The sequence below is a fragment of the bacterium genome (assembly GCA_013360215.1).
Lineage (GTDB): Bacteria > CLD3 > CLD3 > SB21 > SB21 > JABWCP01.
In genome coordinates this window covers 1-57,671 of sequence record JABWCP010000014.1, presented here as the reverse complement: position 1 = coordinate 57,671, position 57,671 = coordinate 1, and the positions used below count along the sequence as shown (strand labels likewise).

The 57,671-nt window shown below is 44.5% G+C and carries 48 protein-coding genes, 1 tRNA gene and 1 other RNA gene (1 of these 50 running past the window's edge); 39 read left to right on the top strand and 11 right to left on the bottom strand.

Annotated elements, in window-relative coordinates; all coding sequences use genetic code 11:
* The 3 genes from HUU58_10300 to HUU58_10290 all read left to right on the top strand — a co-directional run.
* Window positions 1–1,692, top strand: the final stretch of a protein-coding gene (locus HUU58_10300; protein ID NUN46060.1) for a PAS domain S-box protein. 3,933 nt of this gene lie to the left of the window's left edge; only the last 1,692 of its 5,625 coding nucleotides appear in the window; the start codon falls outside the window, past its left edge; it ends in the stop codon at window positions 1,690–1,692.
* 54 nt (window positions 1,693–1,746) lie between these two features.
* A tRNA-Lys gene (locus HUU58_10295) sits at window positions 1,747–1,819 on the top strand.
* 257 nt (window positions 1,820–2,076) lie between these two features.
* The gene (locus tag HUU58_10290; GenBank protein NUN46059.1) at window positions 2,077–3,336 is read left to right on the top strand and encodes a hypothetical protein; all 1,260 of its coding nucleotides are present in this window, start codon (window positions 2,077–2,079) and stop codon (window positions 3,334–3,336) included.
* Window positions 3,337–3,672: 336 nt separating this feature from the next.
* On the opposite strand, the gene HUU58_10285 is transcribed toward HUU58_10290, so the two are convergent.
* Complete coding sequence (locus tag HUU58_10285; GenBank protein ID NUN46058.1) at window positions 3,673–4,662, bottom strand: dihydroorotate dehydrogenase-like protein; 990 nt, start codon at window positions 4,660–4,662, stop codon at window positions 3,673–3,675.
* A gap of 155 nt (window positions 4,663–4,817) precedes the next feature.
* On the opposite strand from HUU58_10285, the gene ssrA reads away from it, so the two are divergent.
* The 6 genes from ssrA (at window position 4,818) to HUU58_10255 (ending at window position 11,280) form a co-directional block, all read left to right on the top strand.
* Window positions 4,818–5,181: a transfer-messenger RNA gene (gene ssrA, locus HUU58_10280) on the top strand.
* A gap of 202 nt (window positions 5,182–5,383) precedes the next feature.
* Window positions 5,384–6,727, top strand: a complete 1,344-nt coding sequence (locus tag HUU58_10275) for an AAA family ATPase (GenBank protein ID NUN46057.1) — start codon at window positions 5,384–5,386, stop codon at window positions 6,725–6,727.
* Complete coding sequence (locus HUU58_10270) at window positions 6,724–9,240, top strand: AAA-like domain-containing protein (GenBank protein ID NUN46056.1); 2,517 nt, start codon at window positions 6,724–6,726, stop codon at window positions 9,238–9,240. Before HUU58_10275 ends, HUU58_10270 begins: the two co-directional genes overlap by 4 nt.
* A gap of 125 nt (window positions 9,241–9,365) precedes the next feature.
* Window positions 9,366–10,301 (top strand): glycerophosphodiester phosphodiesterase family protein, encoded by a 936-nt coding sequence (locus HUU58_10265; protein ID NUN46055.1) that lies wholly within the window; start codon window positions 9,366–9,368, stop codon window positions 10,299–10,301.
* Window positions 10,302–10,351: 50 nt separating this feature from the next.
* Entirely contained in the window at window positions 10,352–10,660 is a 309-nt protein-coding gene (locus HUU58_10260; GenBank protein NUN46054.1) for a hypothetical protein, read from the top strand.
* A gap of 53 nt (window positions 10,661–10,713) precedes the next feature.
* The gene (locus HUU58_10255; GenBank protein ID NUN46053.1) at window positions 10,714–11,280 is read left to right on the top strand and encodes a lysophospholipid acyltransferase family protein; all 567 of its coding nucleotides are present in this window, start codon (window positions 10,714–10,716) and stop codon (window positions 11,278–11,280) included.
* Between the two features lie 63 nt (window positions 11,281–11,343).
* Here the strand turns inward: HUU58_10255 and HUU58_10250 are convergent, their stop codons facing one another.
* From HUU58_10250 to HUU58_10235, 4 genes are all read right to left on the bottom strand, one after another.
* Complete coding sequence (locus HUU58_10250; GenBank protein NUN46052.1) at window positions 11,344–13,215, bottom strand: ABC-F family ATP-binding cassette domain-containing protein; 1,872 nt, start codon at window positions 13,213–13,215, stop codon at window positions 11,344–11,346.
* Between the two features lie 75 nt (window positions 13,216–13,290).
* Complete coding sequence (gene pepF / locus HUU58_10245) at window positions 13,291–15,177, bottom strand: oligoendopeptidase F (GenBank protein NUN46051.1); 1,887 nt, start codon at window positions 15,175–15,177, stop codon at window positions 13,291–13,293.
* 79 nt (window positions 15,178–15,256) lie between these two features.
* Window positions 15,257–16,330: a branched-chain amino acid aminotransferase gene (locus HUU58_10240; GenBank protein NUN46050.1), complete on the bottom strand. Its 1,074-nt coding sequence runs from the start codon at window positions 16,328–16,330 to the stop codon at window positions 15,257–15,259.
* A gap of 160 nt (window positions 16,331–16,490) precedes the next feature.
* Window positions 16,491–18,884, bottom strand: coding sequence for an ABC transporter permease (locus tag HUU58_10235; protein NUN46049.1), 2,394 nt, complete (start codon window positions 18,882–18,884; stop codon window positions 16,491–16,493).
* Window positions 18,885–19,216: 332 nt separating this feature from the next.
* Here HUU58_10235 and HUU58_10230 point away from each other — a divergent pair, with 332 nt between their 5' ends.
* Together HUU58_10230 and HUU58_10225 are read left to right on the top strand one after the other, a co-directional pair.
* Window positions 19,217–21,172, top strand: a complete 1,956-nt coding sequence (locus tag HUU58_10230) for a tungsten formylmethanofuran dehydrogenase (protein NUN46048.1) — start codon at window positions 19,217–19,219, stop codon at window positions 21,170–21,172.
* A 192-nt stretch (window positions 21,173–21,364) separates the two neighbouring features.
* Window positions 21,365–22,822, top strand: a complete 1,458-nt coding sequence (locus HUU58_10225) for a hypothetical protein (GenBank protein NUN46047.1) — start codon at window positions 21,365–21,367, stop codon at window positions 22,820–22,822.
* Window positions 22,823–22,860: 38 nt separating this feature from the next.
* Here HUU58_10225 and HUU58_10220 read toward each other — a convergent pair whose 3' ends face one another.
* Together HUU58_10220 and HUU58_10215 are read right to left on the bottom strand one after the other, a co-directional pair.
* Window positions 22,861–23,613: a response regulator transcription factor gene (locus tag HUU58_10220; GenBank protein NUN46046.1), complete on the bottom strand. Its 753-nt coding sequence runs from the start codon at window positions 23,611–23,613 to the stop codon at window positions 22,861–22,863.
* Window positions 23,610–24,656: a histidine kinase gene (locus tag HUU58_10215; GenBank protein ID NUN46045.1), complete on the bottom strand. Its 1,047-nt coding sequence runs from the start codon at window positions 24,654–24,656 to the stop codon at window positions 23,610–23,612. The genes HUU58_10220 and HUU58_10215 overlap by 4 nt, the downstream gene beginning before the upstream one ends.
* A gap of 155 nt (window positions 24,657–24,811) precedes the next feature.
* Between HUU58_10215 and HUU58_10210 the strand changes: the two genes are divergently transcribed.
* The 21 genes from HUU58_10210 (at window position 24,812) to HUU58_10110 (ending at window position 45,319) form a co-directional block, all read left to right on the top strand.
* Entirely contained in the window at window positions 24,812–25,372 is a 561-nt protein-coding gene (locus HUU58_10210; GenBank protein ID NUN46044.1) for a hypothetical protein, read from the top strand.
* Window positions 25,373–25,429: 57 nt separating this feature from the next.
* Window positions 25,430–26,707: a hypothetical protein gene (locus HUU58_10205; protein NUN46043.1), complete on the top strand. Its 1,278-nt coding sequence runs from the start codon at window positions 25,430–25,432 to the stop codon at window positions 26,705–26,707.
* A 2-nt stretch (window positions 26,708–26,709) separates the two neighbouring features.
* A complete protein-coding gene (locus HUU58_10200; GenBank protein ID NUN46042.1) occupies window positions 26,710–27,564 on the top strand; it encodes a hypothetical protein in 855 nt (284 codons plus the stop codon).
* A 157-nt stretch (window positions 27,565–27,721) separates the two neighbouring features.
* Window positions 27,722–28,228: an RNA polymerase sigma factor gene (locus HUU58_10195; GenBank protein ID NUN46041.1), complete on the top strand. Its 507-nt coding sequence runs from the start codon at window positions 27,722–27,724 to the stop codon at window positions 28,226–28,228.
* Window positions 28,215–28,826: a hypothetical protein gene (locus HUU58_10190; GenBank protein NUN46040.1), complete on the top strand. Its 612-nt coding sequence runs from the start codon at window positions 28,215–28,217 to the stop codon at window positions 28,824–28,826. The genes HUU58_10195 and HUU58_10190 overlap by 14 nt, the downstream gene beginning before the upstream one ends.
* A 19-nt stretch (window positions 28,827–28,845) precedes the next feature.
* Complete coding sequence (locus HUU58_10185; GenBank protein ID NUN46039.1) at window positions 28,846–29,760, top strand: ABC transporter ATP-binding protein; 915 nt, start codon at window positions 28,846–28,848, stop codon at window positions 29,758–29,760.
* Window positions 29,753–31,051, top strand: coding sequence for an ABC transporter permease (locus tag HUU58_10180; GenBank protein NUN46038.1), 1,299 nt, complete (start codon window positions 29,753–29,755; stop codon window positions 31,049–31,051). The genes HUU58_10185 and HUU58_10180 overlap by 8 nt, the downstream gene beginning before the upstream one ends.
* Before the next feature lie 76 nt (window positions 31,052–31,127).
* On the top strand, window positions 31,128–31,595 hold the full coding sequence (locus HUU58_10175; protein ID NUN46037.1) for a hypothetical protein: 468 nt from the start codon (window positions 31,128–31,130) through the stop codon (window positions 31,593–31,595).
* 156 nt (window positions 31,596–31,751) lie between these two features.
* Window positions 31,752–32,132 carry a DUF2914 domain-containing protein gene (locus tag HUU58_10170; protein ID NUN46036.1) on the top strand — a complete coding sequence of 127 codons (381 nt, stop codon included), beginning with the start codon at window positions 31,752–31,754 and terminating at the stop codon, window positions 32,130–32,132.
* Between the two features lie 207 nt (window positions 32,133–32,339).
* Window positions 32,340–33,893 carry a bifunctional phosphoribosylaminoimidazolecarboxamide formyltransferase/IMP cyclohydrolase gene (gene purH, locus HUU58_10165; GenBank protein ID NUN46035.1) on the top strand — a complete coding sequence of 518 codons (1,554 nt, stop codon included), beginning with the start codon at window positions 32,340–32,342 and terminating at the stop codon, window positions 33,891–33,893.
* 33 nt (window positions 33,894–33,926) lie between these two features.
* Entirely contained in the window at window positions 33,927–34,952 is a 1,026-nt protein-coding gene (locus HUU58_10160; GenBank protein ID NUN46034.1) for a rod shape-determining protein, read from the top strand.
* A gap of 39 nt (window positions 34,953–34,991) precedes the next feature.
* The gene (gene mreC, locus HUU58_10155) at window positions 34,992–35,858 is read left to right on the top strand and encodes a rod shape-determining protein MreC (GenBank protein NUN46033.1); all 867 of its coding nucleotides are present in this window, start codon (window positions 34,992–34,994) and stop codon (window positions 35,856–35,858) included.
* Window positions 35,859–35,861: 3 nt separating this feature from the next.
* Window positions 35,862–36,386 carry a rod shape-determining protein MreD gene (gene mreD, locus HUU58_10150; protein NUN46032.1) on the top strand — a complete coding sequence of 175 codons (525 nt, stop codon included), beginning with the start codon at window positions 35,862–35,864 and terminating at the stop codon, window positions 36,384–36,386.
* Between the two features lie 6 nt (window positions 36,387–36,392).
* On the top strand, window positions 36,393–38,267 hold the full coding sequence (gene mrdA, locus HUU58_10145; protein NUN46031.1) for a penicillin-binding protein 2: 1,875 nt from the start codon (window positions 36,393–36,395) through the stop codon (window positions 38,265–38,267).
* Window positions 38,251–39,492 carry a rod shape-determining protein RodA gene (gene rodA / locus HUU58_10140; protein ID NUN46030.1) on the top strand — a complete coding sequence of 414 codons (1,242 nt, stop codon included), beginning with the start codon at window positions 38,251–38,253 and terminating at the stop codon, window positions 39,490–39,492. The genes mrdA and rodA overlap by 17 nt, the downstream gene beginning before the upstream one ends.
* An 11-nt stretch (window positions 39,493–39,503) precedes the next feature.
* Window positions 39,504–40,205 carry an HAD-IA family hydrolase gene (locus HUU58_10135; protein NUN46029.1) on the top strand — a complete coding sequence of 234 codons (702 nt, stop codon included), beginning with the start codon at window positions 39,504–39,506 and terminating at the stop codon, window positions 40,203–40,205.
* A complete protein-coding gene (locus tag HUU58_10130; GenBank protein ID NUN46028.1) occupies window positions 40,198–40,941 on the top strand; it encodes a hypothetical protein in 744 nt (247 codons plus the stop codon). Before HUU58_10135 ends, HUU58_10130 begins: the two co-directional genes overlap by 8 nt.
* A 75-nt stretch (window positions 40,942–41,016) precedes the next feature.
* Window positions 41,017–41,526, top strand: coding sequence for a hypothetical protein (locus HUU58_10125; GenBank protein NUN46027.1), 510 nt, complete (start codon window positions 41,017–41,019; stop codon window positions 41,524–41,526).
* A 50-nt stretch (window positions 41,527–41,576) separates the two neighbouring features.
* Window positions 41,577–42,194: a LytR C-terminal domain-containing protein gene (locus HUU58_10120; protein ID NUN46026.1), complete on the top strand. Its 618-nt coding sequence runs from the start codon at window positions 41,577–41,579 to the stop codon at window positions 42,192–42,194.
* Window positions 42,195–42,235: 41 nt separating this feature from the next.
* Entirely contained in the window at window positions 42,236–43,516 is a 1,281-nt protein-coding gene (locus HUU58_10115; protein NUN46025.1) for an insulinase family protein, read from the top strand.
* Between the two features lie 6 nt (window positions 43,517–43,522).
* Entirely contained in the window at window positions 43,523–45,319 is a 1,797-nt protein-coding gene (locus tag HUU58_10110) for an ABC transporter ATP-binding protein (protein NUN46024.1), read from the top strand.
* Between the two features lie 8 nt (window positions 45,320–45,327).
* On the opposite strand, the gene HUU58_10105 is transcribed toward HUU58_10110, so the two are convergent.
* From HUU58_10105 to HUU58_10095, 3 genes are all read right to left on the bottom strand, one after another.
* Window positions 45,328–46,818 carry a HAMP domain-containing protein gene (locus HUU58_10105; GenBank protein ID NUN46023.1) on the bottom strand — a complete coding sequence of 497 codons (1,491 nt, stop codon included), beginning with the start codon at window positions 46,816–46,818 and terminating at the stop codon, window positions 45,328–45,330.
* A 277-nt stretch (window positions 46,819–47,095) separates the two neighbouring features.
* Entirely contained in the window at window positions 47,096–47,428 is a 333-nt protein-coding gene (locus HUU58_10100) for a BMC domain-containing protein (protein NUN46022.1), read from the bottom strand.
* 18 nt (window positions 47,429–47,446) lie between these two features.
* Entirely contained in the window at window positions 47,447–47,731 is a 285-nt protein-coding gene (locus HUU58_10095; protein ID NUN46021.1) for a BMC domain-containing protein, read from the bottom strand.
* Window positions 47,732–48,150: 419 nt separating this feature from the next.
* Between HUU58_10095 and HUU58_10090 the strand changes: the two genes are divergently transcribed.
* The 7 genes from HUU58_10090 to HUU58_10060 all read left to right on the top strand — a co-directional run bounded on the left by HUU58_10090 (window position 48,151) and on the right by HUU58_10060 (window position 55,722).
* Window positions 48,151–48,858, top strand: coding sequence for a hypothetical protein (locus HUU58_10090; protein ID NUN46020.1), 708 nt, complete (start codon window positions 48,151–48,153; stop codon window positions 48,856–48,858).
* Between the two features lie 29 nt (window positions 48,859–48,887).
* Entirely contained in the window at window positions 48,888–49,664 is a 777-nt protein-coding gene (locus HUU58_10085; protein NUN46019.1) for a tetratricopeptide repeat protein, read from the top strand.
* 16 nt (window positions 49,665–49,680) lie between these two features.
* Window positions 49,681–51,873: a carboxypeptidase-like regulatory domain-containing protein gene (locus HUU58_10080; protein NUN46018.1), complete on the top strand. Its 2,193-nt coding sequence runs from the start codon at window positions 49,681–49,683 to the stop codon at window positions 51,871–51,873.
* A gap of 87 nt (window positions 51,874–51,960) precedes the next feature.
* On the top strand, window positions 51,961–52,728 hold the full coding sequence (locus HUU58_10075; protein ID NUN46017.1) for an ABC transporter ATP-binding protein: 768 nt from the start codon (window positions 51,961–51,963) through the stop codon (window positions 52,726–52,728).
* Between the two features lie 3 nt (window positions 52,729–52,731).
* A complete protein-coding gene (locus HUU58_10070; GenBank protein ID NUN46016.1) occupies window positions 52,732–53,844 on the top strand; it encodes an ABC transporter permease in 1,113 nt (370 codons plus the stop codon).
* A 15-nt stretch (window positions 53,845–53,859) separates the two neighbouring features.
* Complete coding sequence (locus HUU58_10065; GenBank protein NUN46015.1) at window positions 53,860–54,945, top strand: histidine kinase; 1,086 nt, start codon at window positions 53,860–53,862, stop codon at window positions 54,943–54,945.
* Between the two features lie 3 nt (window positions 54,946–54,948).
* The gene (locus tag HUU58_10060; protein NUN46014.1) at window positions 54,949–55,722 is read left to right on the top strand and encodes a response regulator transcription factor; all 774 of its coding nucleotides are present in this window, start codon (window positions 54,949–54,951) and stop codon (window positions 55,720–55,722) included.
* Window positions 55,723–55,930: 208 nt separating this feature from the next.
* Here the strand turns inward: HUU58_10060 and HUU58_10055 are convergent.
* Window positions 55,931–57,671: hypothetical protein (locus HUU58_10055; GenBank protein ID NUN46013.1), on the bottom strand; the 1,741-nt coding region annotated here is incomplete at its 5' end.

The window sequence follows — 57,671 nt, the reverse complement described above, 5'->3', positions numbered from 1 at the left end:
CAAGGATTACCCGTATCGGATTTGTATGAACTAAAGGTAATCACCAAAGACGGTCGCATTCGTGATTTAGAAGTGCGGGTAGCTGAAATTTTATGGAATGACACACCGGCTATTCAGGGTGTATATTATGATATAACGGATCGCAAAAAAACCGAACGCGCTCTCGAAGCCGAAAAAGAGCGGTTATCTGTGACACTGCGTTCGATCGGTGACGGCGTGATCACGACGGATGTGCAAGGACGGATCGTTTTGATCAATCGTGTTGCCGAAGTATTGACCGGATGGACGCAAGAAGAAGCGCAAGACAGACCGATCGAGGATATTTTTCATATCATCAATTACAAAACCAAAGTGCGTATTGCGGAGCCGGTGCGTCGGATCATTCAAAGCGGCGGCATTTTTGAGCTGGAACAAAATACGGCGTTGATCGCTCGTGATGGCACAGAACGATTGATAGCCGACAGCGGTGCGCCCATCCGTGACAAAGAAAGTACGATCATCGGTGTGGTACTTGTGTTTCGTGATATCACAGAGAAACAAAAAATAGAAGAAGAACGCCTGAAATCTATCAAACTGGAATCGGTCGGATTACTTGCCGGTGGTATTGCGCACGACTTTAATAATATTTTGACAGCGATATTGGGTAATATTTCACTGGCGCGTATGGAACATCAGCAGCATCACTATGATAAAATTGATGATATATTATCCCGCTCTGAAAAAGCCGGATTTCGCGCCAAAGAACTGACGCAACAATTACTCACGTTTGCCAAAGGCGGATCGCCGGTCAGGAAAACGCTGACCATCAGTGAATTGATTCGTGAAGCGGCGGACTTTATGATGCGCGGATCCAATGTGTTGTGTGAGTATGATATGCCGGATGATTTATGGCCTGCCGAAATCGATGAGGGACAGATCAGTCAAGTGATTCAGAATCTGGTGATTAACGCTGTTCATGCGATGCCGGACGGCGGAGTTATACATATAAAAGCAGAAAACGTATACTTAGATGAAAATGCGATCATGCATCTTGCGGCAGGAAAATATATTCGCATGGGAATTACCGATCAAGGTGTCGGCATTGCGTCGGAATATTTGTCTAAAATTTTCGATCCGTATTTTACAACCAAACAACGCGGTAGCGGCTTGGGTTTGGCTACTTGTTATTCCATCGTAAAGAACCATCAGGGCGCAATATCCGTCGAATCACAACTTGGCGTCGGTTCTGTTTTTACGGTGTATCTGCCGGCTTCGGAAAAACAAGTGCAACAACAATCGGCCCCGCAAAAGGAACTTGGAATGGGCAGCGGAAAAATACTTGTCATGGATGACGAAGAAGACATCCGGGAAATAACCACACGTATTCTGCGTAAGTTTGGTTACCAGACGGATTCCGTCACTGATGGCACAGATGCCATACGCGCGTTTACGACGGCACGAGATGCCGGAGTGCCGTATGATGTCGTGATCATGGATCTCACGATTCCCGGAGGTATGGGCGGAAAAGAAACAATAAAAAAGCTTTTAGAAATTGATCCGAACGTTCGCGCCGTCGTCTCAAGCGGCTATTCCAACGATCCGATCATGGCTGATCACAAATCGTATGGGTTTAAAGGTTATATCATCAAACCGTTTCAGGTGGATGCATTTCGTCAATTAATATACGACGTGATCAATGATAAAAATGAATAAAAAGAGCTTGCGTCGTTAGTATGTCGCGACTATATTGCGTCCGATTTTTTAAACGCGTCCATAGCTCAATTGGCAGAGCAAATGACTCTTAATCATTAGGTTCAAGGTTCGATTCCTTGTGGACGCACAAAAACCTGAGTTGTACAGACTCAGGTTTTTATTTTTTTGCGTGATTTATTTTGATGATAATGGAATGGTTAACTTAGTGTGTTACACATTCTGTGCGTTATTGTAGTGGGTTTCAATCATTAAGTTTCCTGTTGCAGCGGGATTCGATTCCTTGTTTACATAAAAAGTAATTATGAAGAAATTGTATTCTATTTAAAAATATTATATTATATTACGTAATAAATAACATTTTATTATTAATCAAATCCTACGTCTATGTTCAAATCTCTTCTATCTATGCAATGTGATGATTTTTATTTTCTCTATTTATTTTTAATCTTCTTAACCGTTTCGTGCGAGTCAGTTTCTACGGTTAATAATTCCGGTGAATTTGCCAGTACGTTTGGTCTTGTAGGTGCCGAACAAGCCAGCGTCGTAGCCGCCACGCCGGAGGGAGGAATCTTTATCGGGGGGCGCACCAATAGCCTGAGAGGGCAATATGATTTATATCTCGTACTTTTCAATAAAAACATGAAAAGCGTATGGGCAAAAACCTTGGGCGGGAATTATTTTGATGAATTGACAGACGCTGTTGTTGACGAGGAAGGTTATATTTATATCATTGGAACCATCTGTAGATCCAGCGCTGATACGAATGCGGTCGTAGGAAAGTTGTCGCCCGACGGAAATCTTGTTTGGACATACGAAGTCGAAGGTCCTAGCAGTACATATGGTGTTGCTCTGGATATGGGTACGGATGAATCGGTTACAGGCGTTGCATACGAGAAAACGGTTTTGCAGGAAGATGGCCATGTTTTGGTATTTAGAATCAGCGACGATGGGAAATTAATTTGGCAAGAATCGGTGACTTCTGACATTCCTATAGAACCCAAAGATATTCTTATCACACCAGCCGACGATATTTTCATTGGTGGACAGACGATACAGAATACCCCTTATAGTAGCTATAGTGATGCGTTTTTGATCAAAATGAACAATCTTGGTCAAACCACATGGTTAAAAACATACCATAGTTTGATTGATTCTGCTACAGGGCTTATTCCAAATCGTGATGTGGCTCGAGCTTTGGCTTTTGAAAGCTCCGGGCATATTGTAATAGCAGCGAGTTCATTATTGTCGTTCCCTCATTACGGTCACACGGATTTTTGGTTTGTCCGGGTGGACTTAGATGGTAATATAATAATGCAAACTAAATACAGAGAACAGTTTCGTGAAGATGCTTTCCCTATTCTTCGTCCGCATGCGCTCTCTCGATTGAGCAACGGTGACTATATTGTAAGCGGACGTTTTTATGATCGCTTTGTCGGGCCGAGATATCAAATGTGGGTAGCGCGATTTACAGCGCAGGGTTCTGCGGTTTGGAGTAAACATTATGGAGATGCGTTGGATGATGAAGGTATGGGGGTGGAAGTGATAAGAAATTCCATCTACAGTGCGGGATATACTTTTACGGACTCCAATTCGACCGATATTTATCTTTTGAAGTTGGATTTGAATGGAAACGTAAAACAATAGCATGTGTGGTAACAATGTGAACTCGGATCAGTTTGAGGCTTTTGTAATAACATATTAGCTCTCAGTAAAAAGCATTCATTCATCGAGTATGAATGAACGTGAAGATGTTGGAATTATGATATCACAGATAAACTTGTATTTTTTTTGACAACTCAGATATCGTCTATGTATGGAGTCTGAACCGGTGAATATGGTGAACGCCGCATGTATAGTGTGCCCATGGATTGACAGAAAACAAATTACTGGCGCCATCATAAAACAAAGATTGACTAGCGATGATCAACTCCAGACGTATGGCGCCGACTACGATGTAAAGTAAATCAATGATGTAGGTCGCTAATACTGAGCTAATGCTTTGATGTATTGCGCACGTTCCATGGCCGATGGGTCGTCTTTGGATTTTTGACTCATGCTGCCGCGGATATGGCTCAATGATTGGCACTCGTGAATATCCATCCAAAGCTCTATATCACGCAGTAATTCCGTAATGTGAGAGATGCCGTTTTTGAGTAAGGCGGAACACACCATCGTTACCGAAGCGCCGGCCATAATCATTTTGATCGCATCTTCGTGGGAATGTATGCCGCTTGTCGCTGCAATCGGGGCATGCACCTGACCATACAGGATCGCTGTCCAGCGCAAAGCAAGCCGTAAATCGGTTGAGTCACTAAGATTGATATTAGGAACAACTTTGAGCGAGTTAAGATTAAAATCGGGTTGATAAAAGCGATTAAAAAGAACAACACCGTCCACGCGCGTTTCGTCCAACCGGGAAACAAAGTTAGCTAACCCTGTGATATGAGGGCTGAGTTTGACAGAAACAGGGATCTTAAGATTTTTGACGGAACGGACGACGTGTATGAATTGATCTTCAATTTGCGCAGAATTTTTTTTAGGATCTGCGGCGATGTGATACAGATTCAGCTCCAGCCCGTCAGCGCCTGCCGCTTCAATGGATTTGGCGTATTGTAACCAACCGTTATCCGAAGATCCGTTGAGGCTGGCAATGATAGGAATTTTAACAACTTCTTTGGCTTTGCGGATATGCTCAAGATAAGCATCAGGATTATAATGCGACTGATTGAGTTCGCGTAAGTAATCAAAGGAGTTTCGGAAGTCCTCACTTATTTTGGAGGCTTCTTGTACTAACTCCATCGCATCGTGATAAATCTGCTCTTCAAACAACGAAAATAGTACAACAGCCGCAGCCCCCGCATCTTCCATTTTCCTGATATTGTCTAAATGTTTAGATAGCGGAGAAGCCGAAGGAACAATCGGGTTTTTTAACGTAAAACCCATGTACGAAGTGGATAAATTCGCCGGCATATATGAAAACCTCGCAGATGGTTGGACGTGGTAAATTAAAACATGCGGCATTTATATACAAGGATGTTCCTTGGTGTTGACAATTACGGAATTTTTTACGACCATGCGACGTTCTAGGAATGTATCTCACAGATACCAATGTTCTTTTGCAATATGGGGACGAACTGGATTCGACGGGTATAGGGTGCTTTGGGTCGCATGCCGCGCTTTTTCTGTGTGCGCGTAAAATAAGCGGAAACCAATACTCAACAATAACGCATACGCGTTGGCTGCCTAAGGATTAATTTCCTGCAGTCCGTTTCGGCCATCTCCCGTTGATCGGAGTTAGCTGAGATGTCATTTTTGATCGACTAGCGAAGGGCCAATGCTCGGAGGTCTGACGCGAAATACTATCGAGCTCGCCGGTTTGCTTTTTGGACGTTTTTTATGAGCCGGTTAAAAACCAAAACAGTCCTACGCATGTAGATGCCCTTAGGAACTTATATTCGGACACGGGTTCAATTCCCGTCGTCTCCACGAATTCTAAAAGCCGCTTCAATATGAAACGGCTTTTTTTATATCTTACATATGGAAATTATGTATAATTATTATTGATTCCTGTTTGGGATTGATAAATTTAATTATATTATGACTACTGAAATAGTATATACATTATGCTATTGTGCATTTCTAAACCAACCTTAGAATCATCATCTTTTAACGACATTTTGGGTAAATGAAAATGAATAGAGATTGGAGTGACTTTAAAGCGCTACATGGGAATATTGAGGGCGCAAGGAAAGCATTTGAAATTGCTTGTGAGAACTTATTTAGAAAAATGTATTCCAATCAGGTCGTAAGTCAGGTTGAAGTAAAACATGGAGATGGAGGGATTGATGTTTTTATTGGGAAAATAGGAATAGAACCAATAACAGTAGTTCAATGTAAGTTTTTCTTGGAAAGTTTTTCCGATAGTCAAAAACAACAAATCAGAAAGTCATTCGATACCGCGAGAGAATCCGATAATTTCGAACTTAAAAGTTGGATTTTATGTATTCCATCGGTTTTAGATATTGATCAAGCGCGTTGGTGGGAGAAGTGGAAGAGTGAGAAAATTGTTGAGCATAGTAAAACAGATGAATTCATTAAACTGATAAATGGAAATGAACTAATCAATCTACTTAAAGAGAAGGATCTTTATAATACAGTTTTCAGGATAGAAGATTCACTTAGAATTCAGGAAATGCATCAAACTATTTGTGGTGCTACACAAACAAAGGAATCGGATACTTACATCTTAAAAAGAAGATCAAAACCTGATTCGGAAACGATCCTATTTAATAGCTATTCCCAAAAAAGCGAACCTTTTTATTTAAAAAGGAAAATAGACGACGAATTTATAAAATTTCTGAGCATAAATAATATATGGGTTTTCGGAAAATCGGGAGTTGGGAAAACAACGTTAATAAATCGAAATTTGTTGATTTCAGATATTGATTACTGTTTCTGCGACCTTAGCCCTGTAAATATCAGAACGTCAAACGACGTTTTAGAAGAAGTTCTTTGTAGAATTGAAGACAAGTATTCCAAAGAACGAAATCAATTGGAACAGAACGTGATAAAACAGATAGTTCAGCTTCTGGCCGAAGTAAACAGAGAACGAAAAGTAATAGTAATAGATGAGTTACCGTTAATTGATATAACTCTTGTTAGGAAAATATCAGATGATCTAACAAGTTTAGTAAACTACTATGGTAATAAAAAAACAGATAATAGTTTAAAGTTTGTAATATCTACCATTGCAGATCCATCTATCTTAATTAAGAATTGGTCAAAAGCATCTGATTTTTTTCAATATATAAACTGTAATAACGGATGGAACGAAAGCATTGAGTTGCTTTTTTGTTTAATTCAGGACGCATTACGATTAAACCTAGACACATTTAAATGTAAAATAATCGAGGCCTCTAGTTGTTCACCAAGAAGATTGAAAGCAATTCTTAGAAGAGTCGTTAGTTCGGAAGTATTAAATGCGGAAATTATTGATTCAATAATCAAACAAATAAATCAAGAAATAATAGAATGAAAGAAAAAGTTTTAAAAAAATATACAAAAATTCCACCCCATTTATACGTTGAACGAAACGCCGATCTTCAGTTGAAAAATATAATTGAAGAGATGCAAAGGCCGGGGTACGTTTTGGTGGCAAGACAAATGGGTAAAACAAACTTACTATTTCATGCCAAGGGTACTCTTGAAAACGAAAAGAGGTTATTTGCTTATATTGATTTATCAAATTTATATGATAACGAAGTCGATTGTTATAGGAATATTATTAATATCATTGTTGAGTCCAATCTCGGCGTTATTGGGAATATTGAAAACGACATAGATCAAATTAGGAGAAAATCACTTTCTCCACATAGCGAATATTATCGTTGTCTAAAGTTAATTCTAAATAAAATTAATTGTGAATTAGTTATAATTTTAGATGAAATCGATGCTCTTAAAAGCATTTCGTACTCTGACAATATATTTGCTCAAATAAGAAGTACTTATTTTTCAAGAACAAATTTCCCTGAATTTGAAAGATTAACTTATGTACTTTCTGGTGTTGTTGAGCCTACGGAGTTGATAAAGGATAAAAATAAATCACCGTTTAATATTGGCGAAAAAATATATTTAGATGATTTTACAAAATCTGAACATGATGATTTTATATCAAAAAGTGGATTACAAATATCAACTTTAATTTCAAACGAAATCTATAAGTGGGCAAACGGTAACCCAAGACTGACATTTGATATTTGTTCAGACGTGGAAAGTCTTGTGATAGAAGGACGTTCTGTAACTGTTGATCTTATTGAAGACTTAATTAAAAAAAAATATTTAACTTTTTTTGATGTCTCCCCGATAGATCACATTCGAGAGCTAATTAAGAACAATAAGCAGTTAAAAAACGCGTTAATTGCTCTTCGCAAAGGTAGGCCTGAGGAGTTTACTGATGAGATTAAAAGTAAACTCTATTTGTTCGGAATAATAAGTTCTAATTTTGAAGGAGAAATTAGAATCAAAAACAAAATTATTGAAGAAAGTCTTTCAGAAGAATGGTTGACATCGATTAAAGATAATACTCATATAGATGGATTAATAAAGTATTCTAATGAAAGTTATCATGAAGCTATAGAGATTTTTGAAAGTGTAGATCAAGACTCACTATCGAACACAGATTTAGAGTCTAATAGATATTTCCTAGGCCTATCATATTTTAATGTAAAAAATTATAAAAAAGCAATGCAAATTCTTAGTGATGGTTTCTCTGAAGAACCATTCGTATTAGATTACAAACCCTATTTAGGTGTGTGTAAAATAGCTGTTGGAGAAAAAAACGAAGGTATATCTATCTTAGAAGAGTACATAAAAGGTGAGAATCACAATCGTGCATATCACATTGGACTGTTAAATCTTGCTATTTCTATTGATGATCAAAATCAGGCACTCAACTTACTTGAAAAGCTCTTTAGTTCGACATATAAAGCAAGCGGAGAAAAAAAGGAATACCTTAATAAGATAAGATCTCTATCTCTATATTACCAGGCAGTTATATATAAAAAAAAAGAAGATGTAGAATCGGCTTTAGAGCAAATCAACAAAGCTCTTGAGTTTTGTAATGTTTCAGATTCTCTTTTTTTAAAATATCAAAAATATGTTATTTCTCAACAAACTGATGTTTCTATAAAAGACGATATTTTTAAAACTATCCTTAGTAGTTCAATTCTGAAGATCGAAAGTGATTCGCATCCAATTGGATTTAATAAAAACAATCTCTTGCTGTATTTGGAGTTAGCTTTCGACAAAGATAATTTAGACAACTTTTCTTTACTTTTAGACTACTCAAACAAGAATTTTTTGAAGGATATAACTAAACCTGAAATAATATACTCTATAAGTAAATTGTCCAAGCTAAAGAGAAACGAAATTCTCAAATACTTAGTAAACAATTTAGATGAGACAAATGAAACGTTGTTGTATAAGGCGACTAAAGAAATATGCCTTATTGATCTGGCAAATTTGACAGATAACGTACACTTTAATAAGTATGTGGAATTGTTTAGTGGGAATGCGTTTATTGATCCGAGCGATATATATTTATTCGCAGTAGCAATCAAGAGTTTGTCAGATAGTTCAGAGATAAATAAGGCGCTTAGCATAGCCAAAATAATTGAACTTAAACTTAAAGAGACTATTGACGATGAAACAAAGTTTGAATCGTTAATTATTTATTATTGGATGTCAAACTTGTATTTTTCATTACGAGATGGGAAAAAGTCCATGTTGTACGCCGACCATGCGTTGGAATTACTGGAGAATTCAAGCAGAAAAAAAACATCAGTAATCGATGAAAAAGGAATCCAAACAATAAAGAATCAGTTGCTTCAAATAAAAAACTCACACGAGATTTTCATGTTATTACTTACTTCTAAAAAATTTGGCAGAAACGATATTGTCGAAGTAAAGTATCCTGATGGAAGAATTGAAAAGAAAAAATACAAATATGTTGAAGCCGATGTTTTAGCTAAAAAGTGTGAGATAGTATGAAGTTTGTACTCACCAAAGAATGATCTTTTGAGTACTTTTTGTGCTGAGGAAATGATTTGCAGTTATTTATAGTTATGAGTTTAAATAGACCGGATATTTCATAGACTACTAACAAACGATCATTTATGCGCTCATTTGTTGTCGTGTTGTCATGGCTGACGGTTATTTTGTCCTGTACACCGTCCCCTCCGAAGCATGGGGTGAATGTTCATTTCAAAACAATTACTCCGGCCTCGCGAGACGAGCTACAGCAATTTTTTTTATGGTCTGGAAAGCGCTCACCTTTGATTAGCGCTCATCGCGGCGGCCCGATATCCGGTTTTCCTGAGAACTGCTTGGCAACATTTGAAAATACCATCAAGTATACTTATGCATTGATTGAGTGTGATGTGCGTATAAGTAAAGACGGTAATCTGGTCATGATGCACGACAAAACACTGGATCGCACGACTACCGGCAAAGGCCCTGTATCGGATATGCTTTTTGCAGATCTGAAGCAATTGCGATTAAAAGACAACGACGGTAAAATCACGGCATATACTATTCCTACGCTTGACGAGGTGTTAGTTTGGGCTAAGGGCAAAACTATATTGATGCTTGACATAAAAGAAGGTGTCACGCAGGTAATGATCATGGAAGCGCTTCGACGTCATGGGGCATTCAGCTATGTTGTTCCCATAACTTATAACGCTTCCGAAGCGGCGTCGTTTATCAAACTGGATTCTACGTTGATCTTATCATGCAGTATTGAGAAAGAAGAAGATTATCACCGCTTGATCGCATATGGTGTCAAACCAAGGAATATAGTAGCGTTTTGTGGAATTTCAGAACCGAATAAATCACTGTATCAGCTCTTACATGCGCAAAATATTTTTTGCCAACTTGGAACTATGGGTAACCTTGATAAAAAAGCCGAGGCCCGTGGTGATACGGTATATTATGAATTATTAAATAATGGTGCCGATGTGTTATCTACGGACCGTCATGTTGAGGCGTGGTCAGTGATTCAGCGTTTTCGCAGTGAAAAAGTAATTTCCGATCCGTATATCACATTTCCATGATTTTTAATATTTCTTACGTTGATGTCGTATTCAGAGAGAAAATGTCATTTATGCCAAAGAAAAGCCAAGTACAGTCCACAAAACGAGTGCGTGTAAAAGGCCTCGGTTGGAAAAGATCCGTGGCCATTGATTCGGACAAATACAAAATAGTATCCAAAGCCATATTGTCTGTTTTGACCACTAGTCCTATACGATTTACGGAAATAGTACGGCTTGTAGAGAAGAAGATTCCCGATTTTGAGGGCTCGTTATCGTGGTATACGATTTCTGTTGCCCGTGAACTCGAAGCGCAAGGTAAAATTATCCGACATCCGAAGCCTGTGCTGTATTCAAAACCTCGGCGCACTATTAAAAAATAATATGCGTTAATTTCCGAACCTAATTTTTCACACTAATTGATGTAATAAACAATATGATCGCTAAGCTTTTTCGCTGGTTTTTCCGAATGAAGGGATGGACGATCACAGCGCCTATCGCTCCGAATATAAAAAAATGCGTGATCATCGGTGCGCCGCATACCAGTAATTGGGATTTTGTGTACGGTATAGGGGCGCTCGAATGTTTTAACATGCGTGTTAATTTTCTTGCGAAAAAAGAACTCTTTCGATTTCCGTTGAAAGGCATGTTTGTGCGTATGGGCGGCATTCCTGTGGATCGCTCGGGAAAAAACAGTATGGTGGATGCGATGATTGATGTTTTCAAGGCGCGCGAAGATTTGATGATCATCATACCTGCGGAAGGCACCCGTAAGCGCGTTGAAAAATGGAAGTCCGGGTTTTATCATCTGGCGCTCGGTGCCAATGTACCGGTCGTATTGGGTTTTTTGGATTATGAAAAGAAGCTCGCAGGCTTTGGACCGGCACTATATATGACCGGTGATGAAATAGGGGATATGGCAAAGATCAGGGATTTTTATAAAGATAAAACCGGAAAAATTCCGGAATTTTTTAATATTGATGCCGTACGTTTATCACGTTAGCCGTAATGACGGGCACCTCAATACGTCGTTTTCACTGCATCCGGCGTCGAGAATATGTTGCGATTATTTGGCGGATGTGTATTCGGCTAATTCCAACCAACGCATTGATTTTTCATCCAACGTTTGCGAAATAACGGATAAACGTTCAGACCATTTTTGAAGTTCAATGTAATCCGCGGAACCGTTATTGAGTTTATTCTCCAGTTCGTTTTTCTCTTTTTCTAAGGCTGCAATTTCTTTTTCAAGGTTTTCAAATTCGATTTTTTCTTTGTACGAAAGTTTTGTTTTTTTATTCGTATCTTTGATGTTAGTTTTTTCTACAGGGGTATCTTTGACAGTTTCCTTTACGCGTTCAGCTTCCCGATACTCGCCATAATTTCCTATAAAGTCGCGAATCACCCCCTCGCCCTCAAAGACAAAGATGTGATCTACAAGCCGATCCATAAAATAACGATCGTGCGATACGATCAGCAGGCAGCCTTGAAAATGAAGTAAAAATTCTTCAAGAACGCTGAGCGTGATCAAATCCAAATCATTGGTCGGCTCGTCGAGGATCAGAAAATTGGGATTCTTGATCAAAACGGTCAGCAAAAAAAGTCGCCTTTTTTCGCCGCCGCTGAGTTTATATACCGGTGTATGCTGCAGTTCCGGAGGAAAAAGAAATTGATTGAGAAACTGCGATGCGGATAATGTCGAACCGTCAGCCATCGGAATTACTTCAGCATAACTCCGCACCAGATCAATCACGCGTTGCTGTTCGTTTTCCAGAAGGCCTTTTTGCGAATAATATCCAAATGTGATCGTTTCACCCGTTTCGATAGTGCCGTGATCGGCATGCAGACGGCCGGTAATGATTTCCAAAAATGTAGTTTTACCGGCGCCATTGCGGCCCACAAGACCGATGCGTTCCCCTTTTTTAAATGAATACGAAAACCCGTTTAAAATCGTGTTGTTGCCAAACCGATGCTCGATATCGCGCAGTTCCAGGATTTTTCCTCCGATACGCTTCATCTGCATGGCCAATTTAAGTTTATCGTCCGGAATTTCTTCTTCCGCCTTTTCCTGCAAGACATAAAACGCATCAACGCGTGCTTTGGATTTGGTCGTACGCGCTTTGGGTTGACGACGAATCCACTGCAGTTCCTTACGCAATACATTGCGGGTATGATTCAGTTCACGACCTTCTTTAAATTCGCGTTCTTCTTTTTTCTCTAAAAAATAAGAATAGTTACCGATGTGTCTGTAGAGGATTCCGCGTTCCAGTTCGAGGATTTCGTCACAAATGCGATCTAAAAAATAACGATCGTGGGTGACCAGAAACAATGTTTGCTCCGGCCGGGATAAATAAGATTCCAACCACTCGATCATATCGAGATCAAGATGATTGGTCGGCTCGTCCAGTATCAATAATTCAGGTTCTTCGATGAGTACCCGCGCAAGCGCTACGCGTTTGCGTTGGCCTCCGGACAATGTTTGTATCGTCTGATGTAAGTGATGAAGCTGGAGGTGGGATAGGATTTCTTTGATTTTGTATTCATAATCCCACGCCTGAAGATGTTCCATTTGCTCCATCGCATCGGCCAGTGCCTTTTGATAAGCGGCATCCGAGTCGGGCGAATCCAGTAAGGCTTCGTAATGTTTGATCACGCGCAGGGCGGGCGTATCCGAGGCAAAAAGCGTTTCTAATACCGTGGCTTTTTCGTCAAACTGCGGTTCTTGAGCTAGGTAACCGATCGTAAGATTATTACGAAAAACGATCCGTCCGCTATCCGGTGGTTCGGTACCCATCAGCATTTTGAGAAGCGTTGTTTTGCCGGCGCCATTTTTAGCCACGAGAGCGATCTTACGACCTTGCGCTACACCAAAAGTGATATTATCAAATAGTGTTTTTACACCAAACGCTTTACCGGCATTTTCGACGGACAGAAGATTCATACAAAGAACTCATTTCTGAGAAAAGAAAACGCCTGAGCGGCGAGGCCCAGGCGTTTCGTGGATGATATGCGTTTTTTATTTTTTCTTATTCATGCGATCAAGGATTTTTTCCATTTCATCCATGACGCGATTCATCTTTTTCATCGTGAGTTCGATCGGCTGTGTGCTGAGCATATCCACGCCGGCATCTTTGAGCAGTTCGATCGGATACTTAGAACCACCCGATGAGAGGAAATTCAAATACGCTTGCGTCGCTGTTTTATCACCGGAAATCACTTTTTCGGATAATGCCGCAGAAGCCGTAAATGATGTGGCGTATTGATACACGTAAAAATTATAATAAAAATGCGGGATGTAGGCCCATTCGATTTTGATGTCGTCGTCTACGATACACACACCCAAGTCGTGTCCGTAATATTTACGGGTGATTTCCATGTAGATTTCATTGAAGCGGTCGCCTGTCAGTGCTTCGCCCTTTTCAGCGATTTCGTGAATGCGTAATTCGAATTCGGCGAATTGCGTTTGACGAAATACGGTTCCTTTGATGCCTTCGAGATAACTGCCGAGTAAGGAAAGGCGCGTCTCGTCATCTTTGATATTTTTGAGCATATATTCGATGAGCAATGCCTCATTGAATGTCGAAGCGACTTCGGCAACAAAAATCGGATAATTGGCCGTGGGATATGGTTGTTTTTTGTTGGACAAATAGCTTTGCATCGTGTGGCCAAGTTCGTGCGTCAGTGTGCTCATGTCGTCGTATTTGCCTTTATAATTCATCAGCATATACGGATGCACATCGTAGGCGGAACCGTTGGAGTACGCGCCGGAGCGTTTGCCGTCGGTCGGGTACATATCAATCCAGCGTTCGTTTAATGCTTTTTCGATCACGCCGACGTACTCTTTGCCCAAAGGCGCTAGCGACGTCGTAATATGTTTGCCGGCTTCGTCCACAGAATATTTGAGCTCCACGTTTTTGAGGAGCGGCGCATACAGATCGTAATAATGCAATTGGTCGACGCCGAGGATACGCTGGCGCAGCTTCAGATAACGATGAAACGAATTGAGATTGGCGTTGACATTTTTGACATGGTTATGATAGACGTCCGTCGGAATGTTATTGGCATCCAGAGCCGATTCGAGGGATGAATTATATTTACGGGCATTTTTGTAGAAAATATTCTTTTTGATTTCCGCATACAGTTGCGTGCCGTAGGTGCGGCGGAATTCATTGAGTTTTCCGAAGAACGTCGAAAAGGTTTTTTTGCGGTCTTCGCGATTTTGTGAAGCGCGGAAAAAGCCGAACGAAGCCTGATCCAGCTTTACTGTTTTGCCGTCGGAAAACGTAGCTTCGGGATATGGAAAATCGGCATTGGAAAAAATGCTATAGATGTTTTGTGCGCCATCAGCCATCAGGCTGGCGTCGGCTATGATTTTTTCTTCCGCTGCGGAACCGGTATGAGCTTGACGGCGAAGAATATCGTTAAGATAAAATTTATAAATTGCCAGTTTTGGTTCCTGTTTGATAAAACCATCCACCATGGCACGATCAAGCGCTAAGATTTCAGGCTCGATAAAGGAAGCGGCCGCACTGAAAGAAGATCCGATTTGGCTCATTTCCTGTACCATTGCAAGATATTTGGAATCGCGCGTATCCTGATCCGACGACATGCTGGCATAGGAGTACAAGCGTGTAAACGTTTTGGAAAGATCAAACATCGTATTGAGTCCGTCCAAAAGATGTTGGGCGGATTTGCCGAGCTGGCCTTTATGCGGTGCGAGTTTTTGGATATCCAAAATCAATTGATCTTTGGACTTTTTCCAGTCGTCATCCGATTTGTAGATGTCGGTGAGATTCCATTTGTATTTTTCTTCGATTTTGGTGCGATCGCGCTCTTGTGCAAAAGCGACCGTACCGGCAATCAAGCCGATTGTGAAAATAAAAAGAACTTCCATTGTATGCATGTGAACTCCTTATGTAAATAGACGTATTTTATATACTAAAAAAATTCCCGCTTGCGCGGGAATGCAATCGTTCGATGATTTATCCGATACGTTCCACCCATCCGAAAGGTTCCGGCTTTTCGCCGTATTGGATGGCCAGCAATTCGTCGTATAGTTTTTTGGACAATTCGCCGACTTTGTTTTGTCCGACGATGATGGGTTGATCGTTATGGGAAAACTCGCCGACGGGGGAAATGACGGCTGCCGTACCCGCACCGAACGCTTCCAGAAGGTTGCCGTTTTGTGCGCCTTCGGCCACTTCGTCAATCGTGATCGGCCGTTCGGAAATTTTCATGCCCCAGTGTTTGAGTAATTGTATGATCGAGTCGCGGGTGATGCCCGGAAGGATCGTACCGCCTAAGGGGGAAGTGACGACTTCGTCTTTGAAACGGAAAAAAATATTCATCGCGCCGACTTCTTCGATATAACGGTGTTCAAAAGCGTCGAGCCACAATACTTGCGTAAAACCTTTTTTCTTGGCTTCTTGTGCAGTATAAAGACTGGCTGCGTAGTTAGCACCGGTTTTAGCTTCGCCAAGTCCGCCTTTGGCCGCGCGAATATGTTTTTTACTGACGTAAATTTTTATCGGATTAAAGCCTTCCGGGTAGTAGTTACCCGCCGGACCAAGAAGAATATAAAACAAAAACTCATCTGAACTTTTGACGCTGACGGACGGTTCGGTGGCGATCATGGTGGGGCGGATGTACATCGCCGTACCGCGACTACGGGGAATCCAATCCTGATCTATCAATACGAGTTTTTTCAGCGCGTCGTTGACAAATTCGATATCTAACTCCGGCATACAAACACGCACGGCGGAACGGTTCATTCGTCGGAAATTATCTTTGGAACGGAAGAGGTACACACCGTTGTCTTTTCCGCGATAGGCTTTAAGGCCCTCAAAAATTTCCTGCGCGTAGTGGAAAACCACCGCCGCCGGATCCAAACTGAGTGCGCGATACGGTTCGATCATGGCTTTATGCCAACCCAACTTGGTTGTGTGGGTCATGTGAAAAAAATGATCGCTGAAAATTTTTCCGAAACCGAGTGTGGATTCGTCGGTAGGTTTGATTTTTTTCTTATTTTCGTCAACGCGGATAATGTCTAATTGCATGTCCGGGCCCTTTATAAGTTAGGCGGTTAAATAAAAAGCGGCGCAATATGTCCAAGATTCGCCTATTTTGCAATAAATATCGTGTGCGTTGACGACATGCGACATGACAAAGATCAAGTGCGACGGGGTATGTTAGAACATGAACCAACCTAAGCTGTGATTACTCATACCGTAACGCCTTTACGGGATTACGGGAAGCCGTACGTACAGCCTGATAGCTGACGGTAAGTGCGGCGATCAACAGCGCAACACCGGCCGAAGCGGCAAAAATCCACCATTCCAATGTGATGCGGAAATTGTAATTATTCAGCCAATCCTGCATAAACCATGCGGAAGGAAGGCTTGATACCGCTGCGGCGATGAGTACCAAGATGACAAAATCCCGTGCGAAAAGTAGCGCGAGTTCGGAGGTGCGCGCGCCGAGGGTTTTACGAATGCCGATTTCTTTGGTGCGCTGTTCGGCCATAAAAGAAGCCAGCGCAAACATACCGAGGCAGGCAATAAAAATAGCCAGCCCGGCGAAGTATCCGATAATCCGGCTCAGGTTTTCCTGAGCGCGATACATTTTTTCGATATTCTGATCAAGAAATGAAAATTCACACGGATATTCCGGAACGATACGATTCCACACCGACTCAATGTGTGAGATCGTACCGGGCAGATCATGGGATCGAATGCGAAGCGCCATGAACTTTCTGAAGAAATTGAAATTACCGGCGTTGGGCATGTCTATAAAAAAAGGTTCGATACGGTGTGCGAGCGATTTGTAGTTAAAATTTTTGACTACACCGATCACGCGTTCGTGACCGCCGATGGTTTCAAAAATCTGACCGATCGCTTTTTCCGGAGAACCCCAGCCCATGCGTTCAACGGCCGCTTCATTGACTAAAATTCCCAGCGAATCATCGCGTGGAAAATCTTTTGAAAAATCCCGCCCGGCCAGCAGTAGCAAGCCAAATGTTTCCGCGAAATCTTCGTCCACCATGAGACCGGGGAAATATTGCCATTGACCGACAGGCATAGGTTCATAACGAATCTCATGGGTATTATGATGTACACCCAGGATTTCATTCATCACGGTGACGTCTTGAATTCGGCTATCGGATTTCCATTCGGACTTCAGCGTTTCATACCGTTTGATCATCGCCGGTCGCGTAGGAATAACGAGGATATGTTCTTTTTGGAATCCGGTATCGGCGGAACGCATATAATGAAGCTGGAGATAGACGACGATAGTGCCGGCAATAAGACCGGTAGAAATCGCAAATTGCATCACCACGAGAGTTTGACGCAGCCACCGCGTTTTACCGGAATGTTTGAATTGTCCTTTGAGGACCGTCACGGCCTCAAATCGTGCTAAAAACAACGACGGATACCATCCGCCCAAAACTCCGCACAGCGCGGCGATCAGTAACCCGAGAGGTATATACCATGCATATTGAAACGCGGCCCAACTGAAATTTTTTCCCGTGAGCGCATTCAGCAGCGGTAATGATATTTCCGACAGAATCAGTGCACCAACCCATGCGATCAAACTAATCAAAAGCGATTCGCCGAGAAACTGACGCACGATCATCTTTCGATCCGCGCCAAGCACTTTGCGCATACCGACTTCCCGTGCGCGCATCAGCGAACGTGCCGTGGCGAGATTGGTAAAATTGATACACGAGATAAGCAAAATGAGCAAACCGACGGTGCAGAATACCCATACGGTGGCCGCATCCCCGTTGGGGTGCATTTCATAATCTAATTTGGAATGTAAGTGAATATCGGTCAAGGGCTGCAGATAGTGCGTAACCTGAGCTTTGAGAAAATCAGGATAATATTTTTTTATAAATTCCGGAAATTGAGTTGTCAATTCATCGGGTGAAACGCCCTCTTTCAGAAGCAAGTATGTCCAGCACGGATTCCAAACCCAGCCTTTGAATGTATTCGGTCCGGTCAAGGAAGCCGCCGTAGAAAACGAAATCAGCGCGTCAAATCGAATATGGCTTTGGGTCGGTATTTCCGCAAAGATACCGGACACCATCAGATCAAGTTTGCCTTCTAATCGAAGTATTTTTCCCAACGGCGGCGTATCACCGAAATATTTTTTGGCCATGGCGCGGGATACGATGATATTATTGGGGCGGGCAAGCGCTGTTTGCGGATCACCTTCCGCTAAGGCGTAGTCAAACACTTGAAAAAAAGTCGAATCGGCAAAGTACAAATTGGATTCGTTGTATTTTTGATCGCCGATCTGCAGCGTAAAAGAAGTTAATTGGAAATTAAACAGGCGTACGGTTTGCTCCACAAGATGCGGGTAGTCGGTTTTCAAAGCTTGGGCTACCGGAAACGGGTTACTCGATGAATTTTCCGATTCGAGCTTTTCCGCCAGACGATAAATGCGATCTTTTTTGCCGTGAAAGCGATCGTAGGACCATTCATCCAATGCGTACAAAGCGATAAGCAGAAAACAAGCCATGCCGACGGCTAAGCCGGAAATAAGAATGGCGGAGAATCCTTTTTTGCGGGTGATAGAACGCCATGCGACCGTCAGATAATTGGAGAGCATATACGATGACCTCAAACTAAAATGGTATATAAAATAGAATAGTGTTAAACGAAAGGTTGATGGTAAGAACGATAAAATAAAGAATTTGTTTCGATTGGATGCGAATATTTTATCTGCTAATTTCCGCTTGTGCATATAGGTTTTTTTACCTACAATCCCGCGTTTCAGACTACTTTTGTATAACTCAAATTATTGTACGAATAAGGAGTAAACGCATGGCTTCCAAAGCCCAGACCCGTCCCGATATGGTCAGGCCCGGTAACGGAAAAAAATATTCGCTGAGCGATTTTCCCGAATTGACGAAAGAGCGGCTGTTGGCCGCGTATCGTCACATGATCATCGCACGATATTTGGATGACAAAATGTTGCGTATGCTCAAACAAGGAAAGAGTTTTTTTCATATCGGATGCTCCGGCCACGAAGCCGCGCAGGTGGCGGCGGGGTTTGCCATGCAACCCGGCAAAGACTGGTTTTATCCGTATTATCGCGACCAGGCGCTTTGCCTCAGCGTAGGTATGACGGCTCAAGAACTTATGTTATGCTTTTTAGCGAAAGCCGATGACCCCAATTCCGGCGGTCGTCAGATGCCCCAGCACTACGGTCATGCGGGTTTACGAATTCCTTCGCAATCCAGTCCCACGGGAACACAGTTTTTGCAGGCGGTCGGTTGTGCGATGGGCGCGGCTAAAGAGGGCAAAGACGAAGTCGTGTATGTGTCTTCAGGGGACGGTACGACGTCTCAAGGTGATTTTCACGAAGCCCTCAATTGGGCGAGCCGTGAGAAATTTCCTGTGGTGTTCTTTATTCAGGATAATAAATACGCGATTTCTGTACCGATCCATCAGCAAACATCGGATTCGATCCTCTCGCTCGGCGCCGGGTATTCGAATATTCATTGCTATGAAATGGACGGAACGAATTTTCTAGAAAGCTATGCCATCATAAAAGAAGCGACAGAGAAAGCACGCAAAGGCGAAGGACCGGCTTTGGTTGTGGCGGATGTCGTCCGTTTATTACCGCACTCCTCTTCCGATGATCAGCGTAAATACCGTCCGGAGGAAGATCTTGCGAAAGATCGTGCGCGCGATCCGATCGAACAAATGGCCAAATTTCTCACCGATAACCGCATTCTTAAAAAAGAAGACGATGAAGCGTTTCGTCAGGAATGTTATAAATCTGTAGATGACGCAGCGGATTGGGCCGAAACGCAGCCGCACCCGGATAAAAGCGTTGCCATGAAACATGTGTTTTCTGAAGAACCGGATACGCTTGCATATGAAAAAACCGTACCGAGCGGAAAACCCATCGTGCTTGTGGATGCGATCAATCATGCTATGGCCGAAGAACTGGAGCGTGATCCTAGAATCATTATGTTCGGTGAAGATATCGAAGATGACAAAGGCGGCGTATTTACGGCAACTAAAGGCCTGTCTAAAAAATTTGGACGCGATCGCGTATTCAATTCACCGCTGGCGGAATCATCTATCGTCGGGACGGCCGTAGGGCTCGCCGTGCGCGGATGGAAACCTGTGGTAGAGATTCAGTTTGGCGATTATGTGTGGACGGCGATGATGCAGATTCGCAACGAACTCGCGACGATGCGTTACCGTTCCAATGGTACGTGGAAATGTCCGATGGTCGTGCGTATTCCTATAGGCGGTTATATTCACGGTGCGCTTTGCCATTCGCAGAATATCGAATCCTTTTTTGCGCATATTCCCGGTTTGAAAATCGCATTACCGTCGAATGCAGCCGATGCGAAAGGGCTTCTGAAAACGGCCATTCGTTGTGATGACCCGGTGTTGTTCTTGGAACACAAAGGCATGTATCGTCAAGGTTTTGCGCAGATGCCGGAACCGGATGCAGATTATTTGCTTCCTTTCGGCAAAGCGGCCGTCAAACGTGAGGGTTCGGATATCACGGTCGTGACGTACGGTATGATGGTCAATAAATGCCTCAATGCCGCGAAGTACATGGAAGAAACTCACAATGTGAAAATCGAAGTGATTGACATTCGTACGATCGTGCCTTTGGATACCGATACGATTTTGAATTCCGTCAAGAAAACAGGCAAATGCCTCGTGGTGCACGAAGATGTCGAATTTTGTGGTTTTGGCAGCGAAATCGTTGCGCAGATCATGCACCAAGGATTTGAATACCTTGATGCTCCGGTCCAACGTGTGGCTGGCGCTTTTTCACCGGTGCCGTATAACTGGTTCCTCGAAGAAATGATACTTCCGCAGGATCATAACATTACGACCGCGCTTGAAAATTTAGCAAAGTACTAGAATTGATTTGTACTCCCGCCGTATGTTTTCCATGCGGCGGGTGATTTTTTATTAAACCCTCCGGCCTTATCTCTGTCTAATACAGACATATTCCTCTTTTACTTAACACAGGTAGTCAATGAATTTTTTACTATAACGGTTTCGTAGTTTTTAGGTCAATCTTTCATTTTTCACAAATTAGAGGGAATTCTCATGAGAAAAGTCATTTTTCTTTGCTTGGTTGCACTATTAATGCAGGATCAATTATCCGCACAGACAAGTGTAGGCTTTTCAGATAATAATCCCAAACCGATCAAGGATTACCGGTTGCCCGATTGGGGATATAGCCGCGGATGGATCAATGCGAGCCTGAGTAGAAACAATAGCTCTTCGGATTATTCTGATGAAGAATATAAGAATGATAACTCGTCGTATTGGCTAAATTCCAATTATATCCTTATGCGTGAATCGGAAAAGCAGGATTTAAACTTTTCAGCTTCGGCATTTTATTCCAAACGAACCAATGAAACCAGTAGAAATAACGATCTAGGTCACTCTGACCGTGACTATAATGACATAGTTGCTCATGTTATGTTGCGAGGAAATAGTTCCCACTATGCGGGATATTATCATGCCACCATTCTACCGCACATAGCTTATACAAAGAGCGAGTCTGTTTATAAAGTAACGGATATCGGTTATATGTTTCCTGATACGGCCATAATGCGTTCTAAAGAAAAATCAAACGCCATTGATTTGTCTTTGGCGACATTGTTTGGTATTGGCCGAATCCGTAACGTGACACCTGTCATTCGCGCCATGAGAGTGCATGAAAGGCTCAACGCTGTCGGAAAGGGTGAATCATGGAACGAAGAAACAACGCAGCGTGTTGCCGCAGAGTTTGCACGGTTATATGGTTATCAAAATGTCTATGATAGGCATCAAAAAGAATTCTGGAACTCGTTAGATGAAGCATTACCGGATTTAACGCCGTTTGAAGCGCACTATATGAACGATGTTTTTCAGGAAGCGATCGGAAATCGTTTGGAAGGCTATGTGATTGATGTCGGACCACGAATTATTCGCTACCAAAGCCGAGATAAGAGAAATTCGAGCAATTATTATCTGGATGATGAAGACGTGAAGTTTCGTTCCACTTATTTAGGAATGATGCTCAACGGGCAATTTTATCATAATTACTCCATTAATGGGCAAATTGATTTTTCGGCAACAGGTAGTTTGGATTTTCGATCAAGTTCAAAAAAATACAACCCTGTCAGTGATCTTAAGCAAATGCAGTTGGCCGTCAATCATCTGTATTCCATTGCGGATCGGTTATTATGGACTGTCAGCGGCACATACGATAATGCACATATTAAAATCGGCGATGAGGATACACACGAAACATTTAAAAGTAAGAAATATAAAATTAGCACTAACTTAACCTATTTTATCGAAAACAGATTAAGTATCTCGGGGGATGCCGCATGGTTAAAGAAGAAAAATAGCCCGGCATCCGATTTGAATGGTTATTATGACATGGGTGCAATGGAGGCTATACGGTTTGTTAATAGCGGAAATCTGTTTGACCCTTATAATGGCGTGAAGTCGTCAAAACAATGGTACTATGGCATTAGCTTGACCTACCATTTTAACCGAACTTTGCTATAATACATCATCATATTTAACTATAAACCCTGATGTCACCGTCAGGGTTTTTTATTTTCGGATAACCATAGTTTGAAGCGGGGCGTAACTCGGCGACTGATGACCGGGGATTCCGATGGATTTGATTTGATAAGCGCCGTTACTTGTCCCGGTTGATGCTGAGCGATGGAGATCAATGCCTGCCTGTGAATGATGTATTGCCGATTGATGCGAAAAAAATCCTTCGGGTCAAGTAAATCTTCCAATTGATTGAGGCTGAAGTCTACGACAAAACGCTTATTGTCTTTTGTTATGAGGTCAATCCATTTGTCTTCAGCATAAAAAAACAGTATGTCTTTGCATTCCACAGGAATCAATTTACTTCCAATTCGCACCAAAAACCGTTGTTTATATTCTTTACCCGAGGGCTGCGCAAGTTTTTCATAATCTGCAAAAAACAAATCACGTCGTTCTTTGAATCGGTTTAAGGCTGTTTCAATTTTTTTTTCGGTTACCGGTTTCAGTATGTAATCCACACTGAATACTTCGAATGCCCGTAATGCATATTGATCGTAGGCTGTAATAAAAATAATCGGCGTGTTAACCTTGGTTTGTCTGAAAATCTCAAAACACGACCCGTCGGCTAACTGGATATCTGATAAGATCAGATCAAAACGATTTTGTCCAAGTAAGTGCACCGCTTCGCGCACCGTTGCGATTTGTCCCGTGATTTCGACGTCCGGCAAAATACGTCGGAGCAACGAGGCCACGTGATCCGCGGCGACCGGTTCGTCTTCGATGATCAATACCTTCATGCAGGAAATTCCAATAATGGTATGGTTACTGAAAACATCGCGTCAGTTTGATTAATCTGTATCGCACGTTCCGTAAAAAAAAGATAACGTTGCCGAATATTGTTTAACCCTGTTCCGGCGTGGGAATGATCAGGAGCGTGCAATCGTGGGTTTCGCGTATTTCGTAAAATGAGCGAGTTGTCCGTAGATTCGATATAAAGATGCAGAGGATGTTCGTGCGTAATGGCATTGTGATGCAAGGCATTTTCAATCAGGATTTGTAGCGTAACCGGAGGAATGGCCCTTTGCAGGGCATCCGGCGAAACAGATTCTTTGATTAGGATGTATTGAAATCGCATTTGAGCAAGCGCAAGATAATGGCGAGCAAATTCGATTTCTTCTTGTACTGAAACGAGTTCCTCCTGCCGGTTTTTCAGAACGTAGCGATACACCTCGGCGAGTTGGTCAATAAACGATTTGGCCTCCTCCGTGTCGCGATCAATCAAAGCATGCGCCATATTTAAGCTATTAAACAAAAAATGAGGACTGACTTGATTTTGTAAGGCTGCCATTTGTGCGCGAACGGAGGCTTGCTCCATTTCGGCGGCACGTACTTTTGCGGACTGCCAGGCATGCAATAATTCGGCTACATGAAAAAATGCGGAATATACCAGCGACATCAGAATACCCAACGTCAAGTAAAATGACCAGAGTGTCAGACTGAGGTTGTAGGCTTCAAAAAAACTCAGCATCAGCGCCGACAGCCCGATAAAAACCCCTGTTGCTCCGATCAGAAAGGCCAACGGAAGCTCAATTAAAAAACGTAACCAGGTATGATCAAGCCATGATAGTTTGTTCCGCAAACGGCGATTCTTAAATAAATGCCACTCTATCATCCAGGCATGGGCACAAGCAGCATACAAAGAAAAACCGGCATAATAATATCCTGTGGTCAATTCGATCGTATAACCGCGGATAAGCATGATCACGGGATATGAAAATAAACCGATACATGCGGCAATCGTCATGCGCCACAACCATGAGGGATACAATAAATTAATCATACGACCAATATAATTGGATTTTCCTTCATAAACATACCATTCCCTCCAAAAAAATGACGTTTCACGCCACCGATATCGTTTACAGTGATAAAGTCACCGTATATTGTGTGGTCAGGTTGATCAATTCATGTTTCACATATCCGGTAAGGCTGATTATGAAAATTTTAGTCATGACGTTTCTTCTTTTTTCGGCGCACATCGCTGGACAGACAAAACTAAAATTGATTTTTATGGCTTCCGATTCAACTACAGTTTCAGAAAAAAATGAATACGACTCTATATGGTATTCCGAAAGCAAAAAAATAGTTGAAGCAATGGAGCGTATTTCCGGCATGAATTTTATTGATACACTTGTAATAGTGCATGTCGTCGACATGCCCAGTAATTCAGGTGGGCCGGACACGCCCATGCGATTGAGATCAAGTTACCCTACTCTTATCAAACAAGGTACTTTGATTCATGAGTTAGGACATAGGCTTCATTTTTGTTTGAAACGTCGTACAAAGGATTTTAACGATCATGAATTATTATTCTTATATCTATATGATGTTTGGCTTGATTTATATGGGGAGGAGTTCGCCCAATTGCAGATTAAAGCAGAGAACAAGAGAAGCAATAAAACAAATAACTACAAAGAAATGTGGGAAAAAGCTTTAAAGTTGGGCGCTGACGGTAGAAAAATAAAATTGAAACAAATGATTGAATCTCAAAAATAATACGAAGTCGCAGTTCGTATGAAGTATGATTGAAAAATCAAAACAGGAAACATTTTTATGCATCGAATTTCATTTTTTGCTTTTTGTTGGTTAATAACGATTACGACGCAAGCCCAAACTCGTATGGAGAAGTATCAGTTTCATTACAAAGAAGCCGCGACGGCAGCCAATGAAAAAAATTACACAAAAATGATTTATCATTTCGAACGGGCCGATTCTCTGCGTCCTAATAACTACGGAATACTATATAACCTTGCTGCCGGATATGTGTTGACAGGTCAGACAGATAAAGTATGGGCGCCGCTTCGCGCTGCATTGTATGTGAATGCCGGATTAAAATTTTTTGAAGACTCGGATTTCGATGCGGTAAAAACAGATCCGCGATTTGCATCCACCCGGCAATTAGCCGAATCACTCCAAACCGTAATTGTAAAATCTGAAACGGCTTTTACACTGGATGATCGTGGTTTTCATCCCGAAGGGATTACTTTTGATAAAAAAAACAAACGCTGGATCACAGGAAGTATTAGGAAAGGATTGATCGGAGTCCGGCGTTCTGACGGGATATGGGGTACGACTTTTTTTAAGCCGTCGAAACCTTTGTATTCGGTGATGGGCATGCGTATAGATTCTCTGCGTCGTCGTTTATGGGTGACAACATCGGTCATGTCGGAAATGTCAGGGTTCACGGATTCACTTGACGGGAGAGCCGCTGTTGTTTGTTTTGATGCTGATGGCGGTCATGAAGTCGCTCGATTTGAAGTTTCGGGTGGGCATATTTTCGGTGACCTTTGTGTTACGGCTTCGGGTTCGGTTTTTATCAGCGACAGTAAAGCGCCGGAGATTTATCACATCGATCCGGATATGAAAAAAATGGTAAAATGGAAAACAATGGATGACGTATGGAATTTGCAAGGTATCGACGTAACGCACGATCAGCAGTACATTGTCATCGCTGATTACGTTTCCGGCATCTATCGCCTTAGCATCAAAACAGGTGAAACGGTAAAACTATTCTTCAAGCCGTCTTCGCTGTTGCGAGGCATTGATGGATTACTGATAGACGGCACGGCCATTTATGCGATACAAAATGGAACAAGCCCGTTGCGTGTTCTACGATTGAGCTGTGATCCGGCATGGAATAAAATCACTTCCGTTGAGGTTATTGATAATAATGCTCATTTCTTAGGTGAACCTACGTTGGGATGTGTGGCGAGCGGTTCTTTGTACTACATAGCCAATAGCCCGTGGGGCGCTTACGATAAAAATCATCAATTGGATATAACCAAGGCGGCGCCTCCGATGATTCGTCGCTTTACACCGGAGGCCAAATAACTATGCTGCATTCCTTACTTCTTATGATCTATACATTGGCTGCAATGATGACGGCATGCGAAGACGGGCCGCTCAAACCGGTGTATCCCGAAACGGTGGCGGATTCGACTTTTGCCGATCGTACATATATCACATCGGTGCCGATGCTACGCGATGGAAAAAAATATCCGCTCGTTTTTGTTTTTCACGGCGCCGGCGGAAACGGCGCGGGTATTCGTTCGTTCTCCGGTTTTGACAAAAGTACGTGGGGTGATTCCTGTATCTTTGTGTATCCGGATGCCAAAGTCGAAAATTGGGACGAAGGCTGCCGGTGTAATAAACCTTACCGTCTCGGCATTGACGACATAGGGTTTATTGATGCGATATATAAAACGATGATAGATAAATATCCTGTAAATACGCGCCGTGTATATGCTGTCGGATTTTCGCAGGGAGGGCTTTTTGCCCATCATGTGGCTTGCCGTTTATCCCATCGTTTTGCCGCTGTTGCCAGTGTGGCATCGTCGATGAATCAGCCGCTCTCCACCTATGGTGCGCCGGAAGAAAAAACTTCGGTGCTTATCATTCACGGTAAAAATGACGGCGTTTTACCGTATCAAGGTTCCAATGAAGGCAGTTTTTCGCTGCTTTCTGCGCCACAAACATTAACGTGGTGGGGCAATTATTATAAAATGCAGCGAACGGCGATCGGCGAAAAAGCGGGGAAAAATACTACGTTGGATCGGTATGGTTTGGAATCGGGCCATGAAATCCGTCTGCTGACGCCGGAAGAAGAAGGACATCAATGGTTTTTTAATGATTTTAATACAACGGAAACCGTGCTGAGTTTTTTCAAAACCAAATCCCGCACGCCTTAGTTTATCCTATATATGTATCCGCGATATATCGGCGCCCTGCAATATATCGTATAAACCGGGTTTCCTCATACCCGGTTTTCTTTTTTATACGATTTCGTTTTGAAACCTTGTAAGTTTTCGCACTTTGCGGCAACCTATGAGCAAAACGAAAGGTCGGATGGACGTTATTTCTAAAACTTTTCTCGATCTGGTGCATACACATCAGGGGATCATTTATAAAATATGCCGGGTGTACGCGCACACGCCGGATGATCAGGATGATCTTTTTCAGGAAGTTTTGCTCAATGCATGGAAATCGTATCCGCGATTCGAAGGTGCTTCCAAGTTTTCGACGTGGCTCTATCGCGTGGCACTCAATACGGCGCTGATGTACAAACGTAAGCAGCAGCGTTCGATCGTCGCCGAGCGGGTGGAAGACGGCGTACTGGAAAATATGGCTCCGGAAAAAAGTGAAGACACCGAACCGTTACGGAGATTGGAGTCGGCGATAACGCAGCTCGAACCCGTCGAAAAAGCGCTGATCGTTTTGTATCTCGAGGAAGTAAGTTACGCCGATATGGCGGTGATCATGGGTCTGACGGAATCCAACGTCGGCGTAAAAATCAATCGTATTAAGAAACAACTCAAACAAATCATGGAGGCCGGAAATCATGGAAAACGATGAACTCCGTGAACTTTGGAAACAAGGGCAGTCGCTTTATCCTCAAACCGGTATGAATGAAAAGGATATTCGTGAACTTCTGGAAATGCGGATTCGAACGGCGCAACTTCGTATCCGAAAAAAACTTCTTTTTGAATTGAGCGGAATGTTGGCCATCCTTTTTATGATTGGCGCGGTGTTATTTGTCCAATCGCATTTACCACTGATTTCATTGACGATTACAGTGGCGTCTTTTCTTTTTATTATACCCAATGGCTTTTTGTTTATTCTTCTGATTCGCCGGGTATCATCATTAGATTACGGAATTGATCTGCGTGCACGTCATACGGCATACCTTCGGCTTCATCAAAAAACAATTCGTATCTACCTGCGTTCGGCATACGGCTTCAGCATAGTGCTTGCATTGATTGTTTTGTTTATACCTATGGAGGCTGTAAACGAAAATTATATGATGTATTTCAAACTCGGATTTATGGGTTTTATCGCCGTAGTTACAGTTTTTTATCGCCCTTATGTTCGCTGGATGTTTGATAAAGATGCACAACAAATGGCGGCTCAGTTACAAGTCTTGGAAAACATAGAAACGACTTTACATAATTAATTACTTTCGAGGGAAAATCATGACGATGACGGATGCTAAACTTTCTGTGCGCGATGTAGTCAAGCGCTATCAGTCGCACACGGCGGTGGATCGTATTACTCTGGACGTGCCTCGGCAATCCATTTTCGGTTTACTTGGCCCCAATGGTGCAGGCAAAACATCATTGATCCGTATGATCACACAAATCACGATGCCGGATGAAGGCGCTATTCTTTTTGACGGGAATCCTATCAAACCCGAACACACTCAAAAAATAGGATATATGCCTGAAGAACGAGGATTGTATAAACAAATGAAAATCGGCGATCATGTGATGTATCTCGCCGAGTTGCGAGGGTTGTCATCTTGGGATGCTGAAAAAAAAGTGAAAGCTTGGTTTGAACGGTTGGATATCATGAACTGGTGGAATAAAAAGGTAGAGGAGTTATCCAAAGGGATGCAACAGAAAGTTCAATTTGTTGCAACCGTCGTACACGAACCGGACCTGCTTATACTGGACGAACCTTTTTCCGGATTGGATCCGATCAATGCCGATCTGATCAAAGATGAAATCCATCGTCTCAAAGAACTGGGTGCGACGATTATATTTTCCACACACCGTATGGAGCAAGTCGAAGAAATATGCGATCGTATAGCGCTGGTGCATCAAGGTCAAAATATACTTAATGGTGAAGTCAAAGCGATCAAACAACAGTTCAAAAAGCATCACTATCGCATACAATTTGACGGAGCTTTACCGCAATCCGGCGATGCCGTTTATTCGATCGTATCTCAAAAAACGGGTGAGGCCGTGATCGCAACACAACCCGGTGTTTCGCCCAATCAATTATTAACGCACCTTTTGAGCCGGGTGGAAATGCATGCATTTCAGGAGGTTTTACCGTCGCTCAATGAAATTTTCATCGAACACGTGAAGGGATACAACCATGCGTAAAATAGGCCTTGTTTTAAAACGTGAATATATCAGCCGCGTGACCAAACGATCATTTTTGATTACGACACTGGTCGTACCTTTTTTGATGCTTCTTTTGCCGGTGACGATATTTCTGATCGCGCGCAATAACGATGCCGAACGTATTGCCGTACGAGACGAAAGCGGGTTATATATTCAGAAATTACAGGATTCACGGCTTGTTCAGTTTTTCTACGAATCCATGCCCCTGGATTCGCTCAAACGCGTGTATCGGGACACCAAATATAATTATGACGGTGTTTTGTATATTCCTGCGGCTAGTACCGATCCAAACGATGGGGTAAAATATTTTTCATCCCGCGGTCTTGGGTTTACGACAACCTTATATATCAATAGCGAACTGTCACGTGAACAGGAAAAAGAGCGATTATCCGAGGCCGGAATGACTAAGGATAAGATCGATGCGATCAAACAGCGTGTTTCGTTTGAAACGATCATTATGACCGAAGAAGGTGAGTCTTCAGATAATAAAGTTGTCGCTCTTACGACGGCTATTATTATGGGTATCATTATTTATATCATTCTTATCATCTACGGCGTGATGGTGATGAATGGTGTGGTGGAGGAAAAAGCCAATCGCATCGTGGAAGTGATCGTCTCGTCCGTGCGGCCTTTTGAAATGTTAACAGGTAAGATACTCGGCGTAGCTGCCGTCGGATTGACTCAGCTCGTGTCATGGATAGCTATCGGCGCGTTACTGTTTCAGGGGGCAATGCTGCTGCTGGGTCCGCAGATGGGTCAGCTATCTCCGGATGCACTTGCCCAAGGCGGTATCAACGCCCGTGATGCGGAGGCGATAACCGTATTTATGAAAAATCTGGATTCGATTAATTTTACAGAATTATTTTTCTGCTTCGTGTTTTATTTTCTAGGCGGTTATCTTTTTTATGCGGCATTGTACGCCGCCGCGGCCTCGGGCGCCAATGATGCCGGTGACGTGCAGTCGTTATCATTTCCCGTCACCATACCGGTGATTCTATCTTTTTTTCTGCTTCAGGTTTCGGTCAATGATCCGCACGGGCCGGTGGCATTTTGGGCATCGATGATTCCGTTTTCATCACCCATTGTAATGTTAGGACGAATACCTTTTGGCGTGCCTTGGTGGCAATTGGCCCTTTCGATGAGTTTGCTGATCGTCGGTTTTTTGAGCGCTGTGTGGGTAGCCGGTCGCATATATCGTATCGGAATCCTCATGTACGGTAAAAAAATCACGTTGCCCGAATTAGCCAAATGGATGTTTTATAAAGGATGAATCATCGTTTACCTCAAAATAGATATACTGATGTATGCGAGGTCAATAACTTTTATTATTTCAGAAAGGGAAATGTATGCGCTTAAGTAAAATTTGGCTTTATAGCGTAGCGATGTTGGCGTCCGTGATGCTGTTTGGCTGCGGCAGCAATAAAGCCGTGATGAACAGTAAAATCACACATGTCGAAAAGAAAGAAACACTTGGAAAAGGTGAGTATTATCAGTTTGAAATTACGCTGGAAGATAAGATGGAAGCGATCGAAGTGGATGGTGAATGGCGTGTCGAAGACGGTGGCGATCGCAAAGCGCGTGTGATGGTGATGGACGAAGAAAATTTTCTCAAATTTAAAGAAGAAGAACCCTACAAAACACAGTATGATTCCGGCGAAAAAATACAACACACATTTAAAATTCGGTTACTTAATCAATTTCGAGCGCAAAAAACACTGTATTACCTGATTGTTGACAATCCGTCGGAAGAAGATAAAAAAGAGGTTTCATTTCGTTTGGATCTTAATTACGAATGGGGCGCCGGATCGAGATAAAATTTAAAAAAATAGACGGTTACTATTAGAACCTGCGATTTTTTCGTAGGTTTTTATATTTATATATTGACCACGTAGACACTTTCGTGTATAATAGGCATGCGAAGTGGGAAAACTCGCGATATTTATTTTATTAATTTTAAGAAGAGGTGTAGTATGAAGTACGTAAGTGCTTTGGTCATTTTGATCGCATTGGCATTTGTTCAATCCGGTCATGCTCAGGTTAAGATTGACGGCATGAAGTTTGGTACCGCCGTCGAGAAAAGCGAAGTTGTCGGCGAAGCTACATCGTTTCCCGCCAATGGAAGCAATGTTTATTGCTGGATCAAAGTTGTCGGCGGTGAAGGCCAGACGGTTACCATGAAATGGTATCACGGCGAAACCTTGAAAAATGAAGTACCGCTCGAAATCAAATCCTGGTCGATGCGCACGTATGCGTTTTATGAAGTGCACCGTGCCGGTACCTGGAAAGTCGAAATCGTGGACAGCACCGGTAAAGTGTTGCAGTCCGGCGAATTTACGGCGACCGCTCAATAGTAGGTATAAGGAATCGTATAAAAAAGGAAGAGCTAAAACTCTTCCTTTTTTATTTTATCAGCGAGAGGGTTTGTTATAAGTATGTCTACGTTTCCATGCCCTTATCAAATGAATTTCGCCTCTAAACACCTTGCATTTTAACCGCTCAGTTTCTACATTGGCGCGCCCGAAAAATTATATTTTATTTATAAAAGTGTTGCTTCCAAGATGATTCGACGTGCGCTTATTAGTGTATCCGATAAAACAGGAATTCAATCGCTGGCTCAAAAACTGCATCAAGTCGGTGTCGAAATTATTTCAACCGGCGGTACGGCGTCCGCGCTGTCTCAAAATGGAATCCCCGTCGTAAAAATTTCGGACCTCACGCAATTTCCCGAAATGATGGATGGCCGCGTCAAAACACTGCACCCTAAGATACATGGCGGACTTCTGGCGTTGCGCGATAATGCTACCCACATGGAAGAAGCTAATCACCACGGCATCGGTATGATCGATCTTTTGGCGGTTAACCTATATCCCTTCGAAGCGACGATCAGCAAACCCGATGTACCTTTGCATGAGGCTATCGAAAATATTGATATCGGCGGACCTTCGATGATACGATCGGCTTCAAAGAACTATCGCAGTGTCATTGTATTGGTAGATCCGTCGGATTACGAACCTGTCATGCAGGAAATCATGACTAGCGGCGATGTATCGCAAGACACCCGTTATCGTTTGATGATCAAGGCGTTTGAACATACGGCACGTTATGATGCGTTGATTTCAAGTTATTTCGCATCTAAGGTAACCGCTTCTTCGGAGACATTGCCCGAAAAAATAAATCTTACGTTTAAGCAAATTCAGCCGCTCCGCTACGGCGAAAATCCGCATCAAAAAGCGTCATTTTATGCGGCTAATTTTCACTCTAAAAAGTATTATGATCAGTTGCACGGCAAGGAATTGTCATACAACAATATTCTCGATCTTGATGCCTGTGTGCGCGTTGTATCGGATTTTGAAAAACCATCATGCGTTATCGTCAAGCACACCAATCCTTGCGGTGCCGCGATGCACGACGACTTGTATCAGGCGTACCAGAATGCCAGAGCCACAGATCCGGTTTCGGCATTTGGCGGAGTGATCGGTTTTAATCGCCGTCTCAATGCGACGACCGCCGAAGCCTTAAGTGAAGTGTTTGTGGAGGCGATCATCGCACCGGAATTTGAATCGGGTGCAATTGAGATCCTTTCCAAGAAAAAAAATATCCGGTTAATCCGTTATGATTTTGAAGCGGCGCGGGCGCAGGGGTCGGCGTTGCCGGAGATCCGCAAAGCGTTGGATGGTTATTTGATTCAGGACGCCGATATGCGTCGTGCGGGGCAGACGGAGTGGAAGGTCGTAACGCGACGCGCTCCCAATGCGGAAGAAATGCACGCGTTGCTTTTCGGATGGACGATCGTCAAACACGTTAAGTCCAACGCCATCGTATATGCCGCGGCGGATCGGACACTCGGTATCGGTGCCGGACAAATGTCCCGGGTTGATGCGTCGGAGTTAGCCGTCAGCAAATCCGGCAAGAGTGGGCTTTCGTTGAAAAATTCGGCCATCGCGTCGGATGCTTTTTTTCCTTTTCGCGACGGCGTTGACGCGGCGGCGGCGGCAGGTGCTACGGCCGTGATCCAGCCGGGCGGTTCCGTGAAAGATGCGGAAGTAATCGCGGCGGCGGATGAACACAATATGGCGATGGTATTTACAAGTATCCGTCATTTCAAACATTAGATCCATTTAAGAAAACCACGCATACGGAGCGTTATGAGCCTGTTTGATATTTTTAACAATGAAATTGCGATTGACCTCGGGACGGCCAACACGTTGGTCTATGTCAAAGACAAAGGCGTCGTGATCAATGAGCCTTCGATCGTAGCGATCAATAAGCGCTCCAATAAAATGATGGCGATCGGCAAAGAAGCCAAAGAAATGGAAGGACGTACCCATGACGAGTTACTCACGGTGCGTCCGCTGAAAGACGGAGTGATCGCTGATTTCGAAATGACCGAGCTGATGCTGCAGGAGTTTATTCGCAAGGTGAGCCCGGCCCGGTTTATGGGTAAACGCGTTGTCGTAGGCGTTCCTTCCGGAATTACAATGGTCGAACAACGTGCCGTGCGCGATTCGGCTGAACATGCCGGGGCAAAAGAAGTATATCTTGTGGCAGAACCTATGGCGGCGGCGATCGGCGTGGGTATAGATATCGAAGCTTCCAAAGGCAGTATGGTGATTGATATCGGCGGAGGAACGGCCGAAATCGCCGTGATTGCATTGTCGGGCATCGTATGCGACCGTTCGATTCGCAGCGCCGGTGATGAACTGACTAAATCTATTATCACATATTTCCGCGTCCAGCACAATTTGCTTTTGGGCGAACAAATGGCGGAAGACATCAAATGTAATATCGGCTCCGCCGTACCGCTTGCGCAGGAATTGAAAATGGAAATCAAAGGTCGCGATATTGTTTCGGGTATTCCCAAAACGATGAAAACGGATTCCGAAGAAGTACGACGCGCACTGGAAGGAACGATTCGTGAAATCGTGGAAGGTACGAAAAGTACATTGGAAAAAACCCCGCCTGAATTGGCATCGGACCTGATTGACCGCGGTATTGTTCTTACCGGCGGTGGTGCTTTGATCAAAGGGCTCGATGAGCGTATGCGCAAAGAAACGGGTTTACCGGTGATCGTCGCCGAAGATCCGCTGACCGCCGTCGTGCGCGGTGTCGGACGCGTTCTGGAAAATCTGACCAAATATCAGGCCGTCATTCTCAAAAATCGCAAATACTAATCGCCGTACCGTACCGGTAGCGTGCATTAAGATCCCATCATGCTCTGGAAACTAAGAAACTTTTATGCCGGCCTGAAAGAGATCCTGTATGTCTACCGGCATTCATTTGTTTTTCTCGTTCTTGTCATCGCATCTATTCTTCTTTTGCAGAATAATCCCAATCAATCGATGATTTTTCTCCGCAAACGCGTGATTTATCTCGCGGCGATGCTGGGTGAAAAAATTTCATCCGGTCCGCGGTGGCGCGATTCGGATGTTGTTATTAAGGAATTACAACAACGCAATATCGAATTGGCGTCGCGTAATATCGTTTTGGAAGATGCGTATATGGAAAACGTGCGCCTGCGCCAGTTGGTCGAATTTCGAAGTCGGTTTCCGCTGAGTGTGCGCCCCGCACGCATCATTGCACGGGAGTCGCGTCCTGCGATCAGTAATATTGTTTTGGATAAAGGTTCTGCCGATGGTGTACGGCTGCACCAAAATGTGATCAACGAATACGGTCTTGTCGGCCAGATCGCCGAAGTGTTTGAAGAGCATTCCGTTTGCCAGATGCTGTTGGATAAAAATTTTCGTGTTGCCGCAAAAATACAACGTACCCGTGCCAACGGAGTGGTATTTTGGCTCGGCAATCCGGATGAAGTGGCATTTTATGGCGTTCTTAAGAATCTGGATGTGCGTATCGGCGATGTCATTCTGACGTCAGAGTATAGCGAATATTTTCTTCCTAATTTTCGTGTCGGCGTGGTTACGGAAGTGAATAACGAGATCGAAGGCCTTTTTAAAGATATCCGGGTGCAAACGGCCGTTGATTTCGATCGTTTGGAGGAAGTGTTTGTCGTAACGGATACGTCCCGAACGCGTTCGGTGGCTGTAGGCTTTGAAAATTATTTTATCGTAAAGCGTTGACCTATGCGTCGTAAACGAAATATTTTGACATTCTCGCTGCTGGGTGCGGCGGCTTTTTTTTACCTGATGCAAGTAAGTTTTGTTTCAGTTTTTCTGGCCGTCGGGGATAATGTGCCGGATTTGCTTTTGATATTGACGGTATTTGTAAGCATGCGCCTCGGGCAGATCCCGGGTATGTTATTTGGATTTACGGTTGGGCTTTGGCAAGATGCGATGATTGATTTTTACGGACTCAATGCGTTATGTAAAACAATTGCCGCCTTTGCGACATACTTCTTCGCGGCCGATCGCGTGATGTTGATCGAAAAATATTATTTCCCGATCATGATTTTTTTTCTATCGGTTATTCATGCCGTGTTTTTTTATGCGATCCAATCGCTGGACGGCGTCGTAGATTTTTGGAATCTGATGTTTCACTATGGATTATGGAATTCACTGTATTCAGCCGTTACCGCTTTTGTGATTTATCTTTCCATACCCCTGCGCACACTGGACTATGTTCGTTTCAACACTATTTATGATTTTTAATAAACTATGAATCATCATCGTGTCGTTACCATGTATGTTTCGTTGGCGGCTATTTTGCTGATGCTGCTCGGCCGTTTGTTTTATTTGCAAATCATGGCTTATGATAATTTTCACGCACGCGCTGAGGATAACAGCACCCGCACGATTGATCAGATTCCCTCGCGCGGATTGATTTACGATCGATATGGACGGCGCATTGTTGAAAATCGGCCTACGTTTGCATTGACGATTACCTTGTCGGAATTTGACACGCTTAACGCCGGCGAAATGCAGTATGTGCGTTCGCTGACCGGTATGACGGATGAGGACATTCTCAAAAAATTGCGCGGCGCATGGCCCTACGCACCGGTTGTAATAAAACCGGAAGTGGATTTTGTCACGATCGCGCATCTTGAAGAAGAGCGCCGTTTTCATCGAGGCATCGGATATAAAGTAGATATCAACCGGATTTATGCCGACGATATTACCATGCCGCATCTGATCGGCTATATGAGCCAGATTACGGATAATACCATCGGTTATTACAAAACTGCCGAGTTTCAGGATACCGACTATAAAATCGGCGAGCGTGTCGGCGTATCGGGATTGGAGAAGTTTTACGAAGTCGAATTGCGTGGCGAAAAAGGATATCATCGTTTAGAAACCAATGCCAAGGGGCAAGTTCTGCGCGATCTCGGCATATCCAAGCACCCGCGCGACGGTTATAATCTGTATCTCTCGATAGACAATGATTATCAAAAATTTGTCGAAAGCGCTTTGGGCACGCGTCGCGGTTCGATCATGGTGGCCGATACACGAACGGGTGAAATTTTGGCTGCAACCAGCAAACCGGATTATGATTTTCGTTGGTTTGTGGACGGCATTACGATTGATCAATGGCGCGAGCTTAATGAAAATCCCGACAAACCGCTTTTTAATCGTATGGTACAGAGCGGGTATGCGCCTGGCTCCACCTTTAAAATGATCACGGCATTGGCCGGTTTGGAAGAGGGATTGGTAACACCGGAAACGTATGTGGAGTGTACAGGCGTGTATCAGCTCGGTGGTAATAAATTTCGATGCTGGAATCTCAAAGGCCACGGTCACATGAATGTTTCCAGTTCATTGGTGCGTTCGTGCGATGTGTATTTTTATGAATTAGCATGGAAATTGGGGATCAACCGTTTGGCTAAATATGCGCGTATGTTTGGTCTGGGTGAACCTACAGGAACGGATATTCCCAACGAACGCCGCGGATTGATTCCTACGACAGAATACTACAACAGCCGGTATGGTTTCAATAATTGGAAAGGCGGCGCGGTGGTCAATCTGGGTATCGGTCAGGGGGAAATTTTGGTGACACCCGTGCAACTTTTGCAATACGCGATGATTTTTGCGAATGCCGGCACTTACCAAACGCCGCATTTGGTGCGGTATGCGGAGGATAGTGAAGGTATCCGCCGTGTAACATTCCCGGTCAAGCATGTGGCCGTAAAACAAGAACACATGGATATGATGCGGCAAGCGATGTTCGGCGTCGTCAATTATTTTGAAGGTACGGGAAAAAAAGCGGGATTGAAAGCGGCGCAGGTTGCTGGTAAAACAGGAACGGCAGAGAACGTACATGGTAAAGTCGGTTCCGGTACCGAAGGTTATCACGGCTGGTTTGTAGGTTTCGCACCGTATGAAAATCCAGAAATAGCTATAGTTGTGCTAATGGAAAACGGCGGCGAGGGTTCCGATGTGGCGGCGCCGATGAGTGCACTTGTGATGAATTATTATTTCAATTTTGTTCGGAACAAAAAATCGTTTGATCCGAAAGAAAAAGATCGCAAAGAAACGCCTAAAAATACTCCGGCCCCGCAAGCGGCCGTAGTCGAAGTTCATGGTACAACGAATTAAAAAATTTTTACAGGACTTGGATTATCTGATTCTTGCGCCCACATTGATGTTGTGCGGTTTAGGATTGGCGTGTATTTACAGTGCGACGTTTACGGGCGATCAATTAAATTTCACCAAACAGCTCACGTTTTTTTTCATCGGTGTCATGCTGATGCTCATGACGGTGCTTATCCCGCTGCGATTGATAGATGGCGCCTCGTTTACTGTTTTCGCTGTCACCATAGCGCTTCTTATTTTAGTTTTTTTTGCCGGCTCGGTACGTTATGGCGCTCGGCGCTGGTTTACTCTTGGCCCATTCGGATTCCAACCGTCGGAGCTTGCCAAAATTGCAGCCATTCTTTTTATAGCGCGGATATTGGCATTGCGGCAAGTCAACAGTTCGCAAGTGATGAATATCATTATCGTGTTTTCCGTTGCGGCGATACCGATGCTGTTAGTTATGAAACAACCCGATTTGGGTACGGCGCTTTGCGTGGGCAGCGTAGCGCTGCCTATCCTGTATTGGAACGGTATATCGTTGTTTTCCATCTTCGTTATGTTTTCGCCGATTGCGACCGTACTGGTGCACATCATCAGCGGTTACAGTTTTAATGCGTTTATTACGATGCTGTTTATTATTCTGACCATACTGTATTTTTCAAAACGAAAAACACTGATCATCCTTGGCGTTTTTGCCGTCAATGTGATTGTGGGACTTTCATCGGAACCGATTTGGGAATCACTCAAAGATTATCAAAAGCAGCGTATTCTCAATTTCATAGAACCGGAACGCGACATGCAGGGCAGCGGTTACCAGGTTACACAATCCAAGATTGCTATCGGTTCAGGTGGCTTGGCCGGTAAAGGCTATCTTCACGGCACGCAAACGCAGCTCAATTTTTTACCGGAGCAGCATACGGATTTTATTTTTTCGGTGATCGGGGAAGAGTTCGGATTTTTAGGGAGTCTATTTTTGTTGGCATTATTCGGTATCCTTATTTTTCGAATTGTCATTATTGCCGATGCGGTTGATGATAAATTTGCCAGTCTCGCATTAATCGGTATTGCGTCGCTGTTTGCGTTTCAGTTGCTTGTCAATATAGGCATGACCACTGGTCTTATGCCGGTTACGGGTATACCCTTACCTTTATTGAGTTATGGCGGTTCGGCGCTTTGGGCCAATATGTTCCTGATCGGATTTGTATTAAATGTGGCCATGCGCAAAAAAAATTACGAAATACATTAAATGGATTTTGTATGGTGAAACCCGATATCCATCTGCGAGCGATTATTTTTGATCTCGACAATACCCTTGTTGATTTTATGCGCCTCAAAGAACGTGCGATTGCCAGTGCAGCGGAAGCCATGATAGATGCCGGCTTGGAGGTAAAAAAAGAAGATATTATATCCAAAATATGGACGATCTATAATTCGCAAGGCTACGAATACCAAAAGGTGTTCGATATTTTTTTGGAGAATACGCTTGGCCGCATTGACCACAAAATCTTAGCCAACGGTATTGTGGCGTATCGCCAGACCCGCGAAGCTTCGCTGGTCACCTATCCGCATGTTTTATCCACGCTCAATGAATTGGTCAAACGGCGCTTTAAATTGGCCGTTGTCAGTGATGCGCCGACGCGCGAAGCGTGGCTGCGCCTTTGCTATCTGCGTCTCCATCATACTTTTGATGCCGTCGTGACGTACGAAGATACGTTTCAGCGAAAACCTAATCCGGAGCCGTTTCGCAAAGCGCTTACCCAGATGGACATCCAGCCGGAGCACGCTTTGATGGTCGGTGATTGGGCGGAACGCGATATGGCCGGTGCCAAACAGATCAGAATGAAAACGGCATTTGCCCGATACGGCGATACGTTTGATACCCGCGAATCCGGTGCGGATTACGAATTGACCGATTTCAGGCAATTGCTTGATATCGCGGTGGAGCCGTTCCATGGTTAAATTTGTAGGCAGTTTTATTTTTTTGTTTGGTGCTATTGGATGTACATCGCGGCATGTTTTGATTGAACCGGAGAGTCCGATTGTTTTTTCCAAATGGGTTCGCGGCGGTGCGGCCGCTTGGACCGGCGAGGAACTCAATGCGCCATCTTTGGCAATTTATGCCAACGGTGTGGTAATACGTCCCGCATATAACGAAGGTAAACGCCGTTGGATGCTCGGTCATATGAAACCGCAAGTGTTTCGTGAACGTATAAAACGCATACAAAACATCAGGGATTCTGTGAAGGCCATGCATCACAAAACTGTGGATACGTCCGCGGCGATTCCAGTGATAGAGTGGATCATAGGTTGGGATACGCTCGCTGTGCGAGGGCTTGGATTTTCAGCCCAAGGCGGTTGGCTGGATAGTATGCATTATTGTAATCAAGAAATGGATACATGGGAATATGAGGCGCTCCGTCCTTATGTGGCATCACGTATCCGACTCTATGTGAAAAAATCCGGTTCAGCGCGCGGTGTGCAATGGCCTGCGTGGCCTGTGCGCGCGATTTTACCGTCTTCCGTCTATACGCATGACGTTAGTTATTACGAACCCAATGCCGCCGAAAATAGTGTTGTGATCGAAGGCGTAATTGCGCGGGAAGTGCAATCGGTTATCGGTCAAACGGGGGTATATGAAAAATTTATCGCTGACGGCGTGGTTTACGGCATCGGGTACGTTGTCGAGGTACCATAAAAACCGAGCTGCGTTCTCTTGACTTTTTTATACCTTTTTTTGATATTGATTCGGCTAAGCGTAGAAAGGGTTAGCATGAAAAAACAAACAATATTCCTTTTGATTTTCGGGCTTTGTTCAGTTTCGCTTTCCGCGCAACTCAAAACTCAGACTGGGCGTGAACCCATCGATGTGCATGGTGGTATTACTTCAGCCGTTCCCGGATCGCTTCTCAGTTTTATCGGTTCCGACCGCGTGACGATGACGCAGAGTTATGCCATGACATATTATAGCGGTGGCGGTGCAAGCGGTACCTTGGGCATGTATTCCAATTCGCTTAATATTCGTCTCTCGGATCCTTTGGTGCTGCGTCTCAATACAGGATTGATGCATCAGCCGTTTGGTCAGAATAAGAATAGCCTAATGCAAAAAAACCGTGAAATATTGCACGGAGCAGAATTGGTTTATAGACCGAGCCGACATTTTCAGATGCAAGTGGGATACAGTAACAATCCTTATTATACTGGTAATAGTCTTTTTAATCCGGGCCCGCAACGAAGCGGTTCAGGAGGATTGTTTGACGATTACGGATTTATGAGGCCTTAAAAATACTTTTAATCCCGATACCGTCGGGATTAATTGTTTACGGAGTGGATATGCAACGCAAAGTACGCACGGACGACCGTCCGAAAGAATCAACACAGACCTTGGACCAAACATCGGCTACCCGAACTCAAGATCCGAAGCCGGAGCCGACTCAACTGACGATGACCGGCATTCACGATCCCAAGTGGGACAAAATTTTGAATTACATGATTGGCGGTTTGGGCCTAGTTGTTTTAATTCTCGTGATTTCGTTGATTATTCGTATCAATAGCAGCGGCACATCAGAAGCCGAAACACAGACCAATGAAGTTCCTGCGGAGACTTCACCGTCAACCACGTTTGATGGTACCCAATCACGTCCTCAGAAAATCCGTATCGAAGTGCTCAACGGCAGCGGTGTACCCAAACTGGCAGCCAAAGCGGCCGATTATCTACGCAGTAAAGGATTTGATGTTGTGAGTACGGGCAATGCGCCGAATTCCAATTACAAAAAAACAATCGTACAGGATCGGGCTGGAAATTTAGCCGGTGCACAACAAGTCGCCGTCGCGCTTGGTGTCGGCGAGTCGGGTATTATTCAGCAGAAGAACCCACAGTTGATGCTTGAAGTTACCGTCATCGTCGGACAAGATTATAAATCGCTCAAATTTACCAATCCGCGCGATTAGAAGTGCCCGAGTTCAATCCGCTTTCTAATTTCGTCGGAGCCGTGTCCCACACTCTATCCAATCGGTGGACGTTTCACCTTCGTCAATCCACGCACACACCTTTTGTGGTTTTACGCTTGCGATTTCCTTTCGGTATCGCGCATGAACCCGCCGACCAACCCGGTCTGTGTAAGTTACTTGCGCTGACGCTAAAATCCGGCACATCCAAACAAACCGCTCTGAGTATAGCCGATGCGCTGGAATATCTGGCGGCTTCGCTCTCCGTATCAGTTACCCATGATGCGTTTACATTACATCTAACTGTTAGCCGCGAACAATTGGATCCGGCACTTCAGATCGTGCACGAAATTCTTACGGATGCTGTTTTCCCGGAACACGAACTGCAACGTGCACGAGGGCAAATGAAAGCCGATTGTAAAAAGAAATTAGATATGCCCGGGGTTTTATTGGGAGAATTATTCCAAAGTACATTATTTGGTGGACATCCCTATGGCCGCTCGACCGATGGCATGGAAAGCGGTGTGGATGATTTATCGCGCGATGGAGTGCTGCGATTTTATAACGAAAAGCTCACCGCGTGCGGTGCGATCGTGACGGTGGTCGGTGATGTGGATGAAATTAAAATGAGAACGTTCGTTGAAAATAACTGGGCTTCCCATTTTAAAAATTCGGTAAATATAAGCACGATTCAGATGGATAGCCCGCAACCATTGGGACAACGGTTTTTTTGTTTGACCGACCGTCCGATCGCACAGGCGCACATTGCGCTGGGCCATACCGGCCCCGCACGCGGTGAGCCGGGCCATGTGCCGCAGATGGCGCTAAATTATATTCTAGGCGGCGCCGGTTTATCGTCCCGATTAACCCATCATATCCGGACGCAACAAGGTTTGGCTTATTCCGTATATTCCAGTCTTACAAAACGTAAATTCGGTGGTATGTTTTCCGTTGTGCTGCAAACTTCTGCGGCTCATGCGCCTCGCGCCGTTACGGCTATTGTAAAGGAACTGGAAGCCATCAAAGCCGATGGTGTGTCGGATCAGGAACTCGAGGATGCAAAACTTTATTTTTCAGGACATCATCCGTTTACGATGGAAACCATTGAGCGCATGGCTTTATTGATCGAACAAGGCGTTTTTTTTGATTTACCGCCGGATTACGTTGAGCGCGAATTGGCCGAATTACAATCGTTAGAGCAGGATGATTTGAGAAAAGCCGCTGATATGATTGATCCCAAACATTGGGTTTTAGCAATTATAGGAAACGAGGCTCTAATACGGCAGCCGATCCAAGAATTATTACATCATTACGAAAGACAATAATACACGATGCAGACACAAGATGATGATATCATGGGGAAAGCCTACGATGCGCGTTTGATGCGTAGGCTATTGAGTTTGGTTCGCCCGTATCGATGGATGGCCGTTGTTTCTGTGATTTTATTAATAGCCGCTCAGGGTTTTAGCGCATACCGTCCCAAACTTGTTCAGGAAGCCGTGGACGCGGCTATACTGGCCGGTGACGGATTACGTTTACGCAATTTTGCCATCTTGTTTGTCGTTCTTTTGATCGGCGAATTTCTTTTACAATACTGTGTGATCTATGTGACTCAACTGATGGGTCAGCGTATCATTTTTGATCTGCGGATGAAATTATTTACGCATCTCGAGCATCTTCATTTGCAATTTTTTGATCGAAACCCCGTGGGCCGACTTATCACACGCGTAACATCGGATATCGAATCGCTTAACGATATGTTTACTTCCGGGCTTGTCTATCTTTTCGGTGATATTTTTTTATTGGCCGGCATTATTGTCATGATGTTTGTTCTCGATGTACATTTGACACTCGTTACGCTGGCCATTTTGCCACTCATATTCTATATATCCGTTGTGTTCAAGTCCAAGGTACGGGTCGCGTTTCGCGAAGTGCGTCTTAAAATCGCAGCTTTAAATTCGTATCTTCAGGAAAATATCACCGGCGTCACCACGGTTCAAATTTTTAATCGTGAGAAGAAAAATTTTGAAAAGTTTGATGCGCTCAATCGTACGCTCACGGATTCACATTTGGATTCGGTATTTCATTACGCCTGGTTTTATCCGGCGATCAACGTGGCGAGTAGTTTTGCCATCGGCATGTTGATTTGGTATGGAAGCGGAGAAGTGCGCTCTTCGTCAATAACACTGGGTACATTGATTGCTTTTATACAGTACGGCATGTTGTTTTTCAGGCCGATTCAGGATCTGAGTGATAAATACAATATTCTGCAGACAGCGATGGCTTCGTCGGAGCGTGTTTTCAAACTCATAGACACACCGACGGAAATACCTAATCCGGCTCAACCGATAACGCCGAAAGTGATGTCAGGACGCATTGAATTTCGTAATGTGTATTTTGCTTATAATCCTCAGGATATACGCTCGGATGAAGACTATATTTTAAAAGATATTTCGTTTGTTACTCAGCCCGGTCAAAGTGTTGCATTGGTCGGTGCGACGGGTTCGGGCAAAAGTACGATTATCAACCTTGCGTCGCGGTTTTATGAAGCTCAGCGCGGCGATATTTTACTGGATCAGACGGATATTCGCCGGATGGATCAATATGCTTTGCGTCGCACGATGGCCGTGGTGTTACAGGATGTATTTTTATTTTCGGGTACGATTTTAGACAATATACGTCTAGGTCGTCATGATATTAGTGAAGCGCAGGTCGAAGAAGCCGCGCGGCGAGTCGGTGCGGATGATTTTATTCGCCGGCTTCCTTTACAATATCTTGAACCCGTGCAAGAGCGCGGCAGCACGCTTTCGGTAGGCCAACGCCAATTGATTGCGATGGCGCGCGCGTTGGTTTTTGATCCGCGGATATTGATTTTGGATGAAGCAACATCAAGTATCGATACCGAAACGGAACGCCTGATACAAAAAGCCATAGCCCAACTGATGCAAGGGCGCACGTCGGTAATCATTGCCCACCGTCTGTCAACCATCAGACACGTGGATCAGATTCTGGTTTTACACAAGGGGCGAATCCGTGAGCGCGGAACGCATGAAGAATTATTGGCTATGGGTGGATTATATTACAGGTTGTATCAATTGCAATACAAAGATCAGGAGTTCATTGCTTAGAAAAGATATCATGAAGCGGGTTTGAGCGCAGCATTTTCCGGCAGTGTAAAATCAATCGGCAGGGCAAACGAAAAAGAAGAACCTTTTCCGACTTCGCTCTCGACATGTATGGTACCATTGTGCTGATGGATGATTTCTTTGACGAACGCCAATCCCAAACCGGTGCCTTCCACATCTTTCACATGTTTCTCATCTTTAGCGCGAAAAAATTTCTGAAACAGATGTTTCATATTCTCTTTGGATATACCGTAGCCGTTATCGGACACTTCCACGATCACCGTATCATCCGCGACCGCGACACGCAGTTTGATCTCTGAACCTTCGGGGCTGTATTTCACGGCATTGGAAAAGAAATTGAGTACGACCTGACCGATCAGGTCGGGATCGGCGTGAACCAGAGGAACCCATTTGGGCAATGTGCTGCTGACGTGCATGCTGCGCTTTTGAGCCATCGGTGTGTTGGCGGTGATGGTGTTATCTACAACCGTGGTAAGATCGCATGGGACTTTATTGATAACCGTTTTACCGCTTTCAATGCGACTGATGTCCAGAAACTTGGAAATCATTTCAGCTAAACGACCGGATTCGTAGTGGATAATATCAATGTATTCTTTACGAATGGCTTCCGATAAATGCGGATCTTTGATGATTTCACTGAAACCGGCGATACTGGTCAACGGTGAGCGCAGTTCATGGGCGACGACATTCACCAGTTCGGTTTTCATCCGATCAATTTCTTTTTCTTTCGTAATATTTCTAAGAACAATAACCAAAGCAATCAGATCGTCGTTATCCATGACTTTGGAAGCATTGGCACCGAGATAGATTTCCGAGGGGCTATTGAGCGGCTTGATCGTAAGTTCGTCCTGAAAAACCGTTTCGCCTTGTGTGTCAAGCGCCTGTTTCACGAGAAATTTGAGTTCGGGAAAGAAAAAATTGAGCGAAAAACCGATGACGGCTTTTTGTTGTACATGAAACCATCCTTCGACCACTTCATTGATCATCAGAACTTCATTCAGCGGGCCGACCACGATAATACCGTCGGCAATATTGCGAATGATGGCTTCGGTCTTAATTTTTTCTTGGATTGTTTTTCGGATGTTGCCCTGATTGATCTCTTTCAATTCACGGGTCATATAGTTAAAAATGCGCGAAAGCTGAGTCATTTCTTCGCTGGTATGCACATTGACCTTGTGATCAAAATTACCACGCGCGATGGCTTTGGCGCTTTCGATGAAGAGTTTGATAGGATGGGCAACTTCTTTCGCGGTAAATCGAGCCGATAAATACGATATGATGATAGAAAAAATAAGCGGAATTAGTATGATCCATATGTGTGCGTACTCGATAGCGTGGATATCAAACCAGCGTATGGTGATTTCAAATACACCAATCGCCGCGATCATGAGCGGAAACATCATGATGAAGATCCGGCGAAAGAGATTAAGCTCCTGAATTCGCCGGTCGGCACGCAGAAGCCATTCGGGCAATTTAAACATACGTCGTAGAAATGAAGCGTAAAAAAGAACACCCTGAAGGATGTTCAGGGTGTTTATTTTTTAGGAATTATTTTATCCAGTTCTTCGATCAGCATATCCCGGTTGGCTTTGGAAATTTCGCGGCCTTTTAGCGGGAAATTGGGAACAGACCGTGCATAATGCCGAAGTTCCGAAACGCTGAACTCATGATAATCGGTTTCAGGAACAACTAACTTTTTCTTCTTAAGTATGGATTCGCCTTTTTGAACACCCTTAAACAGATCTTGCTGCGCAAGCGTCAGGCGTTCAGTTTTTTTTTTGAGCCCGTGCCGCCGCTCGGAGCTTCTACCAATCCTTCATCATAGATGATGGATTCCGTCATTGCATCCGGACGCGGTATAATATGAACGGAAACGACTTGTCCTACACGACGTGCAGCGGCTTCACCGGCGGACACAGAGGCTTGTACAGCGCCTACTTCGCCGACCACTTTGATCGTGATCATGGCACCATCGGTTATTTCTTTGCCGATCAGTTTGACATTGGAAGCTTTGATCATAGCGTCTGCGGCTTCGATCGCACCGACCAATCCGAGCGTTTCCACCATTCCTAATGCACGTTCATCTGCCATACGATTTGCCGTGTTAAATTAGTTGGAGCCTTTTTTGGGAAGAATAAGTTCCACTTCCGGATGCGGACGCGGAATGACGTGGACGGAAACCAGTTCGCCGACTTTTTCTGCTGCTGCAGCGCCGGCATCGGTAGCTGCTTTTACAGCGCCGACATCGCCACGTACCATGACGGTCACGTAACCACCGCCGATTTTTTCTTTGCCGATTAATTCGACTTTTGCGGCTTTGACCATCGCGTCAGCGGCTTCGATTGCGCCGACCAAACCTTTGGTTTCTACCATGCCTAATGCATCCAGAGCCATGGAAATTCCTCCTAGAAAATATTGAGATAGGACATCAAGTGTGCAAAATAGTATTCGATATTATATAAACGGCGCATGAAAGTCAAATGTAATTTTGTCCGTCATACGGCACAAAAAGAACATCATTATAAAAAAAACACCCGGAAGACAAGCTTCCGGGTCTCTATCGTAGCCAGAGGTCGGGGAGACCTCTTGTGGGGACTTCATATTAACGAATCTAACATCGGAAAGCAAATTTTTTTTCAATGCCTAGGTTGCCACTTTTTGAAAATCGTGTTGCATGCCTTGCATGCATCGGCACAAAGGGGCTTTTCGTACGCAGTATTGTGCACTTCAACCCCCATTTACTGCAGTTTGGCGGAAGTATGTCGGAAAAAAACGGTATTGGGCGTATTGTTATTAAAAATGAAAGGAAAGTTATGCGGTATCGTGTATGGTTTCTCGTATGTATGATAATAATTGCCGTCAGCCCTGGCACAGCGCAGCAAGTTCGTAAAACCTATGGCGGATTCGGCGGTTTTATTTTCGGTGCGAGTAAACAAGATATGAGAGATTTTAATAAAACCCTCAAGAATAGCGGATACCGCAGTTACGAAAATCAGAGCTGGATGTATGGCGGCGGTGGTTTTGCCGTATTGGGACGGTTCTTGTTTGGCGGTGAAAGCCATGCTTTGATGGCCCGCAACACGGTATCGGAGAATGCGCTGTATCGGGTAAAACTGCGCGGTGCTGTGGGGCAGTTTAAAATCGGATACATACTTTTACAAAAAGGATCAACGCGCTTTTATCCGTTTGTCGGATTGGGTGAGTCTGATTTTATGTTGGAGATTGCCGAGCGCATACCGGCGGATTTTGAAGACATATTGGATCAGCCGGCCAGAGCTTCAAGACTCCGTGTCAAGGCGACGACCATTGATGCCGGATGGGGCGTATTGCATACGTTGTTTGACAGCGGGCGACGTTCCGGCGGAGGTTTTGCCATCGCTATGCAAATCGGATATCGTTACACACCGGCTACAAATGATTGGCAACGCTTTGGCGGCGATACGGAAGGGCGAAGTATTCCTTTGTGGAACGGGCCTTATGCGACATTGCTTTTTGGCGCCGCAGGATTTGGAGTACGTTAATTTTTAATTATCACAATAGAGGAGGATGTATGAAGCGCATGATCGTTGTACTGATGTTGACCGCGGGGACACTTTTTTCTCAAAACCCGGCGGCTTCTATAGCCATCGAAGGAAAAAACAAAATTCAAAATGGGTTTGCCGCATGGAATGAAACGATGATCCGCGAGGGCAGCGCACTGTGTGAACGGGCTGCTATGGCCGATCCGCAGAATGTGTGGCCGTTGTATTGGAGCGCATTTGCACATTATCGTCTGGCGATCATGAAACTGTACGGCAGCGAACCCGATGAAGACGCCGGTAAACAATATATCGAAACGGGACTGTCTCTATTGGAAAAAATCAACACGCTCAAACCGGGTCATGCGGAGTCGTTAGCATTAACGGGCTCTCTCACAGGTATGAAAATTCGTTTTAATCCATTATCGGCTATGTGGCTCGGCCCTAAATCACAGGAGTATATGAGTAAAGCCGTCGAAGCGGATCCCAAAAGCCCTCGTGTTTTTTATCTTACCGGTATCGGTACGATGAATACACCGTCCATGTTTGGCGGCGGTGCGGATAAAGCGACGGGCGATTTTCTCAAAGCTATACGTTTGTATGAAGAAGAAGCGACCAACCCGCCGGCGGATCCGTTGGCGCCGACATGGGGCTATGATGAGTGTTATTCTTTTTTAGGATCCGCATACGAAGCGCAAAAAATGTTTAACGAAGCTAAAAGTTGTTATCAGAAATCATTGACCATCAATCCCGAATCGCGCCGGGCTAAAGCGCAATTGATGCGACTTGAGAACAAAAACACGCAATAATCAATCCGGTATAAAAATGAAAAAAACTTTTATCGTAGTTCTGCTGCTATGCGCGCAATACCAAAGTTACGCACAGACGGCCGCATCGTATGCCGTACGTGTACAGTTGGTGGATAGTGATGGAAAAAAAGTGGCGTACGCCAATGTGTATTTTGCCGACGGCGATTTTGCCGGAGCGTTTACCAATGACAGCGGTGTGGCGATTATTCGCACGCACATAGCCGGAGAGCGTCATCTGACAGCGAGTTTGATCGGCTATGATACGGAAGTTAAGAAAATAAAAGTACCTCATGCTCAAACAATTCATGTCACCATGCATGAGAAGTCGGTAGAATTGGGCGAACTGGTGATCGAGGCCAGCGCCTACGGCGGCGGTGAAGGCAAGGTCGCCGTTTCTAAAATAGATGTATATACTACGCCGGGCGGCGCCGCCGATGTTTTTCAGAGCGTCAAGGTTTTGCCGGGTGTAACACAAACGGATGAGACAGCGGCTGTTCCCGTGCGCGGCGGCAGTCCTTCCGAAAACCTGATTCTGTTCAACGGTGCGACGTTGGCTCATCCGTATCACGGCGAAAATACGGCGGGCAACGGTCTTTTTACGATTGTCAAAACCGCCGTGATCAGAAAATTATATTTTTCCAGCGGCGGTTTTTCCGTGCGGTATGGCAATGCGTTATCCGGCGTCCTGGATATCGAAACGGATAATCACGTGGCGCAAAACAGGGTAGCTGTGGATGCCAATCTCGTATCGGTCGGCGGAGGATTACAACGGCAGATTATTCCCAATACGCTTTCCGCGCAGGTCTATGCGGATCATACCTCGACCGCTTTGCTTTTTAAAATGAACAAACCGGCTTTTGATGTTGTGCGTGATCCGGTAACGAGCAATGTCACGGGCATCGTTAATTATAATTACCGTCCGTCGGGGCAAATCCAGGCTATGATATTGGAAAGCCGCGATGCACAGACGTTTGACCTGACGTTGCAGTCCAATAGCCAGCGGTACGCCTTGGAAACCGGCAATCGCGTTGTGAGTCTCCAGTGGTCGGAATTATTTAACCCCCAATGGACAAGTAAGGCGTCGTGGTCGTATAGCATGTACCGTAACGACTGGACGTTCGGTGACTGGAAGCGGGCGAACCGTGAGTACAATATCAAATGGCGCTGGGATCATCATTATGCATTGCATAACCGAACCATTTTGAGTTTTGGCGGAGAAACCTACGGTGATTTCTACCGGTTTGATTATATACTCCCGCTACGGCGCGGCGAATATTACAATGGCGCCGATAGTGTGGTTTTGCAAGGAAATCACCATGCTGCCGTAGTGGCTGCGTATGCCGAAGTGCAGCAAAAAATTGCGCGGCGTTGGTCGGCACAAATAGGTTTTCGCACCGATTATCAGACCTTGTCACAAAATCAAATATGGGATATACGCGGTTCCGTTGTGCATGAATTAGCCGCGAATTCTTTTTTACGCTTTTCAGCCGGGACATTTCATCAATTTCCGCACATTACGATGTACGATAAAACCATCGGCAATCCCGAACTTAAGGCGATGCGTGCGCGCCATGCCGTCGTCGGGTGGGAAAAGAATGCTGCGACGTATCAACTAAAAATAGAGTCGTACTACAAATGGTATGATCATCTGCCGCTTTCCGATGAAGATAAAAACTATGTCAGTCAAGGGCGCGGGTATGCGCGCGGTTTAGATTTTTTTCTAAAGGGCGGTTTTGTAAAAACCAGCGGTTGGTTTTCCTATAGTTTTATTCAGACGCGGCGAAAAGAAATGCAGATTCAAACAATGCGGCCCAGTCTTTATGATATCACCCATAATATTTCATTGATCGTCAAACAAAACCTTGGGCGTAATTTTGAATTGGCTTCTACACTGCGGTATGCGACAGGACGCCCCTATACGCCGGTTACCGCCGGTCAATACGATCCGGTGCGCGGGATTTGGCAACCGGTTTATGCCGCCGATTATTCCGATCGGTTCCCGGATTTCAAGCGGCTTGATGCCCGTCTGTCGAAGTTTTTTATCCTCGGTCCGCAGAAACATGTCGTGTTATATATTGAAGCGCTCAATCTTTTGGGTATCCGAAATATTCTTGATTATTCATATTCCGAGGATTTCTCCGAACGTCATAGTGTGCCGAGTTATTTCAGCAACCGAACCGTTGTGATGGGTTTTAGTTTGAGCTTATGACCGTGATTTTTTAGTGTAAAAATAAATCGGTTTAAAAATTGCCGTAAAAAGGTATATTGGCCTGCACTTCGGTTAATCGAGAAATATATGACAGAGAGAAAAAAAATAGTTCAGGTGCGTGACCTGAAAAAAAATTACGGTTCTTTTGAAGCCATTCGTGGTATTAGTTTTGATGTGTACGAAGGCGAAATTTTCGGATTGCTCGGTCCTAACGGCGCCGGCAAAACGACGACGCTTGAGATCATGGAGACATTGCGCGAAAAAACTTCCGGCGAAGTTCTGATTGAAGAATTTTCCGTTGATCGCGATCCGATGCTGATCAAACGCCGAATCGGCGTGCAGCTACAGGAAGCGGGATATTATCCCAATTCCACATTGCTCGAAGTGTGCGTACTGTTTGCCGGTTTGTACAATGTGCATCATGATGCATCGGCCTTGCTGGCGAAAGTCGGCCTGACGGATAAGGCTAAAACGCGTGTGGATAAACTTTCCGGCGGACAAAAACAGCGCTTCTCCATAGCAACGACGTTAATACATAAACCGCGTGTGGTTTTTTTGGATGAGCCCACCGTAGGATTGGATCCGCAAGCCCGGCGTAATTTGTGGGAATTGATTCGATCCATTCGCGACGACGGTACGACGGTTATCATGACGACACACTATCTTGACGAAGCCGAGTTGTTATGCGATCGCGTCGGTATCATGGATGAAGGACGTATCATAGCACTGGATTCACCGGAGCGGCTTATTCACGGCTTACTCGCTACGGGGTTCCAACGACCGACCCGTGTACGCGAAGCAACACTCGAAGATGTATTTATACATCTGACCGGCAAAGAACTGCGCGACGCTTAAATTTTGAAAAAACCAGACACCATGATGAATCAACCCGAATCTTATTCCTATTTTCACGCTTTGCGTGTGTATGTCATTACGAGCCTTCGTGCGATTAGCCGCAATCCGTCGAGCATCGTCTTCGGATTTATTTTTCCTGTCATTTTCATCGTCATTTTCGGTTTTATAGGAAATCGTACATTGAATTTGACCATCGGCATGATACAAAATGATTCGCAAGAAAATCCGATGATGGAAATGCTCAGTCATATTGATCAAATAAAATTGGTGCGTAATCTGGATGACGTAGCGCTGACAGAAAAGCTACGCAAAGGTGAAGTCGATGCGCTGATGCGCGTTGAAAAAGCCGATTCCGGTTATGTTGCGCATATTCAGACCTCCGACGCTTCCCCCAATGGTATTGTGGTGCTTAATATGTTGCGCGGTCTTACCGCACAGGCCAATCTACTTATGATGCAAGTGCAGCATGTGCCGCTTGCGATCGCGCACACGACGATAGAAGGGCGGCGATACAAAACGATTGATTTTATTTTACCGGGTCAGTTAGGATTTGTGGTGCTTAGTTCGGGTATTTTCGGCGCGGCGTATTTACTTATTGCCCTCAAGTCCCGATTGGTGATCAAGCGAATGTTTGCTACACCGGCGCCGAAGAGCGTGATTTTGGTCGGCGAGGCTATTGCACGGATGCTTTTTGCGTTGGCGCAAGTATCCATCATCGTACTCATCGGCAAATGGGTTTTCGGATTCACGCTGATCAACGGATGGGTGACACTACTCATGATGCTGCTGGTTTGTCTCATCGCGCTCATGGTGTTTTTGGGTTTTGGAATGATCGTTTCAAATATAGCGCGCCATGAACAAGCCGTTCCCCCCATTGCCAATTTGATCGTAATGCCACAGTTCTTGTTGGCGGGCACGTTCTTTAGTATTCGCGTTTTCCCGGAATGGCTACAACCGGTGTGCCATGCTTTACCGCTGACGTATGTCAATGATGCGCTGCGCAAAATAGCCTTTGAAGGCGCAGGTTTTGCCGACGTGGGTTTTGAATTGATGGTATTGGGCGTTTGGGGTGTGGTCGTTTATGCGGTAGCTGTCAAATTATTTAAGTGGGAATAGGAACGAGTGTCCGTCATGAAAAGCAATAATACGATAAAACGTTTTATTATTCACGAGATCGCATGGGCTGTCGTAGTCATCTGCGCGACGGGCTTTATCATCGGCTCGCTCTATGTGCCGGTATGGACATGGAATAATTATTGGATTTCCCTGCGCGTATCATTTTCGTTTTATGTTGTCATGCGAATTTTAATGGGCACATTTGCCGAACGGGTGATACGTCGGTTTGTTCCGCGTACTTTGGAGCGTCCCAAAAAGTTTTTTGCTATCGAGATACTTATCCGCGTAATACTGGGGACGGTGGGAAGTTTTTTGGCGTTTATGCTTGCTGAATTTATCACGGGTATTAATTTTTTGATTTCGCTGCGCATGATCTATGTGCAAGTTTTCATCGCTGTCATTTTAACATTATTGGTTACGGTCAGCTTTTATTCGGTAGCCTTTTATCGCGAAATGCTGAATAAAATGAAAATCGCACAAGAATTACGTGAAGCCGCGGTCGAAGCGGAGTTGCGTGCATTGCGTGCTCAGGTCAATCCTCACTTTCTTTTTAATACGCTGAATGCCATAGCGGCTTTGATCGCGTCGGATCCCAAACGCGCTGAAATGATGGTCCAGCGTTTATCGGAGGTGTTTCGTTATGTGCTGGTCGCTTCGGAAAAGGAAACCGTCACGTTGGACGAAGAGCTTACTTTTTTAGATAATTATTTGCGCATCGAGCGCGTTCGGTTCGGCGAAAAACTTACCATTTGTGAAAATGTGGATGCAACGGTACGATCGGTAAGGGTACCGGGGCTTATTTTGCAGCCTCTTGTTGAGAATGCAATCAAACACGGTCTTGCTTCGCGGCGAGAGAATGGGGTATTGGAAATTTCAGCGTCGCGTCAGGACGATTTTTTAATGTTACGTATTTCGGACGACGGCGAAGGCTTTTCTGTAGATCGCAACGGGAAAGTGATTTTAAATCGCGAAGGCATCGGTGTAAAAAATGTACGCGAGCGAATCGAAAAAATGTACGGCGGCAAAGGTCAATTGATTTTGACCAACCGTCCTCAAGGCGGCGCCGTGGCCGAAGTGCGAATTCCGATACGAGTGAGTTAATTTATGTACCGTTGTATGCTTATAGACGATGAGCCGCTCGCACGCCAACGCGTGAGAGATATGTTGTCGGTATCGTTTGCCGGACAAATTGCTATCATGGACGAAGCATCCGACGGCATCGAAGCGTTGGAAAAAATCGAAAGTTTGCAACCCGATTTCATTATTCTTGATATTCAAATGCCGGGACTAAGCGGTTTTGAAGTTTTGATGCATCTCAAAAAAGTTCCGCCGGTGATATTTGCGACGGCCTACGATCATTATGCGATCCGTGCGTTTGAAGTGAATGCCGTTGATTATCTGCTTAAACCGTTTGATGAAGAGCGGTTAAAACGCGCTATCGAACGCATCATTGCGCACCTCACAGTTCCAGAATCCGCAAGCACACTTAGCATACAAAAACTGATAACCGATGCGATACAGGAAAAGAACACGCAAACCGCGTATCTGGAACGCATCCCGTATCGTGACGGTGAAAAAATTCGCTTTATCAAAGCTGCACAGTGTTTGTGGTTTGACACCCAAGACAGCGTGACGTACCTGCATACGGACCAATCGGCGCATGATATTCGCTACACATTGGATGAAATCGAACAACGTCTCAGGCCGTCCGAATTTTTGCGTGTGCATCGGGCTACGATCGTCAATCTGAATGCGATCCGCGAGATGACGCCGTGGTTCAACGGCGCCTATAAAATCATTCTCAACGATAAAAAGAATTCGGAAATTGACGTAGCGCGGGGACGAGTGCAGGCGTTAAGGGATGTGTTAGGATGGTGAATTGCCGATTCTGTCGCCGCGTGGTGAGTGGATGTAAGCGATTTAAATACCTGCACTATCGGGTGATTTTCTAAGAACAATAACGTCATATATGCTTGCTAAGTCGCAAAGTTGGCAAAGCGTAATTGATGTCTTACGCTCTTAGCGTCTTTGCGAGAAATAGTGTTTGTCTTTGAACATGCAACAGATATTCTCATGCATACTTCCCTCACCGTATGACGGCGAATTTGACGATTTTATCACCGAGCGATGAATGGATATGCGCGATATACACACCGGAGGCTATGAGGTAATTGTTTTCGTTGCGGAGATTCCATGTCTCCGTAGATGTTTCCTGAGCTACAGGCTCCGTGTTGTCATCATGGGGTGTTTCATCCACACGATGGTTGTTGCTGGCGGTGTTATGTATCAATGTTTTGACAAGATCTCCGGCAACGGTGAAGATACGCATCGTGCAACGTGCAGGCAGTCCGGTGAACTTGATTTGCCGGCCTTCATCACTACGAATGATGTAAGGATTAGGTACCACGCGTATAAGGGAGAGATCGCCGGCTTTGCGTGCTATTTCCGCTTGCGGTGTTACTTTGATTATATGCCCGTGTATGGGGGATTCGCGCAGGATGGGTAAATTGAGCGGTATGGGTGATACATAACCCGGAGTCAGTTGTTTGTAGTAATAACGATGATTGACGATCTCCGGTTGAGCGCCATAGGCTGTCACGGCGTAGAAGTATTTGTGTAAACTTGTGACATCATGATCGGTATAGGAGTAAACCAGACCGGTATTATGACCGACATCAATCGTGCGGCTCTCCCAGTGTGAGAACGTATTGAGGTACCACTCCCGGAGCGTGTTTAAGGAGTCAATTTTATCAAATTGCGCGATACGTGTAAAATGACCCTCCAGCCCGGTGAGACTACGGTAGATGCGATAGCCCTGGAAGTCGTATACACGCAGGGCGTCACTGTAACCATTGGCGGTATCGATGATGGAAGCCATAGCATAGGGATGTATCATGGCTTCGGCCGTGGTGTCCCAGGCGAGTGTGACAAATCCGTCACCGGCGGTGGCGTGAAACTCGGGTGCCGGGACATCGAAGAGGTGAAGGCCGAGGCCGGTCGTCATCAGAGATTGCAGGATGTCATCGTTTACGAAGAGATTACTCACGGCATCCAAGTGATCGGAGCCGCGTCCACCCACCACCGCCGCCCATATCTCCTGCGTGGAGCCGGCTTCCACACGAAACGGGCCGGTGGAGAGGAGGATGCGTTTTTCAGTCGGGGTACGATCAATCAACCCACTACCTGCAATCGGATTGCCGGGAAAATACCATCCGTTTCGTGTCTTCGCATCAATTTGTCCAGACATAGTTAAACCTCTGAGCATATTATAACGTTCATAATTGTTATGTGGAAAATCCTTAGTATTATCGAACATTGAGGTAGCCCTCAGCAACACAGAATCGCCACCGAGCGTACGTGGGATATATTGATTGTTTGAAGGATCATAGGTGAGGATTTGTTTTTGATGTTGAAACTTCATGGCATACAGCGGTGCAAGACTATCACTGTTTACCACAGGCCCTTGCAAAAAATCAAGCCCTACGGCAAGCGGTGTATCGGAGTTATCTACGTTATAAACATATCCCAGTCCACGAATCGAATCCGAACCTATGAGGTCATTGCCCGAAACATCCACATCAGCATCCATCCATAGGCCGAAGTACGCACCCGGGTAGGAGGTATTGGTTTTATTGGTGATCGTGTATTTTAAGATAACAGCATCCTCAAGTATGGGCTTATCAAAGACGAATGATTCGAGTGTTACTTCAAGTCCAAGGCCCGGTGATGGGCTGGATAGGGTGCCTTCTTGGCTGAGCGTGGTATCCAGATCATTGAAGACGGCCCATGTTTGTTGATCAGCGATTAAAGCAGGATCACCGTTTGCA

Excerpts from the sequence above, each read along its gene's own strand:
- HUU58_10230 (NUN46048.1), top strand. The coding sequence starts at position 19,217 with ATGATCATCGCACGATATTTGGATGACAAAATGTTGCGTATGCTCAAA.
- HUU58_10095 (NUN46021.1), bottom strand. The coding sequence starts at position 47,731 with ATGGCTCTGGATGCATTAGGCATGGTAGAAACCAAAGGTTTGGTCGGC.
- HUU58_10220 (NUN46046.1), bottom strand. The coding sequence starts at position 23,613 with ATGAAGGTATTGATCATCGAAGACGAACCGGTCGCCGCGGATCACGTG.
- HUU58_10285 (NUN46058.1), bottom strand. The coding sequence starts at position 4,662 with ATGCCGGCGAATTTATCCACTTCGTACATGGGTTTTACGTTAAAAAAC.
- HUU58_10130 (NUN46028.1), top strand. The coding sequence starts at position 40,198 with ATGGTTAAATTTGTAGGCAGTTTTATTTTTTTGTTTGGTGCTATTGGA.
- HUU58_10125 (NUN46027.1), top strand. The coding sequence starts at position 41,017 with ATGAAAAAACAAACAATATTCCTTTTGATTTTCGGGCTTTGTTCAGTT.
- purH (NUN46035.1), top strand. The coding sequence starts at position 32,340 with ATGATTCGACGTGCGCTTATTAGTGTATCCGATAAAACAGGAATTCAA.
- HUU58_10160 (NUN46034.1), top strand. The coding sequence starts at position 33,927 with ATGAGCCTGTTTGATATTTTTAACAATGAAATTGCGATTGACCTCGGG.
- HUU58_10120 (NUN46026.1), top strand. The coding sequence starts at position 41,577 with ATGCAACGCAAAGTACGCACGGACGACCGTCCGAAAGAATCAACACAG.
- mrdA (NUN46031.1), top strand. The coding sequence starts at position 36,393 with ATGAATCATCATCGTGTCGTTACCATGTATGTTTCGTTGGCGGCTATT.
- HUU58_10080 (NUN46018.1), top strand. The coding sequence starts at position 49,681 with ATGAAAAAAACTTTTATCGTAGTTCTGCTGCTATGCGCGCAATACCAA.
- HUU58_10180 (NUN46038.1), top strand. The coding sequence starts at position 29,753 with ATGCGTAAAATAGGCCTTGTTTTAAAACGTGAATATATCAGCCGCGTG.
- HUU58_10065 (NUN46015.1), top strand. The coding sequence starts at position 53,860 with ATGAAAAGCAATAATACGATAAAACGTTTTATTATTCACGAGATCGCA.
- HUU58_10225 (NUN46047.1), top strand. The coding sequence starts at position 21,365 with ATGAGAAAAGTCATTTTTCTTTGCTTGGTTGCACTATTAATGCAGGAT.
- HUU58_10210 (NUN46044.1), top strand. The coding sequence starts at position 24,812 with ATGAAAATTTTAGTCATGACGTTTCTTCTTTTTTCGGCGCACATCGCT.
- HUU58_10270 (NUN46056.1), top strand. The coding sequence starts at position 6,724 with ATGAAAGAAAAAGTTTTAAAAAAATATACAAAAATTCCACCCCATTTA.
- HUU58_10250 (NUN46052.1), bottom strand. The coding sequence starts at position 13,215 with ATGAATCTTCTGTCCGTCGAAAATGCCGGTAAAGCGTTTGGTGTAAAA.
- mreC (NUN46033.1), top strand. The coding sequence starts at position 34,992 with ATGCTCTGGAAACTAAGAAACTTTTATGCCGGCCTGAAAGAGATCCTG.
- HUU58_10110 (NUN46024.1), top strand. The coding sequence starts at position 43,523 with ATGCAGACACAAGATGATGATATCATGGGGAAAGCCTACGATGCGCGT.
- HUU58_10105 (NUN46023.1), bottom strand. The coding sequence starts at position 46,818 with ATGTTTAAATTGCCCGAATGGCTTCTGCGTGCCGACCGGCGAATTCAG.
- pepF (NUN46051.1), bottom strand. The coding sequence starts at position 15,177 with ATGCATACAATGGAAGTTCTTTTTATTTTCACAATCGGCTTGATTGCC.
- HUU58_10275 (NUN46057.1), top strand. The coding sequence starts at position 5,384 with ATGAATAGAGATTGGAGTGACTTTAAAGCGCTACATGGGAATATTGAG.
- HUU58_10175 (NUN46037.1), top strand. The coding sequence starts at position 31,128 with ATGCGCTTAAGTAAAATTTGGCTTTATAGCGTAGCGATGTTGGCGTCC.
- HUU58_10100 (NUN46022.1), bottom strand. The coding sequence starts at position 47,428 with ATGGCAGATGAACGTGCATTAGGAATGGTGGAAACGCTCGGATTGGTC.
- HUU58_10260 (NUN46054.1), top strand. The coding sequence starts at position 10,352 with ATGCCAAAGAAAAGCCAAGTACAGTCCACAAAACGAGTGCGTGTAAAA.
- HUU58_10190 (NUN46040.1), top strand. The coding sequence starts at position 28,215 with ATGGAAAACGATGAACTCCGTGAACTTTGGAAACAAGGGCAGTCGCTT.
- HUU58_10290 (NUN46059.1), top strand. The coding sequence starts at position 2,077 with ATGTTCAAATCTCTTCTATCTATGCAATGTGATGATTTTTATTTTCTC.
- HUU58_10205 (NUN46043.1), top strand. The coding sequence starts at position 25,430 with ATGCATCGAATTTCATTTTTTGCTTTTTGTTGGTTAATAACGATTACG.
- HUU58_10090 (NUN46020.1), top strand. The coding sequence starts at position 48,151 with ATGCGGTATCGTGTATGGTTTCTCGTATGTATGATAATAATTGCCGTC.
- HUU58_10135 (NUN46029.1), top strand. The coding sequence starts at position 39,504 with ATGGTGAAACCCGATATCCATCTGCGAGCGATTATTTTTGATCTCGAC.
- HUU58_10200 (NUN46042.1), top strand. The coding sequence starts at position 26,710 with ATGCTGCATTCCTTACTTCTTATGATCTATACATTGGCTGCAATGATG.
- HUU58_10060 (NUN46014.1), top strand. The coding sequence starts at position 54,949 with ATGTACCGTTGTATGCTTATAGACGATGAGCCGCTCGCACGCCAACGC.
- HUU58_10170 (NUN46036.1), top strand. The coding sequence starts at position 31,752 with ATGAAGTACGTAAGTGCTTTGGTCATTTTGATCGCATTGGCATTTGTT.
- rodA (NUN46030.1), top strand. The coding sequence starts at position 38,251 with ATGGTACAACGAATTAAAAAATTTTTACAGGACTTGGATTATCTGATT.
- HUU58_10195 (NUN46041.1), top strand. The coding sequence starts at position 27,722 with ATGGACGTTATTTCTAAAACTTTTCTCGATCTGGTGCATACACATCAG.
- HUU58_10185 (NUN46039.1), top strand. The coding sequence starts at position 28,846 with ATGACGATGACGGATGCTAAACTTTCTGTGCGCGATGTAGTCAAGCGC.
- mreD (NUN46032.1), top strand. The coding sequence starts at position 35,862 with ATGCGTCGTAAACGAAATATTTTGACATTCTCGCTGCTGGGTGCGGCG.
- HUU58_10265 (NUN46055.1), top strand. The coding sequence starts at position 9,366 with ATGCGCTCATTTGTTGTCGTGTTGTCATGGCTGACGGTTATTTTGTCC.
- HUU58_10075 (NUN46017.1), top strand. The coding sequence starts at position 51,961 with ATGACAGAGAGAAAAAAAATAGTTCAGGTGCGTGACCTGAAAAAAAAT.
- HUU58_10085 (NUN46019.1), top strand. The coding sequence starts at position 48,888 with ATGAAGCGCATGATCGTTGTACTGATGTTGACCGCGGGGACACTTTTT.
- HUU58_10215 (NUN46045.1), bottom strand. The coding sequence starts at position 24,656 with ATGATTAATTTATTGTATCCCTCATGGTTGTGGCGCATGACGATTGCC.
- HUU58_10255 (NUN46053.1), top strand. The coding sequence starts at position 10,714 with ATGATCGCTAAGCTTTTTCGCTGGTTTTTCCGAATGAAGGGATGGACG.
- HUU58_10235 (NUN46049.1), bottom strand. The coding sequence starts at position 18,884 with ATGCTCTCCAATTATCTGACGGTCGCATGGCGTTCTATCACCCGCAAA.
- HUU58_10240 (NUN46050.1), bottom strand. The coding sequence starts at position 16,330 with ATGCAATTAGACATTATCCGCGTTGACGAAAATAAGAAAAAAATCAAA.